This window comes from Microvirga roseola (assembly GCF_020866965.1).
Taxonomy (GTDB): Bacteria; Pseudomonadota; Alphaproteobacteria; order Rhizobiales; family Beijerinckiaceae; genus Microvirga; species Microvirga roseola.
Window position 1 is genome coordinate 1 of sequence record NZ_JAJATX010000001.1, and the last position, 55,072, is coordinate 55,072.

General features: G+C 66.0%; 56 protein-coding genes and 4 pseudogenes (1 of these 60 cut by a window edge). 26 read left to right on the forward strand and 34 right to left on the reverse strand.

From position 1 onward, the window contains the following. Positions 1–280 precede the first annotated feature (280 nt). The 3 genes from LG661_RS00005 to LG661_RS00015 all read left to right on the forward strand — a co-directional run bounded on the left by LG661_RS00005 (position 281) and on the right by LG661_RS00015 (position 4,995). Positions 281–2,134, forward strand: a complete 1,854-nt coding sequence (locus tag LG661_RS00005; protein WP_230529804.1) for an ABC transporter ATP-binding protein — start codon at positions 281–283, stop codon at positions 2,132–2,134. 90 nt (positions 2,135–2,224) lie between these two features. After that, entirely contained in the window at positions 2,225–3,661 is a 1,437-nt protein-coding gene (locus LG661_RS00010) for a M20 family metallopeptidase (protein WP_230529805.1), read from the forward strand. Positions 3,662–4,056: 395 nt separating this feature from the next. Continuing rightward, positions 4,057–4,995 carry a ring-cleaving dioxygenase gene (locus LG661_RS00015; protein WP_230529806.1) on the forward strand — a complete coding sequence of 313 codons (939 nt, stop codon included), beginning with the start codon at positions 4,057–4,059 and terminating at the stop codon, positions 4,993–4,995. Here LG661_RS00015 and LG661_RS00020 read toward each other — a convergent pair whose 3' ends face one another. Both LG661_RS00020 and LG661_RS00025 read right to left on the reverse strand, forming a co-directional pair. After that, positions 4,996–5,895 (reverse strand): Gfo/Idh/MocA family protein, encoded by a 900-nt coding sequence (locus LG661_RS00020; RefSeq protein WP_230529807.1) that lies wholly within the window; start codon positions 5,893–5,895, stop codon positions 4,996–4,998. A 105-nt stretch (positions 5,896–6,000) separates the two neighbouring features. Continuing rightward, entirely contained in the window at positions 6,001–6,822 is an 822-nt protein-coding gene (locus tag LG661_RS00025; RefSeq protein ID WP_230529808.1) for a MipA/OmpV family protein, read from the reverse strand. Positions 6,823–7,019: 197 nt separating this feature from the next. Between LG661_RS00025 and LG661_RS00030 the strand changes: the two are divergent. From LG661_RS00030 to LG661_RS00040, 3 genes and pseudogenes are all read left to right on the forward strand, one after another. After that, positions 7,020–7,322: pseudogene (locus LG661_RS00030) on the forward strand (universal stress protein); the annotation flags it as partial. Positions 7,323–7,563: 241 nt separating this feature from the next. Further along, a complete protein-coding gene (locus LG661_RS00035) occupies positions 7,564–7,887 on the forward strand; it encodes a universal stress protein (RefSeq protein ID WP_230529809.1) in 324 nt (107 codons plus the stop codon). A 181-nt stretch (positions 7,888–8,068) separates the two neighbouring features. Further along, positions 8,069–8,227: a hypothetical protein gene (locus LG661_RS00040; RefSeq protein ID WP_230529810.1), complete on the forward strand. Its 159-nt coding sequence runs from the start codon at positions 8,069–8,071 to the stop codon at positions 8,225–8,227. 227 nt (positions 8,228–8,454) lie between these two features. On the opposite strand, the gene LG661_RS00045 is transcribed toward LG661_RS00040, so the two are convergent. The 3 genes from LG661_RS00045 to LG661_RS00055 form a co-directional block, all read right to left on the reverse strand. Continuing rightward, on the reverse strand, positions 8,455–9,306 hold the full coding sequence (locus LG661_RS00045; RefSeq protein ID WP_230529811.1) for a universal stress protein: 852 nt from the start codon (positions 9,304–9,306) through the stop codon (positions 8,455–8,457). Between the two features lie 107 nt (positions 9,307–9,413). Further along, complete coding sequence (locus LG661_RS00050; protein ID WP_230529812.1) at positions 9,414–10,277, reverse strand: HAD family hydrolase; 864 nt, start codon at positions 10,275–10,277, stop codon at positions 9,414–9,416. Between the two features lie 68 nt (positions 10,278–10,345). Then, positions 10,346–10,930 carry an NAD(P)H-dependent oxidoreductase gene (locus LG661_RS00055; RefSeq protein ID WP_230529813.1) on the reverse strand — a complete coding sequence of 195 codons (585 nt, stop codon included), beginning with the start codon at positions 10,928–10,930 and terminating at the stop codon, positions 10,346–10,348. A 122-nt stretch (positions 10,931–11,052) separates the two neighbouring features. Here LG661_RS00055 and LG661_RS00060 point away from each other — a divergent pair, with 122 nt between their 5' ends. Further along, complete coding sequence (locus LG661_RS00060; protein ID WP_230529814.1) at positions 11,053–11,505, forward strand: host attachment family protein; 453 nt, start codon at positions 11,053–11,055, stop codon at positions 11,503–11,505. Here the strand turns inward: LG661_RS00060 and LG661_RS00065 are convergent. Then, positions 11,469–11,831 (reverse strand): hypothetical protein, encoded by a 363-nt coding sequence (locus LG661_RS00065; protein WP_230529815.1) that lies wholly within the window; start codon positions 11,829–11,831, stop codon positions 11,469–11,471. The genes LG661_RS00060 and LG661_RS00065 overlap by 37 nt on opposite strands. Positions 11,832–12,060: 229 nt before the next feature. Between LG661_RS00065 and LG661_RS00070 the strand changes: the two genes are divergently transcribed. Then, positions 12,061–12,264, forward strand: coding sequence for a hypothetical protein (locus LG661_RS00070; protein ID WP_230529816.1), 204 nt, complete (start codon positions 12,061–12,063; stop codon positions 12,262–12,264). A gap of 111 nt (positions 12,265–12,375) precedes the next feature. Here the strand turns inward: LG661_RS00070 and LG661_RS00075 are convergent, their stop codons facing one another. The 12 genes from LG661_RS00075 to LG661_RS00130 all read right to left on the reverse strand — a co-directional run bounded on the left by LG661_RS00075 (position 12,376) and on the right by LG661_RS00130 (position 24,590). Next, complete coding sequence (locus LG661_RS00075; RefSeq protein ID WP_230529817.1) at positions 12,376–13,227, reverse strand: sulfite exporter TauE/SafE family protein; 852 nt, start codon at positions 13,225–13,227, stop codon at positions 12,376–12,378. An 89-nt stretch (positions 13,228–13,316) separates the two neighbouring features. Beyond that, positions 13,317–14,039, reverse strand: coding sequence for a DUF1028 domain-containing protein (locus LG661_RS00080; RefSeq protein WP_230529818.1), 723 nt, complete (start codon positions 14,037–14,039; stop codon positions 13,317–13,319). 12 nt (positions 14,040–14,051) lie between these two features. Then, positions 14,052–15,842, reverse strand: coding sequence for a gamma-glutamyltransferase family protein (locus tag LG661_RS00085; protein ID WP_230529819.1), 1,791 nt, complete (start codon positions 15,840–15,842; stop codon positions 14,052–14,054). A gap of 25 nt (positions 15,843–15,867) precedes the next feature. After that, complete coding sequence (locus tag LG661_RS00090; protein ID WP_230529820.1) at positions 15,868–16,743, reverse strand: ABC transporter permease; 876 nt, start codon at positions 16,741–16,743, stop codon at positions 15,868–15,870. Further along, on the reverse strand, positions 16,740–17,687 hold the full coding sequence (locus LG661_RS00095; RefSeq protein WP_230530059.1) for an ABC transporter permease: 948 nt from the start codon (positions 17,685–17,687) through the stop codon (positions 16,740–16,742). Before LG661_RS00095 ends, LG661_RS00090 begins: the two co-directional genes overlap by 4 nt. Before the next feature lie 82 nt (positions 17,688–17,769). Then, positions 17,770–19,269, reverse strand: coding sequence for an ABC transporter substrate-binding protein (locus LG661_RS00100; RefSeq protein ID WP_230529821.1), 1,500 nt, complete (start codon positions 19,267–19,269; stop codon positions 17,770–17,772). Positions 19,270–19,297: 28 nt separating this feature from the next. Next, on the reverse strand, positions 19,298–20,401 hold the full coding sequence (locus LG661_RS00105) for an ABC transporter ATP-binding protein (protein WP_322098822.1): 1,104 nt from the start codon (positions 20,399–20,401) through the stop codon (positions 19,298–19,300). Then, complete coding sequence (locus LG661_RS00110; RefSeq protein ID WP_230530061.1) at positions 20,398–21,429, reverse strand: ABC transporter ATP-binding protein; 1,032 nt, start codon at positions 21,427–21,429, stop codon at positions 20,398–20,400. The genes LG661_RS00105 and LG661_RS00110 overlap by 4 nt, the downstream gene beginning before the upstream one ends. 19 nt (positions 21,430–21,448) lie before the next feature. Further along, positions 21,449–22,222, reverse strand: a complete 774-nt coding sequence (locus tag LG661_RS00115; protein ID WP_230529822.1) for a FadR/GntR family transcriptional regulator — start codon at positions 22,220–22,222, stop codon at positions 21,449–21,451. Between the two features lie 140 nt (positions 22,223–22,362). Next, positions 22,363–23,316, reverse strand: a complete 954-nt coding sequence (locus LG661_RS00120; RefSeq protein ID WP_230529823.1) for a Clp1/GlmU family protein — start codon at positions 23,314–23,316, stop codon at positions 22,363–22,365. After that, positions 23,255–23,953: an alpha/beta hydrolase gene (locus LG661_RS00125; RefSeq protein WP_230529824.1), complete on the reverse strand. Its 699-nt coding sequence runs from the start codon at positions 23,951–23,953 to the stop codon at positions 23,255–23,257. Before LG661_RS00125 ends, LG661_RS00120 begins: the two co-directional genes overlap by 62 nt. A gap of 61 nt (positions 23,954–24,014) precedes the next feature. Next, on the reverse strand, positions 24,015–24,590 hold the full coding sequence (locus LG661_RS00130; protein WP_230529825.1) for a BON domain-containing protein: 576 nt from the start codon (positions 24,588–24,590) through the stop codon (positions 24,015–24,017). Positions 24,591–24,672: 82 nt separating this feature from the next. Between LG661_RS00130 and LG661_RS00135 the strand changes: the two genes are divergently transcribed. The 4 genes and pseudogenes from LG661_RS00135 (at position 24,673) to LG661_RS00150 (ending at position 27,311) form a co-directional block, all read left to right on the forward strand. After that, positions 24,673–24,939 (forward strand): HNH endonuclease, encoded by a 267-nt coding sequence (locus LG661_RS00135; protein ID WP_230529826.1) that lies wholly within the window; start codon positions 24,673–24,675, stop codon positions 24,937–24,939. 81 nt (positions 24,940–25,020) lie between these two features. Beyond that, on the forward strand, positions 25,021–25,200 hold the full coding sequence (locus LG661_RS00140; protein WP_230529827.1) for a hypothetical protein: 180 nt from the start codon (positions 25,021–25,023) through the stop codon (positions 25,198–25,200). A 247-nt stretch (positions 25,201–25,447) separates the two neighbouring features. Further along, a pseudogene (locus LG661_RS00145) lies at positions 25,448–25,972 on the forward strand (PAS domain-containing protein). Further along, positions 25,947–27,311 carry a methyl-accepting chemotaxis protein gene (locus tag LG661_RS00150; protein WP_230529828.1) on the forward strand — a complete coding sequence of 455 codons (1,365 nt, stop codon included), beginning with the start codon at positions 25,947–25,949 and terminating at the stop codon, positions 27,309–27,311. Before LG661_RS00145 ends, LG661_RS00150 begins: the two are co-directional and overlap by 26 nt. A gap of 73 nt (positions 27,312–27,384) precedes the next feature. Here LG661_RS00150 and gyrB read toward each other — a convergent pair whose 3' ends face one another. The 11 genes from gyrB to mutM all read right to left on the reverse strand — a co-directional run bounded on the left by gyrB (position 27,385) and on the right by mutM (position 40,250). Beyond that, entirely contained in the window at positions 27,385–29,811 is a 2,427-nt protein-coding gene (gene gyrB / locus LG661_RS00155; protein WP_230529829.1) for a DNA topoisomerase (ATP-hydrolyzing) subunit B, read from the reverse strand. A gap of 202 nt (positions 29,812–30,013) precedes the next feature. After that, on the reverse strand, positions 30,014–30,628 hold the full coding sequence (locus LG661_RS00160; RefSeq protein WP_230529830.1) for a LysE family translocator: 615 nt from the start codon (positions 30,626–30,628) through the stop codon (positions 30,014–30,016). Positions 30,629–30,631: 3 nt separating this feature from the next. Further along, a complete protein-coding gene (locus tag LG661_RS00165; protein WP_230529831.1) occupies positions 30,632–31,417 on the reverse strand; it encodes a CPBP family glutamic-type intramembrane protease in 786 nt (261 codons plus the stop codon). Continuing rightward, positions 31,414–32,568: a DNA replication/repair protein RecF gene (gene recF, locus LG661_RS00170; protein WP_230529832.1), complete on the reverse strand. Its 1,155-nt coding sequence runs from the start codon at positions 32,566–32,568 to the stop codon at positions 31,414–31,416. Before recF ends, LG661_RS00165 begins: the two co-directional genes overlap by 4 nt. 194 nt (positions 32,569–32,762) lie before the next feature. Continuing rightward, positions 32,763–33,881 carry a DNA polymerase III subunit beta gene (gene dnaN / locus LG661_RS00175; RefSeq protein ID WP_230529833.1) on the reverse strand — a complete coding sequence of 373 codons (1,119 nt, stop codon included), beginning with the start codon at positions 33,879–33,881 and terminating at the stop codon, positions 32,763–32,765. A 153-nt stretch (positions 33,882–34,034) separates the two neighbouring features. Next, entirely contained in the window at positions 34,035–35,486 is a 1,452-nt protein-coding gene (gene dnaA, locus LG661_RS00180; protein WP_230530062.1) for a chromosomal replication initiator protein DnaA, read from the reverse strand. An 829-nt stretch (positions 35,487–36,315) separates the two neighbouring features. After that, the gene (gene rpsT / locus LG661_RS00185) at positions 36,316–36,582 is read right to left on the reverse strand and encodes a 30S ribosomal protein S20 (protein WP_230529834.1); all 267 of its coding nucleotides are present in this window, start codon (positions 36,580–36,582) and stop codon (positions 36,316–36,318) included. 171 nt (positions 36,583–36,753) lie between these two features. Next, on the reverse strand, positions 36,754–37,536 hold the full coding sequence (locus LG661_RS00190; protein WP_230530063.1) for a TSUP family transporter: 783 nt from the start codon (positions 37,534–37,536) through the stop codon (positions 36,754–36,756). A gap of 23 nt (positions 37,537–37,559) precedes the next feature. Beyond that, complete coding sequence (locus LG661_RS00195; protein WP_230529835.1) at positions 37,560–38,333, reverse strand: enoyl-CoA hydratase; 774 nt, start codon at positions 38,331–38,333, stop codon at positions 37,560–37,562. Between the two features lie 84 nt (positions 38,334–38,417). After that, positions 38,418–39,218 (reverse strand): DUF2189 domain-containing protein, encoded by an 801-nt coding sequence (locus tag LG661_RS00200; protein ID WP_230529836.1) that lies wholly within the window; start codon positions 39,216–39,218, stop codon positions 38,418–38,420. 138 nt (positions 39,219–39,356) lie between these two features. Next, on the reverse strand, positions 39,357–40,250 hold the full coding sequence (gene mutM, locus LG661_RS00205; RefSeq protein WP_230529837.1) for a bifunctional DNA-formamidopyrimidine glycosylase/DNA-(apurinic or apyrimidinic site) lyase: 894 nt from the start codon (positions 40,248–40,250) through the stop codon (positions 39,357–39,359). A 94-nt stretch (positions 40,251–40,344) separates the two neighbouring features. Here mutM and ubiE point away from each other — a divergent pair, with 94 nt between their 5' ends. The 10 genes from ubiE (at position 40,345) to LG661_RS00255 (ending at position 47,279) form a co-directional block, all read left to right on the forward strand. Further along, positions 40,345–41,094: a bifunctional demethylmenaquinone methyltransferase/2-methoxy-6-polyprenyl-1,4-benzoquinol methylase UbiE gene (ubiE, locus tag LG661_RS00210; protein ID WP_230529838.1), complete on the forward strand. Its 750-nt coding sequence runs from the start codon at positions 40,345–40,347 to the stop codon at positions 41,092–41,094. 1 nt (position 41,095) lies between these two features. Further along, entirely contained in the window at positions 41,096–42,667 is a 1,572-nt protein-coding gene (ubiB, locus tag LG661_RS00215) for a 2-polyprenylphenol 6-hydroxylase (RefSeq protein WP_230529839.1), read from the forward strand. 1 nt (position 42,668) lies between these two features. Continuing rightward, positions 42,669–43,877, forward strand: a complete 1,209-nt coding sequence (gene coaBC, locus LG661_RS00220) for a bifunctional phosphopantothenoylcysteine decarboxylase/phosphopantothenate--cysteine ligase CoaBC (RefSeq protein ID WP_230529840.1) — start codon at positions 42,669–42,671, stop codon at positions 43,875–43,877. Then, positions 43,874–44,329 (forward strand): dUTP diphosphatase, encoded by a 456-nt coding sequence (dut, locus tag LG661_RS00225; RefSeq protein ID WP_230529841.1) that lies wholly within the window; start codon positions 43,874–43,876, stop codon positions 44,327–44,329. The genes coaBC and dut overlap by 4 nt, the downstream gene beginning before the upstream one ends. 10 nt (positions 44,330–44,339) lie before the next feature. After that, the gene (locus LG661_RS00230) at positions 44,340–44,789 is read left to right on the forward strand and encodes an RrF2 family transcriptional regulator (protein ID WP_230529842.1); all 450 of its coding nucleotides are present in this window, start codon (positions 44,340–44,342) and stop codon (positions 44,787–44,789) included. A 73-nt stretch (positions 44,790–44,862) separates the two neighbouring features. Further along, positions 44,863–45,843 carry a cysteine synthase A gene (cysK, locus tag LG661_RS00235; protein ID WP_230529843.1) on the forward strand — a complete coding sequence of 327 codons (981 nt, stop codon included), beginning with the start codon at positions 44,863–44,865 and terminating at the stop codon, positions 45,841–45,843. A 259-nt stretch (positions 45,844–46,102) separates the two neighbouring features. Further along, positions 46,103–46,486, forward strand: a complete 384-nt coding sequence (locus tag LG661_RS00240) for a hypothetical protein (RefSeq protein WP_230529844.1) — start codon at positions 46,103–46,105, stop codon at positions 46,484–46,486. An 18-nt stretch (positions 46,487–46,504) separates the two neighbouring features. Next, complete coding sequence (locus LG661_RS00245; protein ID WP_230529845.1) at positions 46,505–46,759, forward strand: hypothetical protein; 255 nt, start codon at positions 46,505–46,507, stop codon at positions 46,757–46,759. Between the two features lie 20 nt (positions 46,760–46,779). Further along, positions 46,780–47,097 (forward strand): hypothetical protein, encoded by a 318-nt coding sequence (locus LG661_RS00250; RefSeq protein ID WP_230529846.1) that lies wholly within the window; start codon positions 46,780–46,782, stop codon positions 47,095–47,097. A 17-nt stretch (positions 47,098–47,114) separates the two neighbouring features. Then, positions 47,115–47,279 carry a hypothetical protein gene (locus LG661_RS00255; protein WP_230529847.1) on the forward strand — a complete coding sequence of 55 codons (165 nt, stop codon included), beginning with the start codon at positions 47,115–47,117 and terminating at the stop codon, positions 47,277–47,279. A 90-nt stretch (positions 47,280–47,369) separates the two neighbouring features. Here LG661_RS00255 and typA read toward each other — a convergent pair whose 3' ends face one another. Beyond that, complete coding sequence (gene typA / locus LG661_RS00260) at positions 47,370–49,199, reverse strand: translational GTPase TypA (RefSeq protein ID WP_230529848.1); 1,830 nt, start codon at positions 49,197–49,199, stop codon at positions 47,370–47,372. A gap of 238 nt (positions 49,200–49,437) precedes the next feature. On the opposite strand from typA, the pseudogene LG661_RS25310 reads away from it, so the two are divergent. Together LG661_RS25310 and LG661_RS25655 are read left to right on the forward strand one after the other, a co-directional pair. Next, positions 49,438–49,629, forward strand: a pseudogene (locus LG661_RS25310) (DUF4424 family protein); the annotation flags it as partial. A gap of 13 nt (positions 49,630–49,642) precedes the next feature. After that, positions 49,643–50,407 (forward strand): DUF4424 family protein, encoded by a 765-nt coding sequence (locus tag LG661_RS25655; RefSeq protein WP_268995419.1) that lies wholly within the window; start codon positions 49,643–49,645, stop codon positions 50,405–50,407. Here LG661_RS25655 and LG661_RS00270 read toward each other — a convergent pair. The 3 genes and pseudogenes from LG661_RS00270 to LG661_RS00280 form a co-directional block, all read right to left on the reverse strand. Next, on the reverse strand, positions 50,398–51,507 hold the full coding sequence (locus LG661_RS00270; RefSeq protein WP_230529850.1) for a site-2 protease family protein: 1,110 nt from the start codon (positions 51,505–51,507) through the stop codon (positions 50,398–50,400). The two genes, LG661_RS25655 and LG661_RS00270, sit on opposite strands and share 10 nt — an antisense overlap. A 215-nt stretch (positions 51,508–51,722) precedes the next feature. After that, positions 51,723–52,525 (reverse strand): annotated as a pseudogene (locus LG661_RS00275) (SDR family oxidoreductase). Beyond that, positions 52,525–52,851, reverse strand: a complete 327-nt coding sequence (locus LG661_RS00280; RefSeq protein ID WP_230529851.1) for a nuclear transport factor 2 family protein — start codon at positions 52,849–52,851, stop codon at positions 52,525–52,527. The pseudogene LG661_RS00275 and the gene LG661_RS00280 overlap by 1 nt, the downstream one beginning before the upstream one ends. A gap of 137 nt (positions 52,852–52,988) precedes the next feature. Between LG661_RS00280 and LG661_RS00285 the strand changes: the two genes are divergently transcribed. Further along, positions 52,989–53,348 (forward strand): winged helix-turn-helix transcriptional regulator, encoded by a 360-nt coding sequence (locus LG661_RS00285; RefSeq protein ID WP_230530064.1) that lies wholly within the window; start codon positions 52,989–52,991, stop codon positions 53,346–53,348. Positions 53,349–53,555: 207 nt separating this feature from the next. Here LG661_RS00285 and LG661_RS00290 read toward each other — a convergent pair whose 3' ends face one another. Further along, a complete protein-coding gene (locus LG661_RS00290; protein ID WP_230529852.1) occupies positions 53,556–54,788 on the reverse strand; it encodes an argininosuccinate synthase in 1,233 nt (410 codons plus the stop codon). 139 nt (positions 54,789–54,927) lie between these two features. On the opposite strand from LG661_RS00290, the gene LG661_RS00295 reads away from it, so the two are divergent. Beyond that, positions 54,928–55,072, forward strand: partial view of a 2-hydroxychromene-2-carboxylate isomerase gene (locus tag LG661_RS00295; RefSeq protein WP_230529853.1) — the beginning only. 458 nt of this gene lie beyond the right edge of the window; 145 of the gene's 603 nt are visible here — the first part of the coding sequence; the start codon lies at positions 54,928–54,930; its stop codon lies beyond the right edge, outside the window.

The window sequence follows — 55,072 nt, forward strand, 5'->3', positions numbered from 1 at the left end:
TCAAAACACCAAGAGCCCTCTTGCCACGCAGGCGCCGTCCACACACGGCCTTACACGGAAGACGACTCTGTCTTGCTGAAGTCCTTTGCCCCGGATCAGGGCCAGCTCGTTTGGAGGGGCACATAGCAAACGAGTTCTTTTAGACTCTTTTCTCCCCCAGAAGCCGTTTGCGAATTCCCAAAAGCACCCAGCCCCCACTTTCGCCACCAGACAACCAAAGATTGCTGCATCATGCGTCCGCTGCCCGCTGTGATTCGGGTCCTACGCTGACGAGACGCCGATGTTCCGCTACTTCGAGACCCGGATCGACTTCATGAAGCGCCCGCCGGAGGAGTCTCCGCCGGATACGCTCTGGGGCTTCTACTGGCACTTCATCAGGCAGGCGAAGGGCCTGTTCTTCGCGCTCTTCGCCATCGGCTTCGTCCTGGCGGTGGTCGAGGCGCTGGTGCCCTATCTCATCGGGCAACTGGTCAACGCCCTGTCGCAGACCTCGCCCGAGGGGGTGCTGCGCGAGGCCGGGCCGCTGCTGCTGCTCATGGCGGGCATGATCCTGATCGTGCGGCCCGTCGGCACCCTGCTGTTTCGCCTCCTGGTCAACCACTCGCTGGCGGTCTCCTTCACCAACATGGTCCACTGGCAGAACTACTGGCACGCGGTGCGCCAGCCCTTAAACTTCTTCCAGGAGGATTTCGCGGGGCGGATCGCCAACCGGGTGCTGCAGACCGGGCGGCCCCTGCGCGAGACGATTCTCTCCGTCGCCCGCGCGGTCTGGCAGATCCTGATCTTCGGCGCGGCCTCCATCGGGCTTCTCGCCACGCAGGACATCCGGCTCGCCATGCCCATGGCCGGATGGTTCGTGCTCTACGCCGCGCTCCTCGTTTATTTCCTGCCGCGCATCCAAGTCCGCTCGCGGGAATCGAGCGAGGCGCGCTCCGCCGTGACGGGGAAGGTGGTGGACAGCTTCACCAACATGATGACCGTCAAGCTCTTCGGGCGCAGGCGGGACGAGGATGCCTATATCAGCGAGGGCTATCGCCGGGTGAACGACGTTTTTCTGCGCCAGCAGCGCATGAACACGATGTACGTGGCGGGGCTGGTCTTTCTCAACGCGGTCTTCCTGGTCGCGACCGGCGCGGTCGCCGTGTGGCTGTTCAGCCTGAACCGCCTGGATGCGGGCATGATGACCACGGCGCTGCTTCTATCGACGCAGATCGTCTCCATGTCCGGCTGGGTCGGCTTCGAGATCATGAGCATCTTCGAGAATGTCGGCACCGTGCAGGAAGGCATGAAGACCATCGCGCGCCCGCTCACCATGCAGGACAAGCCGCATGCACGGCCCCTCGCGGTCACGCGCGGCGAGGTCCGCTTCGAGAATGTCAGCTTCTCCTACGGCGACGGCGAGAGGGTCATCGAGCGCATGAACCTCACCATCCGTCCGGGCGAAAAGATCGGGCTCGTCGGCCGCTCGGGCGTCGGCAAGACGACCCTCGTCAACCTGCTCCTGCGCTTCTTCGAGCCGCAGGAAGGCCGCATCCTCATTGACGGGCAGGACGTCGCCGATGTGCTGGAGGAAAGCCTGCGGTCACAGATTTCGGTGGTGGCGCAGGACACCTCGCTGCTTCACCGCTCCATCGCGGAAAACATCCTTTACGGCCGCCCCGATGCCGGGGAGGAGGCCATGCGCGAGGCCGCGCGCCAAGCCCATGCGGCGGAGTTCATCGAGCGCCTCGCCGACAGCAAGGGACGGCGGGCCTACGAGGCGCATGTGGGCGAGCGGGGAGTGAAGCTCTCGGACGGACAGCGTCAGCGCATCGCCATCGCCCGCGTGATCCTCAAGGACGCCCCTATCCTGGTGCTGGACGAGGCGACCTCGGCGCTCGATTCCGAGGTCGAGGCGGCCATCCAGGAATCCCTTGCCACCCTCATGCAGGGCAAGACGGTGATCGCCATCGCCCACCGCCTCTCGACGCTCCAGCTCATGGACCGCCTGATCGTCATGGACGAGGGCCGCCTCGTGGAGGAGGGGGCGCACGAGGAGCTTCTGGACAGGGGCGGGATCTATGCTGGCCTCTGGGCGCGCCAGTCCGGCGGGTTTCTCGCTCCGCGCAAGGGCGCGCGGGATGCGGTGGCCTGACACTCGCGCAGGCGGCGCGCCTCCCTTCCGTATCCGCCCGATGGCGGATAGGGTGCCTCCCATTCCAACAACCCTGAGATTGCCTGCCCCATGCACAACGATCCCCTGAGCCTCGACGCCATTGCCAAGCACGTGGATGCGAAGGCGGCCGATTACTGCGGCTTGAGCGACCGCATCTGGGCTGCGCCGGAGCTTGCCTTCGAGGAGCACCGCGCCGTGGCCGAGCAGGTGGCCATGCTGGAGCGCGAGGGCTTTCGCATCGCGAAGAATGTGGGCGGCATGGCCACCGCCTTCGTCGCGGAATGGGGCTCGGGCGGTCCCGTCGTCGGGATTCTCGGTGAGTTCGACGCGCTGCCGGATCTGGCGCAGGAATCGGGGGTGACGGCGCACAAGCCCACGCAGGCCGGCACGCCGGGCCATGGCTGCGGGCACAATCTTCTGGGAGCAGGCTCGGCGCTCGCTGCCGTGGCGCTCAAGGATGCGCTGGAGGCGGAGGGCATTGCAGGCACGGTGCGCTATTACGGCTGTCCGGCGGAGGAGAGCGGCTCCGGAAAGACCTTCATGGCGCGGGCGGGCCTGTTCGACGATCTCGACGCCGCCTTCTGCTGGCATCCGCACGTGATCAACGAGGTCTCGACCACCTCGTCGCTCGCCTGCATCCAGGCCTATTTCCGCTTCCGCGGCCGCGCGGCGCATGCCGCCGCTTCGCCGGAGCTTGGGCGCTCCGCGCTCGACGCGGTGGAGCTGATGAATGTGGGCGTGAACTACATGCGCGAGCACATGCCCTCGGACGCGCGCGTGCACTATGCCGTCACCAACACGGGCGGCGATGCGCCCAACGTCGTGCAGGCCTATGCGGAATCGCTCTATCTCGTGCGTTCGCCCTTCCTGCCCGATGCGGAGCGCCTCTTCGAGCGCGTGAAGAAGATCGCGGAAGGCGCAGCGCTGATGACGGAGACATCCGTGTCGGTGCAGATCACGGACGCGACCTCCAACGTCGTTCCCAACAAGGCGCTGCAGGAGGCCATGTACGAGAACATGAAGCGCCTCGGCCCGCCCGCCTACGACGAGCAGGACTACGCCTTCGCAAAGGATCTCCAGCAGGCCGCGATCACGGAGGAGGACATCCTAGCGAGCGTGAAGCCCTACGACATCTCGCTCAGGTCCAAGGTGCTGCACGACGGCGTGCTTTCCATGCCGACCCGCGAAGAGGTGATGATGGGTACCACGGATGTCGGCGACGTGAGCTGGATCGTGCCGACCGTCCAGTGCCATACGGCGTGCTTTGCGGTGGGAACGCCCTTCCACACCTGGCAGCTCGTCACGCAGGGCAACCTGCCCGCGGCGCATAAGGGCATGGTGCTCGCGGCCAAGGCCATGGCCGCCACAGCCGCCGACTGCCTGCGCAACCCGGACCTCATCGCCCGCGCGAAGGCGGAGCTGAAGGAGCGCACCGGCGGCCGCGCCTATCGCTGCCCGATCCCCGACGACGTGACCCCCGACGACCTGCGCGCCAAGGCGGCGTGAGGACTTTCCCCTCACCCTTGCGGGGAGGGGCCAGGGATGGGGGTGGTCCGACTGGGTGAGCGTCCGTTCAAGCGCAGCGCTGAACACCTCTCCTTGTGGGAGAGGTCGGACCGTCAGGTCCGGGTGAGGGGTTACTGACCTCTCCGGATCGACCTGTAACGCCTCACCCTCGCTGCGCTCGACCTCTCCCTCAGGGAGAGGTGGGGCTGTAGCGGCGTCGCGTTTCCATCGTGAGGCGCAGAGACTGACTTTCTGAGTAACATCTCTCAATCCTGCCCGCAGAAGAAGGGTGAATGCGTCATCTTGCATCCAGGCAAGCTCAGCTTGGCGCTCCCTCGGGTCGCGCTTGCAGGCCTGCAACTCTATCTTGATGGCAGCACCAGGGAGAAAGCCCCATGAAGCTGACCGGAATCCATCACCTCACCGCCATCACCGCGGACGCCGCCGGCAACCACGCCTTCTACACGCAGGCGCTGGGCCTCAGGCTCGTCAAGAAGACGGTCAACCAGGACGATGTGAGCGCCTATCACCTGTTCTATGCCGACGGCCTCGCCTCGCCCGGAACGGACATCACCTTCTTCGACTGGCCGGTGGGACGCGAGCGGCGCGGCGCCCACAGCATCTCGCGCACGGGGCTTCGTGTGAACGGCGAACGCTCCCTGCAATGGTGGAAGGAGCGCTTTGCTTCCCTCAACATCCGGCACGAGGCCGTCGTCGAGCGCGACGGGCGGCTCACCCTCGACTTCGAGGATTTCGAGGGCCAGCGCCTGAGCCTCGTGGACGATGGCGGGCAGGGCGAGGCGCACCCCTGGGAGCGCAGCCCCGTCCCGGCCGAGCACCAGATCCGGGGCCTCGGGCCCATCACCATGAGCGTGCCGCGGCTCGACCGCACCGCCCGCGTCCTGACCGAGGCGATGGACATGCGTGCGGAGCGGGAATACCGCGTCGGCGACGCCACGGTCCACGTCTTCGCCATGGGCGAGGGCGGAGCGGCGGCGGAGCTGCATGTGGCCGTGGAGCCCCATCTGCCGATGGCGAAGCCGGGTGCTGGCGGCGTGCACCATGTCGCCTTCCGCACGCCCGATGAAAAGACGTACCAGGAATGCTGGGAGCGCCTGCAGAACCTGCGCGCGCCCTCCAGCGGCCCGGTGGATCGCTACTATTTCAAGAGCCTCTATTTCCGCGAGCCGAACGGAATCCTGTTCGAGATCGCCACCGACGGGCCGGGCTTCGATGCGGACGAACCCATGGATAGGCTCGGCAAGCGCCTCGCGCTCCCGCCTTTCCTGGAGCCGCGCCGGGCCGAGATCGAGGCGGGCCTGAAGCCCCTGTAATCAGGGCTTCAGGATCCCTTCGATAACATCGACGACCCGGGCCGCCTCCTCGAACGTGGCGAGGCGGCTCGGCTGGCCGGATAGAAGCCTTGCGAGTTCCGTCACCTGGTTCGAATCCGCCCGGGCCGGCGCGATGTCGCCGCTCTCGTGAGTCAGGCGGTACCACTCGGTCATCACGGCCGAGCTCTTCGACCCCTTCACCTCGAAACGGTCGAACTCCTCCGCCTCGCCCTCCACCGCCGCATCGATAGTGAAGGTGCAGCCGGGAAATTGCAGCCGCGCGCGCATACTCGTCTCGCTCCCCGTCGCGCCGCGCTCGATGGAGCGTTCGGCAAGCGTCGCCTCTCCGAACAGGCGGTGGGCCAGGAAGACGAAGTGGGAGACGACCTCCCGGGTGAAGCCGCCCTGTTCCGGGCCGGCGAGCCACGTCACGGCCCCGTGCTGCCAGCCCCGCGGCCATGTCCTGAAGCGAAGTGTCAGATGAGCCGAAAGCTCCTGTCCGAGAACACCCTCCTCGACGAGCTCCTGCATCCGCAAAGCAGCGGGCGCGGTGGCGAAGGGAAAGTTCACGGCGGACGGAACGCCCGCCTGCCTGACCGCATCGAGGCATCCTCGCGCCGATGCGGGCGAGGCGGCGAGGGGCTTCTCGCAGAACACAGTCTTGCCCGCACCCGCCACGGCCCGCACGATCTCCTCATGCGAGGCAGGCGGCGTCGCGATGTAGACGCAGTCGATGGCGGGATCGGCGATGAGATCCTGCACGCTCCTTGCGCGAGGAATGTCGATTGCCGCCGGCGCGGGATCGTAGCCGGCGATGATCGAGAAATCCGGATTGGCCTTGATGCTGTCGATCAGGCGACGCCCCATGGTGCCGAGCCCGATGATACCGATTCCGTACATGTCGCATTTACCTCGACGCGATTGACGTCATCCCTATAGGGCCTCGCACGGTGGGATGCGAGACGGCCGATCGCGCTATGATGCGTCGGGGAACGGTCGCCTGTTCTAACGGCCGACGCCGAAGGAGTAGGAGACGCTCAAGCCCAAGCCGACCTGATTTTCCGAACCGAAGCGCTCGACGATCGGGCTGTCGGCGGCATCCCCCACGAGGCGCTCGTAGGTGACATAGGCCGTCGTCGACCATTGCTCGGACCAGTCGTAGCTGGCGGCGGCCGTCGCGCCGACGGACGTGATGCCGCCGGACGGTTTGTAGGCGGCGACCTGGCCGTTCAGCGCGGCCTCCAGCGGAGTCACGCCGAAATAGGTGCGGGTGAAGGTATCGTCGCCCAGCGAAAGACGCGGACCGGCGGAGAGAGTGACGGCGCCGAAGCGCTGCACGACGTCGAGGCCGAGATCGGCGACGAAGCCCTCATGCCCGTTGAAGCCGCGCCGGATCTCGGCGCGGGCGCGCAGGAACTCCACGGGCCAGTATTCCAGGAAGAGGCCGGGCTCCACGGCCCAGTCGATCTTCTTGAGGCCGAAAAGCTCCCTGTTGTCTTCCAGGTAGCGTCCGCCCTGGAAGCGGCCGACCACGCCGACCCGGACGGCGGAATCCTCGAGGAACGAGAAGCTCAGGCCGTCATCCGGAGCGCTGAAGCGCTCCGGGGTGCCGGCGCGGCGGAAGCTCAGGGACGGATAGCCGAAGAAGCTGAGATCGTCCGAACCCGGATAGGATGGGCCAACCTTGAGGTTGCCTTTGACAGTCACGATCCAGCCCGAGGGGAGGACGGCAGGCGTGGCGAAAACCGGGTCCGCCGCCCGTGCCGGAAGCAGGGCCGATCCGGCCATGAGCAAGGTGGCGAGGGCGAGGGATCGGGATGCGCGCATGATTCTCAACATCGGTTCGAGCAATACTGCCGTGGTGGCCTCAAACGGGGGCGAGGTCAAGCCACAGACGCGGGCTCCCCGCGAATATGGTTCCCCGAATATCCATCGAGTCAACGGCTTTGATCATGGTCAAATCAATGCCCGATGCTTGTCCTATAGTGCCGGCCTCCTGATCGTTCTCGGAGATTCAGAAGGCCATGTTGAAAAGCATCCTTGTCGCTCTCGACGGCTCCGCCTCGAGCCTGCGGGCCGGGCGGATCGCTCTTGCCATCGCCCATCGCCACAAGGCTCATGTGAAGGGGCTCGGAATCGTCAATTCTGCCTGGATCCAGCGCCCCGAACCGGTTCCCATCGGTGGAACGGCCTTCAAGCGGGCTCTCGACCTGCGCGCCATGCAGGATGCGGCGGAGCGGGTCGAGGCGGTGCTGCAGACCTTTCGCGGGGAGGCGGGGCCGGCGAATGCCGTCTCGCTGGATACCGAGTCGGTGGACGGCAATCCCCTGGACGTGATCGAACTGCAGACCATCGCCCACGATCTCGTGGTGATCGGACGCAACAGCCTCTTCGAGGTGGACGAGGAGACCTACGAGGTGCCTCACTGCGTGGACCGCATCATCCGGGGCGAGCCGCGCCCCGTCCTGCTGGTCCCGCCCAATGCCAACGGGAGCGGCGACAGCGACCTGACAGGGCCTGATGCTCGTGGCCTTCGACGGAAGCCCCGCCGCCTCCCGCGCCCTGCACATGTTCGCGCTCCTGGGGATCGCCCGGGATCAGGCGGTCCATGTCCTGAGCGTCGATATCAGGTCGGAGAAGGACGCCGTCGACAAGGCCGTCCGCGCCAGCGCGCTGCTCGAGCGGCACGGCTATGCGAGCGTTCATCCCATCGGTCTCGGGAACCGCGATGCGGGCGGACCGAGCGAGGCGATCCTCGGAACCGCCAAGGCCCTGCAGGCCTGCATGATCGTCATGGGAGCCTACGGGCACAGCGGCATCCGCGAGATCTTCGGCTCCTGCACGCGGCAGGTCCTCAGCAACTCCACCAAGATGCTCTTCCTGCATCACTAGGACGAGGAGCAAGTCATAGCGAAGCGACGGACTGGCGTGATGGCCATTGTAACCGGAGGATCCCAGTCCGCCTCAAAACATCCTTCGGTTCCTGACATCGATCAAAGCCGTGCGAAGCACCCGGCAGCACGGTGATACGCACAAAGCTCCTGAGGCGGAGCCAAGAGAGAGGAGGATTGTGATGGCGACATTGAAGGCGAACAATTCCAACAGGAAACTTCCCGACGCTTCGGATGCGATGGCATCCTACATCGCGCTTTGGAGATCCTCGGCGGTCGATCTGCCCCTGGCGCTGATGAGCGAGTCGCTGCGCTTCATGGGCCACCGGCTCCAGGCCTAGGCGGACCACATCGCGTCGCTCACCCGCTGCAGGACCTTGGCAGAGGCCATGGAAGCCCAGACCACGTTCACGCGGAATGCGGTTTCGGAATATGCGGCGGAAGCCAACACGATCATGCACGAGGCTCGCTCGGCGGTCGAGGTTCCGTGCGCCGTGGCCTGACGGAGCCTTGCGCGCTCGTGACGAGGGCCCGAGGCGCGAGCCCCGGGCCTTTTCCGTGCGGGTCTTCAGTGAGCGATGAGGACCGGGGATTCGGAGACGGTGAGCATGCTGCGCGTAGCGCCGCCGATCATCCACTCCCGTGCGCGGGAGTGACCGTAGCCGCCCATCACGATCAGGTCGGCCGACAAGCGGCGGGCCTGATCGAGGATCACTTCGTGCGTCTCGTGGTTCTGGCTCTCGACGAGATTGACCTCGACGGAGGTGCCGAGGCGCGTGAGGTGCTTTGCGACATCCGCCGCGGGCTCGCTCCCGACGCCGTCGCGCTTCCTCGGCTCGGGATCGATCGCCAGGACGACTGTGCGCGTGGCCTTGGCGATGAGAGGAGAAGCCTCGGCCACGGCGCGGGCCGCCTCCCGCGTGTCTCGCCAGCAGACGAGAACCCGCCGCAGTGAACCCGGAGGACGATGTCCGGGCGGCACGACGAGGATTCCGCGCCCGCTCTCGAAGAGAACAGCCTCGAACAGGCTGCTCCAGTCCATTGCGCCGTTCCCATCATAGGGACGGCTGGCGACGAAGAGATCGGCCCAGCGGGCCTCGGACGCCGCGCGCCGGGGCAGTTGGCCGAACAGGGCGTCCACGCGCCGGATCTCGTTCGGAACGCCGAGACGGCTGCAGCGCTCGGCGAGCTTCCGCTGGATGCGCCCTCCGGTCTGGCGCGCCTCCTCTTCCAGCGAGACCAGAGCCTCGGCTGCGGCCGCACCCGAATCCATGGGAGCGATCATGGGCATGTCAGGCAAGGGATTCGTCAGAAGACCGGTCACATGGGCCTGCGAGATGGCTGCCACGGCTTCCGCATATCGCAGGCGCTCCTCGTCCTGCGCGCTTCCGTCCAGGTGAACGAGGACATCCTTGATCATTGCAGTTCTCCGGTCGTGAATACCTATCCGACGGGAAACAGCTACGCCGATTTGGCTCCGTCCGAATTGACGCGAATCAAGAATTTTGTCCGTCCGGCCGAAGCCGGCTATTCCTTTGCACCGAGCCGTCGCAAGGCGACCTTCCGGGCGACGCTTTCCACCGCCAGAACGAGCGACTGCATCAGTTCGGAGCCCTCGCCGTAATCCGTAGGGGCAAGGTTCTGCACGCGTCTGTCCGGGTCCATCCGCTCCATGCCCCGCCAGCCGTCGGCCTGGTCGCCCTTGTAGATGCCGATGGCGATGCCGCCGCGGTCGTTGAGAAGGCGGAAGACGGCCATGTCGCTGCTGCCGTCGCCGACATAGATGAACTGATCGAGTGGCACGTGCCAGTCCTCCGCGGCCACGTCCTGATAGACATGTGCCGGGGCATTCGGGCCCGTCGGGTCGAGCCCCTTGCAGAGCGCCAGGAGGTAGCGGACCTTCTCGGGATGGGTGAGGACGAGCCTGGGAAAATCCAGTTCGCCGGTTCTCTCGTCGAAGTGGAGCTTCGTCCCCCACAGCGAATCGACATGGGATGCAACGGCTGTCGCCGCCATGACTTCGAAGAGACCCGAACTGATCACGTGAAACTCGACCTGCAGGTCCTGCGCGATGTGCTGGGCCACCTGGCGCAACCTGTCGAACATCGCCGGTACGCCCTGGTACGGCTCGAGGTCACGGCCCGTTTCCTCCACCATGTCCCTTGTGATCGTGACAGGTCCGGCGCTGGACATCCGGATGAGACCGTAGATCTTCGCGAGGATCTCCTCGAACCCTTGGTCGAGAAGCGGCCTGATGGTCTCTCTCTTCCAGGCGTCAGGATCCGCCCCGCAGCGCTGCAAAAGAGCATCGAGAGTGCTGGGAGCCAGCGTCAGGTCGAAGTCGAACACGATCGCGGTGCGGTCGTGAAAGCTCTGCGTTGCGCTTGTCATCCCTGTCCCGCCGCGTTCGAGAGGCCTTTGAAGGGGTTAGAGTGCGGCGGGAGAGATTCAAGGGCGGATCACTGGCCCTTGCGGCCGTAGGCGCGCATGGCGTCGAGCCATTTGCGGTGCTTGGCCTCGTCCGGCGAGGCGACGCTGCCGATCAGGCTCGTCCTGACCGGTCCGATGCCGACGAAGCTGAGAATGCTGCGCTTGAGGCTCTTGAGGCTGTGGGCGCGGAAATACAGGCGATAGATGAAGGCCGGCATCCCCATGGTCACGACGATTCGGGCGGACTTTCCCTTCAGATGCTTGATCGGCATGCCGTTGGGCTTATAGCGGAAGGCGAAGCCGGGCCGGAAGACCTGCTCGAGGAACGCCTTCAGGACCGCCGGCATCGTGCCGAGCCAGAGCGGATAGATGATGACGAGATGATCGGCCCAGCCGATGGCGTCCTGGGATTCCCGAAGGCTCTCGGGCAGGTCGCCCTTCTCCCATTCCTGCTGGGAGCGGACGAAGGGCAGGTCCATGGAGCCCAGCGTGATCGTCCGGACCATGTGTCCGCTCTCTTCGGCACCCTCGCGATAGGCCTGGGCCAGGGCGTGGCAGAAATGATTGCGTTCGGAATCCGGGTGACCGTCGATGATAGCAATGCGGTGCGGCACGGGGCTGCTCCTTCGGCACGATCATTCCATGATGCGCCCGGCGCGTGCGTTCCGATATGATCTGCGTCAAGGCGGCCCGGGACAGCCTGGCCGAAGATGATCCGGTATGAAGGAGCATCTTCGTGAGAAAAGAACTCAAGCTTCCCCATGACGGCCTGGTCCTCGTCAGCGACGGCCGGAAGGCCCTGTTCCTGAAGAACCAGGGCGACGACCTCTATCCCAACCTCCAGGTGGAGCGCGTGCTACAGGCGCCCGACAACCCGCAGACGCGTCAGCACGGAACGGATAAGCCGGGTCAGTCGGCGATGATGGGCCAGCGCAGCGCTGTCGAGCAGACCGACTGGCACGATCTGGCGGAGCGGAAATTTGCGGGCGAGGTGGCCGAGGCGCTCAACGCAACCTGCTTCAACGCGGGCGTGAAGGCCATCATCGTTGCGGCGCCGCCGCGCACCCTGGCCGAACTCCGCCAGCGCTTCTCGGAGGCGGTGAAGCAGCGGATCGTTGCGGAGGTCAACAAGGATCTGACGAAGCACCCCGTCTACGAGATCGAGCAGCACCTGATGGCGGATGCCTGATTCGGATCGGCGGCCGGGGGTGTCTGGTTCCCGGCTGCCGCTCGCCGCTCGGGAATGGAGGCGACGGCAGCCCTGCCGCCGCTCCGCATGCGCATGAAGAGATAGAAGCCGTTCAGTCGCGTGCCGCGGTCCGCCTCTTCATCGAACAGGCCCCACAGGCGCGTTTCCCGCGGGGTCAGCGTCAGGCAGTACTGCCATTCCGAACCCTGGATGAGTCCCGGCACGGCGCGATCCTCCGGGACGGCGCAGTAGATGTCGGGTTCGAGAGTGCGGCGAAAGAGGTTGTAGGTCGGCCGGCCGGCGGCTTCGTCCGAGGTCCTGTCCATTGATTGCCCCTGGTGCGGTTTTCGTCATGCCTTTCCAGGAAAGAAAAGCTGAAACCGCTCAGCCCGATGCACATCAAAGGAAGGCCGCTTTCGGACTGTCTCTTCCGGATGATCTCTTTTGGAGCGGCGCAGTGCAGGAGGGGGTAGAAAACCGGAGCCGTTTTCGTGCTCCCGGAGAACTTTCGGGCCATGGGGCGGTTGTCCGGGGACGAAGGAGAAAGCCCCCGCGATGCCGTTCGCCAGCAGCCGGCCCCAGCCGGACGAGTTCTACCCGAAGCCGCCGCCGACGGAACCGACGCCGGCCGTGCCGGTCCCGTCCGAGGCTCCTCCGACGCCGACGGAGCCGCCGGTCATTCCCTCACCCATGCCCGAGCAGCCCTCGGAGCCGCGCCAGCCGGTGATCCATCCGACGCCGCCGCCGGAAATTCCCTAGAGCATCGTGCGGAAAAGTGATCCGGTTTTCCGCACTCAACGATACTCTCATCATAAGAGAAAGCATCGGATGGGATCCCAAAAGTGCAAGTTCACTTTTGGATCCGATGCTTTAGTCGAGCAGGCTGATCGCGAAGCGGCCGCAGACCACGAGCAGGAAGATGCCGAAGGCGACCTCGAGGCGGCGCTTCGAGAGCCTGTGTGCGAGGCGCGCTCCGACGGGCGCCATCCAGGTGCTGGTGGGGATGAAGAGCAGGAGGCCGATGAGCGAGATGTAGCCCAGGGCCAGCGGCGGCTGGAAGGCGATCACGTACGGGTAATCCGCCATGTGCGGCCAGCCCGCATAGATGTAGCCGACGGCGCCGGGGATCGAGATCAGGATGCCGAGACCCGAGGAGGTTGCGACCGCCTGGTGGATCGGGCGGTTGTAGAAGGTCATGAACAGGTTCGAGAGCTGGCCGCCGCCGATGCCCATGAGGGCCGAGAGCACGCCGATGAGCCAGCCATAGGCGATCATGATGGGCTTGGCCGGCATGTCGAGACCGAAGCGCCAGGTATCCTTGCCGAAGAGCAGGCGGACGGCCGAGACGCCGGCCACGATCACGAAGACCGACTTGAACAGGTCCGCTGGCGCATAGCGGGCGATCACGCTTCCCATGACGACGCCCACGATGACCGGGGCGGCCCAGATCTTCAGGATTGACATGTCGACCGCGCCCTTGGCCCTGTGCGCGTTGAAGGAGCGGATCGAGGTCGGAATGATGATGGCGAGCGAGGTGCCCACGGAGAGCGGCATCCGCACTCCGTCCGGCACCTCCAGGATGCGGAAGAGCTCGTAAAGGATCGGCACCGCCACTGCGCCGCCGCCGACGCCGAAGACGCCTGCGAGAATGCCGGTGAGCGCGCCCGCCGCGAGCAGGGCGACCACGAGCCAGGCCAGATCGAAGAGAGGAATGCCGAACATGAGGGAAACCGTCGTTGGGCCGGCGCGGATGCCAGCCGGAGGCTCATGCGCCCTTTCGGACGCGATGACAAGCGAAGCCGAGCACAGCCCTAGGCGGAGGGCAGTCGCGCGCGTTCCTGGATCTCCTGCGCCCGCCGGTCGATCCAGGCCCGGTCCGTGATGCCGCCTGGATCGGAGCGGGTCGCCATGGCGTCCATGAAGGCGAGAAAGCGCTCATGGGCGACGCCGTAGAGACGGCGAAGCTCCTGCAGGGGCTCTGCGTGATCGTCGACGCGCAGGTCGAGCATGGGATAGGGCTCGTCGCGCCAGATCTTGATGGCGGCGGATTGCTTGCCGCGCTTGTCGCCGCCCTGCGCCTGCCCCGCATCGAGCGCCGTCATCAGGCGGTCGGCGAATGGCAGGTTGCTCCGGCGCGTGAAGGTCTCCAGCGTCGCCTCGATCACGGCGGAACCCGCCAGCATGTTGCCGGCAACCGACACGCCTGCATCCGTGAGGTGCCCGCACCACTCCACGCATTCGGCGCCCGTATGGGCCGCCGTCCGGCCCTCCCGGTCGATGACATGGAGCTGGCGGACCTCGCGCCCGGGATCGCCTGCGGTCAGAATCGCCACGATCTCCTCGGCGCTGCGCCCCTCCGCCAGTAGCCTGACGCCGTCCGTTCCGTAGAGCGGATTGACGAGGGCCTGGGTTGCAAGCGCCCCGACCCGCGCCGCGCCGTAGGGGCAGAGCGCCCCGACGGCGAAGAACTTCGTCGTGACGGCGACGCCGAAGGCGCCGGTCTCAGGATCCTTGGCGACGATCGACCAGGTCATGGCGCGAGATCCTTACCGTCCGACCGCATAGGCCTGCATCAGGCGCGGCGTGGCGGCGCCGTGCAGGAGCCCGTCCTTGTCGCGGCTCGCCGCGACAAGGCGGCCCACCGTCCAGGCGGGTGCGACCTCCACGTCGTGGCCGCGCGCGCGCAGGGCGTCGAGCGTTGCCTCTCCGAAGCTCTCCTCGGCCATGAGGTGGCCGGGCTTCTGTTCGCGCGGATAGAAGGACGAGGGGAAATGCGCCGTGTGCGACATGGGCTGGTCGATCGCTTCCTGCAGGTTGAGACCGTGATGGGCATGGCGCAGGAAGAGGAGGAGCTGCCATTGCTCCTGCTGGTCGCCGCCGGGTGAGCCGAAGACCATGTAGGGCTCGCCGTCCTTTTCCGCGAGCGTCGGGGTGAGCGTCGTGCGCGGGCGCTTGCCGGGGGCAAGGCTCGCGGGCAGGCCCTCCTCCAGCCAGAACATCTGGGCGCGTGAGTTGAGCATGAAGCCGAGTTCGGGAATGACCGGCGAGGATTGCAGCCAGCCGCCGGAGGGCATGGCCGCGATCATGTTGCCGAAGCGGTCGACCACGTCGATATGCACCGTGTCGCCGCGGCGCGCCGAGCGCATGGAGGCCAGGGTCGGTTCGCCGCCGGATACCTTACGGTCCGTGGTGGAGAGTTCGCGCAGGGCCTTCATCGTGCGCTCGACCTGGGCCTCGTAGCCCTCCACGCGGCCGGGGCGGAGCTCCAGCGAGGCCTTGCCGCCGATGAGCTTGCGGCGCTCGTCGTTGTAGGCGTCCGAGAGCAGGGCCTGGATCGGAACATCCACGAAGTCGGGGTCGCCGTAATAGGCCTCGCGGTCGGCAAACGCCAGCTTCATGGCCTCCGTGACGGTGTGGATGAATTCGGGGCTCGTGGTGCCCATGGACGAGAGGTCGAAACTCTTCAGAAGCGCCAGCGTCTGCAGGAAGACCGGTCCCTGGCCCCAGGGCCTGATCTTGTTCACCCGGAAGTTATGGTAATCGTAGGTCTGCGGAACGTCGTAGCTCGCCTGCCACTTCGCCATGTCGTCGGCGGTGAGCACGCCGCGGTGGCGCGAGCCGCTTTGGTCCATGACCTCCGTCTTGCGCACGAAGGCGTCGATGGCCTCCGCCACGAAGCCCTTGTAGAAGGCGCTGCGCGCCGCCTCGATCTGCGCCTCGCGGCCGCTCTTTCCCTCCGCCTCGCGGATGATGCGCTTCCAGGTCTCGGCGAGCTGCGGATTGCGGAAGAGCTGGTGCGGCTTCGGAGCCTCCCCGCCGGGAAGATACACGGCGGCGGAGGTCGGCCACTCGGTCTCGAAGAAGCTCTTCAGGTCCTTAATGGTGTTGGCGACGCGCGGCAGCAGCGGATGGCCCTGCTCGGCGTAGTAGATGGCGGGCTCTAGCACCTCGCGGAGCGAGAGCATGCCGTGGTCCCGCAGGAGCAGCATCCAGGCGTCGAACGCGCCGGGGATGACGGTGGCGAGGAGCCCGTTGCCGGGGATGAGCTTCAGGCCCTCGCGCTTGTAGTGCTCGATGGTCGCGCCCTTCGGCGCAGTGCCCTGGCCGCAGAGTACCTCGATCTTCTTCGTCTTCGCCGAGTAGAACACGGCCGGGACCTCGCCCGAGGGACCGACGAGGTGCGGCTCGACCACCTGGAGCACGAAGGCCGAGGCGACGCAGGCGTCGAAGGCGTTGCCGCCCTTCTCCAGCATCGACATGCCGGCGGCCGAGGCCAGCCAATGGGTCGAGGTGACGATCCCGAAGGTTCCGAGGATCTCAGGCCGTGTCGTAAACATCTGTTCTATCCGAGGTTGGCGTTATTTACTGTTCGCGGGGATCGAGCGCGTCGCGCAGGCCGTCGCCGAGAAGGTTGAAGCCGAGCACGATCAGGAAGATGGCCGTGCCCGGGAAAATCGACATCCAGGGCGCCTGCTCCATGAAGTTCTTGGCGGTGTTGAGCATGGAGCCCCAGGAAGGGTTCGGCGGCTGCTGGCCCAATCCCAGGAAGGACAGGCTCGCCTCCGCGATGATGGCGGTGGCAACCGTGAGCGTGCCCTGGACCAGGATCGGCGGCAGCACGTTCGGCAGGATGTAGCGCACCAGGATCCAGAAATCCGGCAGGCCGATGGCCCGCGCGCCCTCCACGTAATCCTCCGCCTTCACGGTGAGCACCTGCCCGCGCGTGAGGCGCACGAAGATCGGCATGGCGGAGAGACCGATGGCGATCATCGCATTGGAAAGGCTGGGGCCGAGGAAGGCGGCCAATGCGATGGCGAAGATGAGGAAGGGGATCGCCAGCATGGCGTCGGTGGCGCGGGAGATCGTGGCGTCGACCCAGCCGCCGAAATAACCGGCGATCAGACCGAAGGGGACTCCCAGCACGATGGCGATCACCACCGAGATCACGCCTGCCATGATGGAGGCGCGCGCTCCCCAGAGCATCCGCGAGAAGAGATCGCGGCCGAGTTCGTCCGTGCCGAACCAGAACAGTTCGGAGGGAGGCTTGCGAATGCTCGTGAAGCTCGGCTTGATCGGGTCGTAAGACGCAAGGTAGGGCCCGATGACGGCGGCCAGAACGAAGAACAGCACGATGGCGCCGCCGATCACGGCGCTCCGGTTGTTCAGGAACTTCGTGAGCGCGCGGCTGCGCTTCTTCGGCAGGGCGGCTTCATCGGCGACGACGGCTGTGGCGGTCATGCGGCGTGCCTCAGGCGGGGATTGACGAGGACGTAGAGAATGTCGGCAAGGAGGTTCATGAGAATGAAGCCCACAGCCGTGCACAGGACGACGCCCTGCACCACCGCGTAGTCGCGGTTGAACACCGCGTCGACCACCAGCTTGCCGAAGCCCGGAATGGTGAAGATCTGCTCGGTGAGCACCGCGCCCGCGAGCAACTCGCCGAAGAGCAGGGTCGAGAGGGTCACGATGGGCACCAGCGCATTGCGGAGAGCGTGCTTCAGGATCACCGTGCGGGAGAGAAGCCCCTTGGCGCGGGCGGTGCGGATGTAATCGGAGCGCATGACGCCGAGCATGGCGCTGCGCGTGTGGCGCATGAGGCTCGCGGCGAGCGCCGTGCCCAGCACGAAGGCCGGCATGATCATGGTCTTGATGTTGAGCCACAGATCCTCTGTCGGCGGGACATAGCCGGAGGCCGGGAGGAGCTGCCAGCGCACCGAGACAAGCATGATGAGCAGGATGCCGAGCCAGAAGTTGGGAATGGAGAGCCCGGACAGCGCGACCACGTTGGCGGTGTAGTCGACGGCCGTGCCCTTCTTGACCGCCGAGATGATGCCGGCCGGAATGCCGATGGCGAGAGCCACGATCATCGCCATGATGGCGAGTTCGAGCGTCACGGGCAGCTTGCTGAGGATGAGCTCCATCACCGGGATGTCCGTGCGCAGGGAAATCCCGAGATTGCCGGTGAGCGCGGAGCCGATCCAGGCGAAGTACTGCACGGGGATCGGATCGTCGAGGCGGTACTTCTCGCGCAGATAGGCGAGCACCTGAGGATCGCGCTCCTCGCCCGCCATGGTGAGCACCGGATCGCCCGGCAGGAGCTTCTGCAGCGCGAAGACCAGGAGCGACACGATGATCAGCGTCGGGATAGCAACCAGAATACGTCGTGCGATGTAGCGCAGCATCGGCGTCAAGGATCCCGCATCAGGAAGATGGGAGGGCGCGCCCGGCTCGAGGCCGGGCACGCGGGTTCTTGGGAGAAGTCCGTCAGGAGGCGAACTTCACGCCCTTCAGGCGGATCATGCCGTCCGGATAGGGCTTGAAGCCTTGCACCTTCTTCGAGTGAACGAAGGGCCAGGGCTGGTAGTAGGTGTAGATGATCGGCAGATCCTGCTGCAGGATTTCCTGCGCCTGATCGTAGAGCTGCTTGCGCTTGGCCTCGTCGCTGGTGACGCGAGCCTCGTTCAGGAGCTTGTCCACCTCGGCGTTGCAGTAGCGGCCGTCGTTGAGCGCGCCCTTGCAGGTCACGAAGGGGTGGATGTTCCCGTCGGGATCGACGCGGCCGGACCAGCCGATCACGTTGACGTCGAAGTTGCCGGCCTGGGCCTCCTTCTGCATGGCCGCAAACTCGGTCGGACGCAGGGAAATCTCGAACCCGGCCTCCGCTCCCATGGCCTGGATGATCTCGGCGATCTGCTGGGCCGTGGTGCTGGTGCCGAAGGTCAGCTCGAACTTCACCTTGTCGACGCCTGCCTCCTTCAGGAGCTGCTTCGCCTTTTCCACGTCGCGCTTGTTGGCGGCGAACTTCGGATTGTTGTAGGGGCTGGCCTCCGGGAAGGGCTGGCCTGCCGGCGGATAGATGCCGTTGCCTACCACTTCGTTGATGACGTCGCGGTCGATGGCGTATTCCAGCGCCTGACGGACGCGCTTGTCCTGTCCGAGCGGCGACTTGGCCCGTTCGCCGTTCTGGGTGTTGATGGTCAGGCCCTGATAGCCGATGCCGGAGACCGGCGCGAAGACGAGGTTGGAATCGGCCTTTACCGCCGGAACGTCGCTCGGCGCCAGACGCTCGAGGAGGTCGAGATTGCCCGAGCGCAGATTGGCGAGGCGCACGGTCGTGTCCGGGATCGGCTGGAAGACCACGCGGTCGAAGTTGTAGTCCTTCGCGTTCCAGTAATCCGCGAACTTCTCCAGCACGATGCGGTCGTTCTGAACGCGCTCCACGAACTTGTAGGGGCCGGAGCAGACCGGGTTCTGGCTGAAGTCGCCAGCCGCCAGCGCCTTCGGCGACATGATCATGCCGGCGCGGTCGGAGAGCTGCGAGAGCAGGGTCGCGTCGGCGCGGGAGAGATTGATTTTCACCGTCATGTCGTCGACGACCTCAACGTCGGCGACGGAGGAGAGCTCGCTCTTGCGCAGGGAATCCGGCAGGGTGCGGGCGCGGTCGATATTGGCCTTCACCGCGGCGGCGTTCAGGGGCTCGCCGTCGTGGAACTTGACGCCCGGGCGCAGCTTGAAGGTGAGCGACTTGCCGTCGTCGCTCCATTGCCATTCGGTCGCCAGTTCCGGCGTGAACTTCAGCTCCGGCGTGATGTCGACGAGCTTGTTGCACAGGGACGAGAACACGATGCGTCCGACGAAGGTGCGGGCGCGGTGCGGATCGAGCACATCGGGGTCCTCGTTGAGGCCGATGCGCAGGGTCTGTGCCGAAACCGCGGTGCTCATCAGGAGCCCGGCGGCCACGGTCATGAGGGTAAGACGCTTCATTCTGGTAGTCCTCCACTTCCTCTCTGGATCAAGGGCTCGTCGCGACGGGCTTATCCTGCCGTTCACGCCAAGTTCGGTAGAGCGCCAGACGCTTGGCGAGCGCCGGGCTCGGGGGCGGGGCGCTGATGGAACCGGCGCCCGCTCCCTGGATTTCGCGCCAGAAGTGGCACGCGACCTGCCGCCCGTCCGGGGCCTGTTCGAGCGCGGGATGCTGCTCTTTGCAGACCGCACGGGCATGGGGGCAGCGGGTATGAAAGCGGCAGCCCGAGGGCGGAGCCGCGGGGCTCGGGACATCCCCCTGCAGAAGCGCCTTGGGCTGGCGGTTCGAGGGGCTCGGAACCGGAATCGCCGCAAGGAGCGCCTGCGTATAGGGGTGCAGCGGATCGTCGAAGAGCGCATCCGTCTCCGACAGCTCCACGATCTCGCCGAGATACATCACGGCGACGCGGTCGCTCATATGGCGGATCACGGCGAGGTCATGCGCCACGATGACGAGGGTGAGACCGAAGCGGTCCTTGAGGTCCTCGAGCAGATTGATGATCTGCGCCTGGATCGACACGTCGAGCGCCGAGACCGGCTCGTCGCCGATGATGAGCTTCGGGTCGCCTGCGAGCGCCCTGGCGATGCCGATGCGCTGGCGTTGCCCGCCGGAGAACTCATGCGGATAGCGATCCGCATGGTTCGGAAGCAGGCCCACAATCCGCATGAGATCCGCGACGCGCTCGCGCTTTCCCTCGCCGCTGGCAAGCCCGTGCAGCCAGATCGGCTCCGCGATGATGTCGCCCACGTTCATGCGGGGATTGAGGGAGGCGAAGGGGTCCTGGAAGATGATCTGCAATTCCCGCCGCAGGCGGCGCAGCTCGCTCTTGCTGAGCTTCAGGATCGACTGCCCCTCATAGCGCACATCGCCGCCGGTCGGCTCAATGAGCCGCAGCAGCAGGCGGCCGAGAGTGGACTTGCCGCAGCCGGACTCGCCCACGATGGCGAAGGTCTCGCCGCGCCGGACGCCGAGCGAGACGCCGTCGACGGCGCGCACGACGGTGGGAGACGAGAAGATGCCTCCGCCGCCGAAATGCTTCTTCAGATCGACGCCTTCGAGAATGATGTCGTTGTTGGAAGGCATCACGCTCATGCGACGGCTCCGCGGTACTTTTCGAGGGGCGCATACCAGCAGCGCGCCCGGTGGCCGGGCACGATCTCGCCGAGGGGAGGCGGCTCGTTCACGCAGCGGGAATCCGCGAAGGGACAGCGCGGCGTGAAGCGGCAGCCACGGGGCATCAGTTCCGGCGGCGGAACCGTGCCGCGGATCGTGGCGAGCCGGCCCTGGCGGCGGCCGAGCGACGGGACGGAACCCATGAGGCCGATGGTGTAGGGATGCTGCGGATCCTCGAAGATCGCCTCCACCGGCCCGGACTCGACCACGCGGCCCGCATACATCACGGCCACCTCGTCCGCGACCTCCGCCACCACGCCGAGATCGTGCGTGATGAGGATCATGGCGGTCCCCGTTTCCTCCTGCAGGCGGCGGATCAGGGTAAGGATCTGCGCCTGGATCGTCACGTCGAGGGCAGTGGTCGGCTCGTCGGCGATGAGAAGCTGCGGATCGTTGGCCAGGGCCATGGCGATCATCACGCGCTGGCGCATGCCGCCGGACATCTCGTGCGGATAGGCGCGCAGGCGCTTCTCCGGCGCGGGGATGCGCACCTTCCTGAGCATGTCGAGCGCCCGCTCCATGGCCTCCGCCTTGGAGACCTTGCGGTGACGGACGATGCCTTCCGCGATCTGGTCGCCGATGGTGAAGGCCGGGTTGAGCGAGGTCATCGGCTCCTGGAAGATCATCGCCATCCGGTCGCCGCGCAGGTCCGCCCGCTCGTTCTCCGGCATCGCCAGCAGGTCGCGCCCGTCGAACAGGGCGGAGCCGGCGACGATCCGCGCAGGCGGCGTGGGCAGAAGGCCCATGAGAGCCAGCGACGTCACGCTCTTGCCGCAGCCGGATTCGCCTACGATGCAGAGGGTCTTGCCCTTGCTGACGGAGAAGGAGACGTCGTCGACCACGTTCACGCCCTTGGGCGCGCCGTCGAACCGGACCGACAACCCCCGGACGCTGAGCAGCGGCCGGTCCGCCGCAACGGCGGCCGTGCCGGGGCTTCCAGGCTCCATCCTCTGCTGCCGCACGGCTTCATGTCCCATGTCGAAGCTCTTTCTTGGTCTCTGCAGGCGCCGTCCGTTCCGCAAGTTGCCCGCCGCCGTCCGGGGCCGGGCGCGTCATGACCGTGAGCAATCCGTCGCGCACCAGTTCCAGGTGCTCGCGCATGGCCTGTTCGGCGGCATGCGCCTCCCGCTGGGCGATGGCGGCGATCACGCGGCGGTGCTGGTCCACGTAGATCTGCTGCCGGTCCCGGGAGCGCGCCCGCTCGCGCAGGACCCGCCAGGTCGAGTCCTGGCGGATGCGGTCCACCATGTCGAAAATCGCGAGGAGGAGAGTGTTGCCGGCGGCCTCGGCAATCGCCCGGTGCAGGGCGCTGTCCCACAATTCGCGGCCATCGGCGTCGGAGGTCGACGCAGTCTTGTCGGCGAGCCGCAGCAGGCGCTCGATATCGCCGTTCGAGGCGCGAAGCGCCGCAAGCCGGGCCAGGGCCGGCTCGATCTCCAGGCGCACGTCCATCACCTCGAGGGGATGGGTGCGCTTCGAGAGTTCCTCCAGATTCGTCGGGGCCTCGACCGGACGAGGGCCCAGAAAGGTGCCCTTGCCCTGGTGCCGCCAGATGCGCCCTTCCGCCTCCAGCACCTCGAGCGCCCGGCGCAAGCCGCGCCGTCCGATGCCGAGATCGGCCGCCAGCACACGCTCCGGCGGGAGCCGCTGCTCCCCGTCGAAGGCGCCCTCTTCGAGAAGCGTCCGCAGACGCCCGAGGGCGAAGTTGGAGCTGTCCGACAAGGTTTCGGGTAAGGACATCCGCTCTCGACCTGGTGCGAACCAATCTTACTAATGGTGCCTGCCATGCGAACGAATGTTGCAGCGCAGCAGGCTTGGACGAAATCAAGCCTAGATCAGAGCCGAACCAATTTGCAAATGGTTTCGTGCTGGTTTGTTGGTCAGGGGTGCGGATTTGATAGGCAGGAAGGCTGGCGCGAAGGCAGGGAGAGGGCCTCGGCAGGGCTGCCGCTCGCCTCGGCACGGACATCGGAAAAGGTGTCGGTCAGGCGCAGGTCCCCCGGCGTGATCCGGGCGATGGCCTCTGCGGGGATAGGCGTCAGGACCGTGACGGGGCCATCGTCCGTGCAGGCGGCCAGCAAGCCGAGACCGAGATCGTTTCCCTGATCGTCGGACAATCCCAGAAGGAGGCCGGGCGGGCAGGGGGCATCCCGTTTCAGAATTGCCCGATGACGATCATCAAGGCTCACCACTGCAGCTCCCGCGAAGTAGTCCCGGAATGCGTTGCGGCGGGCCGCGCGACGCTCGCCCTTGGTCTTGCGCCTGGCCTCCGGGGAGGGTGGCACGCGCAGCGCAGCGGTCCCCGCATGCCGGCGCAGCACGGCTTCAGTTTCGTCTCCAAGGGCAACCAGCAGGTCCGGCTGGAGCGCAGCGATCTTGTCCGCCTTCAGCTTCAACCCAGGACCTGCCAGAAGCCCGCTCGTGTTGACGATGACGAGATCGGCCTGCGCATCCTGTACGAGACGCCTTGCGCCTTCGATCAGTCGCTCCTCGCCGGCAACGGGATCGGTCGTGCCGGCGAAGGCGAGCCTCATGCCCTGCGAGTCGACCAGCGTGACGCAGGCAGGGGGCCCGACGGTCTTCTGGCCGAGATCGGTATCCAGCAGGGCGGCGCTGCGGCCGGAACGGATCGCGGTGGTGAAGAGAAAGCGGCAGAGCGCGCTCTTTCCCACGTCCACCGCCCCGATCACCATGACCCGGCGAACGCCGCTCTGCACGATCCGGCCGGCCGCCTCGGCCCAATCGTCCGGCACATGCAGGGATGCGGACGGATCAGCCCAGGAACCGGGCCATGGCGCGCTCGACCATGGAGTCGGGGACGATGTGTCCGTCATCGAATTCCAGGTACTCCACATCGTAGCCGGCATGTTCAAGCGCAGGAGCAAGGCGGCGGCTGCAGGGATTGATCGGCAGCACCTCGTCCCTGATGCCGTGGGAGATGAAGATTCTTGGCGAATCCTCCTGCTCCGTGGGCGCCATGAAGCCCGGCGAGAAGGCGAGGATATCGCTGAACAGCGCACCGTTGACGATGCCGATGGAAAGCGCGTAGGACGCTCCATCGGAGAAGCCCGAGATCGCAATGCGCTTAGGGTCTATGAGAACGTTCTGGAAGACCTTGCCTAGGGCCCTGTCGATGAAATCCACATCCGGCCCGTAGCCGCCGCGGATGACATCCCAGGTCGAGGTGCGCGACTCCGGGGCGAGGATGACGACGCCGTGCCGCGCGGCCGTATCGGCAAGAAAGTCGATCATCTGCGAGGCGATGCCTCCAGCGCCGTGGAGGGCCAGGACCAGGGGCGTCGGCTTCGCGGCATCGAGCCCCTCCGGCACGAGGAAGGCCCCGTCGCGCCGGCCGTCGAGGTCAAGGACATGAAGGCCCGGCGTCGCGGCCGGATCCGGCACCGTCGTCTGGGCGCGCGCTCGAAGAATTCCCGCCGTAGCGGCGGTCGGTTCCGTATCGGTGCGAGGCATTGTTCTTCGTCCCTGTCGTTCTTCGCCCCTGTCTGACGTGTCGGGTGGAACAGGCGGCCGCTCAAGGGCCGGGAAGATTCTCGGGGCTGTCCTCGACGCGAATGTTGTTCTGGACGTGCGCGACGCCCGATACGGCCTCTGCGAGATCCTCGGCGCGAAAGCGCAGGCCGCGGCTGGCGACGGTGCCGGAGAGGGTGACCTCGCCGCCCTTCACGGCCACTTCGATATTGGAAGCGTCGATCATCGGATCGTGCGTGAGCCACTCGCACACATCCTCGTGGATGCGTTCGTCGGAACGCTTGTAACCCTTCGGGCCGCGGCCCCGGTGCGGCCCTGAGATCGGCCGCGGAATGCGCGTCTGCTCCGCCCCACGATCCCGGTCGCTGCGGTCCCGGTCGCCGAGGCCGCCATAACCGGAACGGTATTCGCTGTAACGCGGCGAAAAGCCGGCATCGTCGGGCGGACCGCCATGACCGTCATCGACGACGCCTCCGGTGAACTCGCCCGTATCGTCGCCGTAGCCGCCAGGATATTCCACGCCCCGGCCGCGGAAGCCGACCGCGCCGCCGCTGGGCACATCACCGTAGCCGTTGTCGTCGTTGTAAGGGTTTCTATTCCTTCGGCGGATGTCTACCATCGCTCTGCTCCTGTGATTGCAGGGGCAACAAACCCGTTTCCCTGTGGTTCCCACGGATCACCCGCAGCAGCACCCAGAGGCCATGAAGCCAGCGCAGCGACTGAAGCTTTTCGAGGATGTCTTCGCCCGCGACGGCGGGCGCTGCGTCTATTGCGGCGTCGCCACGCATCGCCTCGCGAAAGGCCAGAGCCGCTCGCCGACGCTTGCCACCCTCGACCATGTGGTGCCGCGCTCGCTCGGCGGGCCGCTCAGCCGGGAGAACCTCGTCCTGGCCTGCCAAGCCTGCAACAACGAGCGCGGCGTCATGGATGCGGACGCGTTCCGGGCCCTGAAGGCCGGCAGCCGTTGAGCTGCCGGACGCGGCCATGGAACAGGGCTCTCCACCGCGACGTTCGCCCACCAGCAAAACGCGTCAGTCGAGGAATAGCCGATGAATATCGAAGATCAGGTGCGCGAGGCGATTCTCGCCGAACTGCAGCGTCAGTCCGAGGTCGGAGAGCGGGGCCTGCGGGTCACGTCTGACGATCCGGCCATGATCACGGTCGAGGGTCGCGTGAACCTGGACGAGCTGACCATGGCGGTGGTGGGCTCGCTCGCCGGCGGTCCGTGATCCAGGTGATCGCGTCTGCAACGGTGCCGGTCCGCTTCAGGTGTTGAGGAAAGGCGCATCGTCGGCGTCTTCCGATCAGGGCAGGGAAAGCTCCTCTACGGCATGATTTCAGCATCGCCTGAACGACACCAAATCGTAACAGGGTTCGTATAAGTAATTATACGTAAATGCGGCTTCATTTACCCGCCCTTAAGCGGCCGCGAACTCTAAGGCGGCCCACATCCAAAAGCTGCATCGAAGAGTTGCAATGGCGATATCCATCCAGCCGACCAATCGAGAAGTCTTCTTCGACAGGGACAGCCTTATCGTGTCGAAGACGGACCTGAAGGGCCGTTTGACCTACGCGAACCGGATCTTCTGCGAGATTGCCGGATATGCCGAGAAGGAGGTCATCGGGCAGCCGCACAGCCTGATCCGCCACCCGGATATGCCGCGCGCGATCTTCAAGCTCCTGTAGGACACGATTCAGGACGGCCGCGAGATCTTCGCCTACGTCAAGAACATGACCAAGGCGGGCGATCACTACTGGGTCTTCGCCCATGTCACGCCCTCCTTCGACGCGAACCGGAAGGTCTGCGGGTTCCACTCGAATCGGCGTGTGCCCCGGCGCGACGCGCTGGAGAAGATCATCGTCCCTCTCTATGCGGATCTGGCTCGCATCGAAGCCGGACACCGCAACGGCAAGGAGGCTGTCAGCGCCTCCCTCGCCCACCTCATGAACACGGTCACCGCGAAGAAGCCGAGCTATGACGAATTTATCTTCTCTCTCTAAGGCAGGCCTGGGATTCCTCGTTGCCGGTGCCGCCCTCCTCTGGCAGGCGGGCGCCTGGCTGATCACCGGCACCGCGCCTCTGGCCGCGGTGCTCGTGGCCCTGGCCGGACTCGCCTTGAGCGGTGTCATGCTGATCCGGGCGAACCGCTCCATCGCCGTCGCGCAGGATGTGCTGGCGCGGATCGGCAAGGGCGATTTCGAGGCGCGGATCGTCGGCTCACGCGAGGGCGGCAATCTCGGCCGGCTTCACATGACGATCAACGACACCACGGATTGCGTCGACGCCTATATCCGTGAATCCTCGGCTTCTATGGAAGCGGTGCGCAACAACCGGTACTGCCGGCGCATCCTGCCAGAAGGCCTGCATGGCGCGCTGCTCAAAGGCGCAACGACGATCAACGAGGCGACCCAGGTCATCCAGCACCGGGTCGAGAGCTTCAATCAGTCCACGAGCGGCTTCGAGGCCGCGATCACGGCCATCGTCCAGGGCCTGTCGAAGGCCTCGCTCAGCATGGGCGAAATGGCCTCCGTGCTCGAAGGCGGCGCTTCCACCACGGAGGAGCGCACGAGCGCCGTGGCGAGAACCGCATCCGACATGGCCATCAACGTGCAGACCGTCGCGTCCGCGGTCACCGAACTCGTCGCCTCCGCCCAGGAAATCGGGGGCGAGGCGGACCGCTCCGCCGCAAAGGCGCGGGAGGCTGCCAGGGAAGCCCAGGCCACCGGGCAGATCGTCAATCGTCTCAACCATGCGGTGGAGCGGATCAGCAGCGTCGTGAGCTTGATCACCAGCATCGCCGAGCAGACGAATCTGCTGGCGCTCAACGCCACCATCGAGGCGGCGCGGGCAGGCGAGGCCGGCAAGGGATTCGCCGTCGTCGCGAGCGAAGTGAAGGAACTGGCGAGCCAGACCGCCAAGGCCACGGAAGAGATTGCACAGGAGATCGCGGACCTGCGCCATGCGTCCGATTCGGCCGTGACGGCGGTCGCAGGAATCTCGACCCTCGTCACCGAGATCGACACGGCGACCTCGCGGATCGCCCATGCGATCTCCGACCAGACCGCCGCCACCTCCGAGATCGCCCGCAATGTGGAGCAGACCTCCGCGGGAACCCAGGGCGTGACGGACAACATCCAGAACGTGAACGAGAACGCCGCCAAGACGAAGGTGCTGGCAGGATCGGTTTTCAGCGCTTCACGGGAACTCGCCCGCGAGGGGGATCATCTCGCCGAGGAGCTGCGCAGCTTCCTGCAGGCTCTGCGCCGCGGTCCGATGGAGAGCGAGGAGGCCGGTGGTGAGCCGCGGCGGCGCATCGCGTCGTCCCGGAAAGCCGCCTGAATCTGCGAGTCGCCCACAAAAAAGCGGAGCCGTGTCGAACGGCTCCGCCTTGGAACATCAGGTGTGATGAGACTTACACGTCCAGGTTCGCCACCGAGAGTGCATTCTCCTGGATGAACTCGCGGCGGGGCTCCACCACGTCGCCCATGAGCTTCACGAACAGGTCGTCGGCGTCGGTGGTGTCCTTCACCTTCACCTGCAGGAGCGAGCGCACGTCGCGGTCGAGCGTCGTCTCCCAGAGCTGCTGGGCGGTCATCTCGCCAAGGCCTTTGTAGCGCTGGAGCTGCAGCCCCTTGCGGCCGGTGGAAAGCACGGAGGTGAAGAGCGAGAGCGGACCGTCGATCTGCATCTCGTCGTTCTTGCGCACGAGCTTCGCCGGCTTCGCATAGACGTCCTGCAGGGACTTGGCGCGCTCGTCGAGCCTCTTGGCCTCCTGGCTGGCGATCAGCGCCTGGTCGAGGGTCACGACCTGCGTCACGCCGCGTACCGTGCGCGAGAAGGCATAGCCGCCTTCGCGGACTTCGCCGGTCCAGCCGCGCTCCAGCTCGTCGGAAATCGCATCGAGGCGCTGGGCGATGTAGGCCGCCGCCGCAGGGCCCTTCTGGTCGTCCTCCACCACGTCGGGACGCAATGCGCCGGCAATTGCCGCCTGCTCCACCACCTTGCGGTCGTAGCGGGTATGCAGGCTCGCCAGGATCTGCCGGACAAAGCGAGCCTCGTCGATGAGGCCCTTCAGCTGGTCGCCCTGGAACTCCACGCCCGTCTCCAGGCGAAGCGCCGCATTCTCGATGCCGGCGTCGATGAGGAAGTCTTCCAGCGCGCGCTCGTCCTTCAGATAGATCGAGGACTTGCCGCGGGTCGCCTTGTAGAGCGGCGGCTGCGCAATGTAGAGGTGCCCGCGCTCGATCAGCTCCGGCATCTGCCGGAAGAAGAAGGTGAGCAGGAGCGTACGGATGTGCGAGCCGTCCACGTCCGCATCGGTCATGATGATGATGCGGTGATAGCGCAGCTTGTCGAGGTTGAACTCCTCGCGGCCGATGCCGGTGCCGAGCGCAGTGATCAGCGTGCCGATCTCCTGGCTCGACAGCATCTTGTCGAAGCGCGCGCGCTCCACGTTGAGGATCTTGCCGCGCAAGGGGAGCACGGCCTGGAAGGCGCGGTCGCGGCCCTGCTTGGCGGAGCCGCCGGCCGAGTCGCCCTCGACCAGCAGGATCTCGCATTTCGACGGATCGCGCTCCTGGCAGTCGGCGAGCTTGCCGGGCAGCGAGGCGATGTCGAGCGCACCCTTGCGCCGGGTCAGCTCGCGCGCCTTGCGCGCAGCCTCGCGGGCGGCGGCGGCTTCCACCACCTTGCCGACGAGGGTGCGGGCTTCCTGCGGATGCTCCTCAAGCCAGTTGTTGAGGGCTTCGTTGAGCACGTTCTCGACAGCCGGACGCACTTCGGACGAGACGAGCTTGTCCTTGGTCTGCGACGAGAATTTCGGGTCCGGCACCTTCACGGACACGACGGCGGTCAGGCCCTCGCGGCAATCGTCGCCGGTGAGCGAGACCTTTTCCTTTTTCGTCATGCCGGAGGACTCGGCATAGCCGTTGACCTGGCGGGTCAGGGCCGCGCGGAAACCCGCCAAGTGCGTGCCGCCATCCCGCTGCGGGATGTTGTTGGTGAAGCAGAGCACGTTCTCGTGGTACGAGTCGTTCCACCAGAGCGCCACTTCAACGCCGATGCCGTCCTTCTCGGAGCGGATGACGATGGGCTGCTGGATCAGCGCGTTCTTGGTGCGGTCGAGATAGCGCACGAAGGCTTCGACGCCGCCCTCGTACATCAGCTCCTCGCGCTTATGCTCCGCATGGCGCTTGTCGGTGAGGACGATGCGCACGCCCGAGTTCAGGAAGGCGAGTTCGCGCAGGCGGTGCTCGAGAGTGGCGTAGTCGAACTCCACCATGGTGAAGGTCTGGGGCGAGGGCAGGAAGGTCACTTCCGTGCCGCGCTTGCCCTGCGCATCGCCCACGACGGCGAGCGGGGCCACCGCATCGCCGTGGTGGAACTCCATGAAATGTTCCTTGCCGTTGCGGAAGATGCGCAGCTTCAGCCAGGTGGAGAGCGCGTTCACCACGGAGACGCCCACGCCGTGTAGGCCGCCCGAGACCTTGTAGGAGTTCTGGTCGAACTTACCGCCCGCGTGCAGCTGGGTCATGATGACCTCGGCCGCCGAGACGCCCTCGCCCTGGTGGATATCGGTTGGGATGCCGCGGCCGTTATCGGTGACCGTCACCGAGCCATCGGCATTCAGCGTGACGGTGACTTCCGTTGCGTGACCGGCCAGCGCCTCGTCGATGGCGTTGTCGACCACCTCGTAGACCATGTGGTGGAGGCCCGAGCCGTCATCGGTATCGCCGATATACATGCCCGGCCGCTTGCGCACCGCATCGAGGCCCTTGAGGACCTTGATCGATTCCGCGCCGTAGGCGTCGGCATTCACGTTGATAGCAGGTTCGGCCATTGGGGATCCTTCAAGGCGCGGCGGAAAAGGGACAGGTGCGCACCAGGGTTTTGATTCGTCAGATCAGTTATTTAGTGACGAACGGTTGAAATTTCACCCCCGCGCGTATACGCGCGCGAGGAAAAGCGCGGAAAATCCACGAAAAAGTGCCGATTCAGCGGCTTCTGGGAGCGGTTCTTTGCCTCAGCCCCGGAATGGGCGCTCAACGCGCCGCCACGGCAGCCGCAGCGCCGGCCAGCATGGCCCCCGTCGTGCGGTTGAGAATGCGGATGGCTCTCGGGGTCGTGAAGAGCTGCCGCGCCCGGGCGGCGAGCACGATATAACCGCCGAAGACCACGCCCAGGACGCCCAGCGTCGCCGCCACGAGTTCCGCATAGCCCAGCGCCGTGATGCGGGTGAGGTCGAGAATCGTGGGCAGGAGGGCGAGGTAGAACACGATGGTCTTCGGATTGCCCAGGGTGAGGGCAAGTCCGCCGAGCAGAAGCTTGGCAGGATGCTCCGCGGCGGAATTGGCCTTCACGTCCTTGGCGAGCGCCGGGGCGGTCCAGATCTTGTAGGCGATGTAGAGCAGGTACATCGCGCCGGCATATTTGATGACCAGGAAGACCCCGTGGAAGGTCTGCGCCAGAGCCGCGAGTCCCAGGATGGCGCAGGTCAGCCAGACCACGTCGCCCAGAGCGACCCCAATGCTGAACGCCACCGCGCCCTTGGGACCACGCCCCAGCACCCGCGCCACGATGGCGGCGATCCCCGGCCCCGGCGAGGCCGCGGCAATGAAGAGGGCGGAGGCGAAGAGCAGAAGGCCTGCGAGATCCATGGTTCAAAGTCCCAGGGCGGCGAGAAGCGGCGTTGCGATCCAGAATACAACGTGAGAGGCCCCGTGGGCCAGCATGGCGTGCTCCAGGCTGCGCGAGGCGTAAAGCCAGCCGAAGAGAAGCCCCAGAACGCCGTTCAGCGCAAGCGTCCTGACGAGAAGGACATGGTTGCCTTCCTGCATCATGGGGGCGGCCGCCCCGAGATGGCCCGCCGCAAAGGCGAAGGCGGCCAGCGCGATGGCGATCCAGGTGAGGACCGGGCGTCCGCGCCTGCCGGTCAGGCAAAGGCCCAGCCAGAGCAGGAGGGTCATGAGCCCGAACCGCATCATCAGCTCCTCCGTGATGCCGCCATAGAGAAGGCCGGGCAGGCGGCCGGAGAGCGTGACGTCGTCCAGGCGGGGCACCGGTGCGAAAGCCCCCGGAAAGGCTTGGCGCAGCATCAGATCGGCGAGAGCGACGACGGAGGCAAAGACAATCGCCAGCGCCAGGGCCGCTCCCCAGCCGGCGGCTGCCGACTCTATCGCCTCGCCGCGCAGGCGGCGCAGGATCAGGGAGGTAAGGCCCGCCTTCTCGGCCAGGGCGACGCCAACAGCGACCGCGCCCAGCATCAGGAGGGTCGGCTGGACGAGCAGGAGGAGGGCAAGAGCCGCTACCGGGAGTTCCGGCGCACCGGGCAACAGGCGGACCTGCTCGGCGGCGGCGCCCGTCAGCGGCACGAGCGAGAGAATGCCCAGGAACCCCAAGCCGCTCAAAGCGAGGAAGGGTTTCAGGAAGCGTGCGGCAAAGGTCATGTCTGGCCCAGAGGCGCGATTCGTCCGGGCTGGACCATGAGCAGGTCGGCCCGTCCTTCGAGCTCCGCAAACAGGCTCGGATCGGCTCCCGTCATCCAGACCTGTCCCCCCAGGGATTCGAGCGCCGCATAGAGGCCCGCCCGGCGGCGGGGGTCGAGATGGGCGGCGACCTCGTCGAGCAGCACGAAAGGGGCGATGCCGCTCATGCTGGCCACCAGCCGCGCATGGGCCAGCACAAGGCCGATGAGCAGGGCCTTCTGCTCGCCGGTGGAGGCGGTGCCGGCCGGGATGTCCTTGGGACCGTGGCGCACGAGAAGATCGGAGGCCTGGGGGCCAACGAGGGTGCGTCCGGCCGCTCGGTCGCGGGCGCGGGAATCGCGCAGAATCGCCCGGTAGCGGTCCTCGGCGTCGACCGCGGGGAGAGTGGCCACCAGGGCGTCGATTTCGCCCTCCAGGCCCATCGTGGCGAAGGGAAAGGGCGAATCCTCCTTGCGGGTCTCCAGGATCAGGGCGGCCAAGCGCTCCACGGTCTCGCGCCGCGCGGCGACGACCGCGATGGCGAGTTCGGCCACCTCGCGCTCCAGCGCATCGAGCCAGAGGCGGTCGTCGGGATTGTCCTCCAGCACCCGGTTGCGCGAGCGCAGGGCCCGCTCGAGCGCATTCACCCGTGCGCCATGCTCCGCATCCACCGCCAGCACCAGCCGGTCGAGAAATCGGCGGCGGTCGCCTGCGGGACCGCGGAAGAGCGCGTCGAGATCGGGTGTGAGCCAGACGACCCGCAGGTGCTCGGCAAAGGCCGTCGGGGAGGAGGCGGGCATGCCGTCGATGCGGCAGATGCGGGAAGCGCGCTCGCCGTTCTGCTCGAGTCCCGTACCGAGCCGGTGCTCGCCATAGGGTGTGTCGAGGGTGGCGGAAACGGCGAAGGCGCCGGCGCCGCTCTGCCGGGCCATCTCGGCGAGCTCGGCGCGCCTCAGGCCCCGTCCCGGCATGAAGAGGGAGATCGCCTCCAGCACGTTCGTCTTGCCCGCCCCGTTCTCGCCCACCAGCGCCACGAGCTGGCGCGACACGGAAAGATCCAGGCTCGCATAAGTGCGGAAATCCTGGAGGATCAGGCGCGTGATTCGGGAGGCGGAGAGGGGGGCGGAGGACATGCGCCCCTTCTTTCAGAAGCGGACGTGAAAGATCAAGCGTCGGCAGGGCCGAGCCGTTGTTTCGGAGGGCTGTGCCGCAGCGACCCCTCAAACGAGATCACCGGCGCAAGGCCGGTGATGCTGTTGAACCAGTTTTTGAGAAGCGATCCCGGAATCTGCGCTGCGCTTAGTCCGGGACGACGACCTTCAGGTGCCTACACCCGCATCGGCATCAGGACGTAGAGCGCGGCTGCGCCCTCGCGGTCCTGGACGACGGTGGGGGAGCCGGGGTCGGCGAGCTTGAACAGGGCGGTGTCGCCGTCGAGCTGGGCCGTGATGTCGAGGAGGTAGCGAGCGTTGAAGCCGATATCGAGCGGGGCCGCATCGAAATCGACCTCGATCTCCTCCGTCGCACTGCCCGAATCCGGGTTGTTCACGGTGAGTGTCAGGCGCCCGTCGGCGAGCGAGAGCTTCACCGCGCGGCCGCGCTCCGAGGAGATGGTGGAGACTCGGTCCACGGCCTTGGCGAAATCGGCGCGCTCGACCACGAGCATCTTGTCGTTCCCGGCCGGGATGACCCGCTGGTAGTCGGGGAAGGTGCCGTCGATGAGCTTCGAGGTGAGCACGACGCCGTCGAAGGTCAGGCGCACTTTGGCGGACGAGAGCTCAATGGCCACGTTCTCCGAGCCGTCCTCCACGAGCTTGACGATCTCGGCCACCGCCTTACGCGGAATGATGACGCCGGGCATGCCCTCGGAGCCCGTGGGCGCCGGGATCTCCACGCGGGCGAGGCGGTGCCCGTCGGTGGCGACCGCGCGCATCACGACCGATCCGCCCGCATCGAGCGTGTGGAGATAGATGCCGTTGAGATAGTAGCGCGTCTCCTCGGTCGAGATCGCGAACTGCGTCTTCTCGATGAGGCGCTTGAGGTCGCTTGCCGGAAGCGTGAAGCGGTGCGGCAGGTCGCCTGCGGCGAGATCCGGAAAGTCGCTCTCGGGCAGCGCCTGGAGCATGAAGCGCGAGCGGCCGGAGCGGATCTGCATCTGTCCCGCATCCGCCGTTATTTCGAGGGAGACCTGCGCCCCGTCCGGCAGTTTGCGGACGATGTCATAGATCATGTAGGCGGGCACCGTGGTGGAGCCGGCCTCCGTGATGTCTGCGGGAATCGTTTCCGTCACCTCGATGTCGAGGTCGGTCGCCTTCAGGCGCAGGGTGCCCTCTTCCGCACGCAGCAGAACGTTGGACAGGATCGGGATGGTATTGCGGCGCTCGACGACGCGGTGCACATGCCCGAGCGCCTTCAGAAGAGCGGCGCGCTCAACAGTAACTCTCATAGTCCAACACCTATGTCGTTGGAATTCTTGGCTTCGCCCTCGGCCAGCGGGCCGGGGAAGCAGGGCAGCAAGATTGGCGGGTGTTGCGGCAGAAAGCAAGGCCGCGGCCTTGCTTCCTAACAGCCTGCCAATTTCTCAGGCGGGAGGGGTATCCTACTCCTGCAGCATCCGCTTCAGGAGCTCGACCTCGTCGGACAGGGCGTTGTCCTCGCCCAGGGCCTTCTCGATCTTGCGCACCGCATGGAGCACGGTGGTGTGATCGCGCCCGCCGAAGCGCCGGCCGATTTCGGGCAGGGAACGCAGCGTCAGCACCTTGGACAGGTACATGGCGATCTGGCGCGGGCGCACCACGGCGGCGGTGCGGCGCTCGGAGAGGATGTCCGAGCGGGAGACGTTGTAGCGCGAGGCCACCAGCTTCTGGATGTCCTCGATCTTGACGCGCTTGGGCTCGCGGTTGCGCACGAGGTCGCGGATCGCGGTCTCGGCGGTCTCGAGAGTAATGGGGGAGCCGGTGAGGGTCGCATGCGCCAGAAGCCGGTTCACCGCACCTTCGAGGTCGCGCCCGTTGGCCGTGATCGCACGAGCCACATAGGCGATCACGTTCGGTCCCACCTCGAAGGTCGGGTGAATGCTCTTCAGGGCCTCGACCCGGGTAGTGAGGATGGAGGCGCGCAGGGCCTCGTCGAGAGCCCCGACCTCGACCACGAGGCCGCCGGCGAGGCGCGAGCGCACGCGCTCGTCGAGGCTCTCCAGATCCGCCGGCGGACGGTCCGCGGCGATCACGATCTGGCGGCCCGCATCGATGAGGGCGTTCAGAGTATGGCCGAATTCCTGCTGGATCTGCTTGCCCTGGATGAACTGCACGTCGTCGATGATGAGCAGGTCGATGCCGCGCAGGCGCTCCTTGAAGGCGAGCGAGGTCTGGGCCTTCAGCGAAGCCACGAAGCCGTACATGAAACGGTCGGCGGTGAGATAGATGACCCGGCGTCCCTGGGCGCGCACCGCATGGCCGATGGCGTGAAGGAGATGGGTCTTGCCGAGGCCCACCCCCGCATGGAGGTAGAGCGGGTTGTAGATGGCCTGGCCGTTCTGGGCATGGGCGACCCGGTCCGCCGCCGCATGGGCCAGCGCATTGGATCGGCCGATGATGAAGCTGTCGAAGGTCAGACGCGAATCGAGCGGCGCGCCGCCGAGATCAGCGCTGTCGCCGCGCTCCTCCTGCGGGGCAGCGGGCGAGAATTTCACCTCACCCGGAATGGCCGGCCCGGCGGGGGCTGCGGCGATGCTGGGGCGGGGCGCTTCTGCGGCGCGGCGCGGCGCGGCGGCGGCATCGCGGCCGAGGGTGTTGCGCACGCCGATCACGACGCGCTCCACGTCGTTGGTCTCGGAGCGGTAGACTGTCAGAACCCGGTCGGCATAGTGGGACTCGATCCAGCTCTTCAGGAAGCGGGTCGGCACCGTCAGATAGGCGCAGCCGTCGACGACCGAATCCAGTTCCAGGCGTCCGAACCAGCTGGCGAAGATATCCTCACCCAGCTCGGCCCGGAGACGACGCTTCACCCGCGTCCAGATTTCCGATGCCGTTTGATCGCCCGGAATCTCCATGCCGCCCTCGCTGGACGCGGCATAGGTCCGATTGTCCTCGCTGCGATACATCAATGTCCCTCCAAGAGATCCCGCCTCAACAGGGCGGAACCCCCACGCCATGCGCTGTTCTGAACACCGAAACACATCTGTTTCACAGCTTGTTCAGAACGACACGCCCCCAATTGTACTGAAGTTTTACTTATTACGAAGAAGTCGAGATGACGGAGAACCGTCGCCCCACATGCGGTCCATCAAGTTCTATGAAGACTACTCCTTGAGGGGGGAAGAGGTGGCACTTGCTTCGAAAGAGAATGAAACAACGATCTGCCCCCGTAACCGAGTTTTATACCTTGAGACTTTGATGGATGACTTCGCGGCGGACCGTCGAAGTGAATTGACCTTACACAGGCTGGATGGGGGGGTGCAACACGGTCGAGTCGGCGGCAGCCGCCCTGTGGTCAATGGATCGGGTCCACAGCCCCGTCCACAGGTTTTCAGGCTGGGCTATAAAGTCCTGACTCTTCAACCGATTCACTGTTCCATCACAGCCTGTGCGCAACGCGAGAAAAGATTTTTCCCGCAACCTTGATTCAGGATCGATTCGGGTCGAGTCGCGGTGTGATTCCGATGCTTCGCGAAGCTTTGCCTGCTAAGACATTGTTATAATTGCACATTTTGTGCGCGCTTTGAATCACGAAGCTGGCTCTTTTCACCCCTGCAAACGGGGCTCGAGTCAAGCTGTCGTGTGGATAAGAAATCGGGGAAATCTTGAGCCGGAAAAACAAAAAACCCGGCCTTGCGGCCGGGCTTGGGTTCAGTCGGAAAGGCAGCTGCGAGGAGCTGTCTTTTAGGCGCTCAGCGTCTTGATGCGGCTCGCCAGGCGCGAGACCTTCCGCGAGGCGGTGTTCTTGTGAACGATGCCCTTCTGGGCAGCGCGCATCATCTCCGGCTCCGCGGCGCGCAGGGCGGCAGCGGCCTCGGTCTGGTTGCCGGAGGCGATCGCCTCCTCGACCTTGCGGATGTAGGTCCGCATCCGGCTGCGGCGCGACTTGTTGATCGCGGTGCGCTTCGCGATCTTGCGGGTCATCTTCTTGGCGGACACGGTGTTGGCCATGGCCCATCCTCGTTGTTTAAAAATCCCGATGCCGAGCCCAGCTGAACGAGAGCTCAGGCAGCGACCGGTTGATTGCATGGAAACCGAAGAGCCCGCGGGACGCGCGGGCTCATGTGGGGCGGCTTATAGCCGTGAGATCCGTGAACGTCAATGTCCGCGCGCCTTTGCGCGTCAAAAAAGCGCCAGAAGGCCGCTCTGGAGCGCCTGACGCCAGGGATTGGCCGGGTCGAGGAGGAGCCGAAGCGCCATGAGGGTCGAGACCGCCACGAGGAGCGGCCGGATGAGGCGTGAGCCGAGCCGCATGGCCAGACGCGCCCCGACCTGGGCTCCGACAAAGGAGGCTGCGGCCATGACGAGCCCGAGGGGCCAGACCACGGCCCCGGTCGCCGAATAAAGGAGAAGGCTGCCGAAATTGCTCGCGAAATTGACGAGCTTGGTATGCGCGGTCGCCCGCACCACCCCGTAGCCGAGCAGCGTCACGAAGGCGAGCATATAGAAGGAGCCGGCTCCGGGCCCGAAGATGCCGTCGTAGAAGCCGATGGCCACCGGCGCGGTCAGGCCGAAGGTGAGAGCCGTCATCCGCGCCTGGGCGTCCTCGTCCTTCACCTTGCGCGAGAGGGCGAAATAGAGGGCGATGACGATGAGAAGCAGCGGGATCAGGCCCTCGAGCACGATGCGCGGCAGGAAGCTGACGCACAGCGCCCCCGCGGTGCTGCTGGCGAAGGCGACGAGGGCGAAGATCCAGGCCTTGCGCCATTCGATCAGGCCCTTCCGGCCGAAGGTATAGGTGGCGGAGGCCGCAGCCACCGAGCCCTGCACCTTGTTGGTGGCGATGGCCTGGGCCGGATCGAGCCCGGCAAGCAGGAGAGCCGGGACCGTGAGCAGCCCGCCGCCGCCTGCGATGGCATCCACGAAGCCCGCCAGGAAAGAGACCGCGGCCAAGGCCGCGATCATGTCGAGGCCGAGGGCGTCCACGGCTACCGGTTCTTGAACTCGGGCGCGCGCTTTTCCACGAAGGCGGCCATGCCCTCCTTCTGGTCGGCGGTGGCGAACATGGCGTGGAAGACGCGCCGCTCGAAGCGGATGCCCTCGGAGAGGGTCACCTCGTCGGCGCGGTTGATGGTCTCCTTCGTCATCATGACGGTGGGCAGCGACATGGAGGCGATGGTCTCGGCGGTCTTCATGGCCTCGTCGAGCAGGTTCGCGAGGGGCACGATCCGGGCGACGAGCCCGGAGCGCTCGGCCTCCTCCGCGCCCATCATGCGGCCGGTGAGGCACATCTCCATGGCCTTGGCCTTGCCGATCAGCCGGGTCAGGCGCTGGGTGCCGCCCATGCCGGGCATGACGCCGAGCTTGATCTCCGGCTGGCCGAACTTGGCGTTGTCGGCGGCGATGATGAAATCGCACATCATGGCGAACTCGCAGCCGCCGCCGAGCGCAAAGCCCGCCACCGCCGCGATCATGGGCTTGCGCCGTCCCGCCACCTTCTCCCAGCCGGAGAACTGGTTGTCGAGATAGATCTGCGGATAGGTCAGCGACGCCATCTCCTTGATGTCCGCGCCTGCCGCGAAGGCCTTGTCCGAGCCGGTGATGACAATGCAGCCGACAGCCTCGTCCGCCTCGAAGGCGTCGAGAGCCTGGTTCACCTCGTTGAGGAGTTGGGAGTTGAGGGCGTTCAGGGCCTGGGGCCGGTTGAGGGTGATGAGCCCCACCTTGCCGCGCGTTTCAACGAGAATGGTCTCATAAGCCATGATGCCGCCTCCGATGGTCCGGTATGGGTAGGGGAGGCGGCAGGTCTCGGCAAGACCAAATCCGTCCAGGTCTGGTAGGCCCGGTCAGGTCTCCACAACCCTCCGGTAGAGGTGCCAAGTGGCGTGGCCCAGGACCGGCAGCACGATGGCGAGCCCGATGAAGAGCGGGATGAACCCGACGATCAGGGCTGCGGCGACGATCAGGGCCCAGAGCAGCATCGTGCCCGGGTTGGCGGCCACTGCGCGGATCGAGGTGAGGATCGCCGGGATTGCCCCCACGTCCCGCTCGAGCAGCAGCGGGAAGGAGATCACGCTGATGCAGAACACCAGGGCGCTGAAGGCGAAGCCGATGGCGTTGCCGGCAACGATCAGCCACCAGCCGCGAGAGGTGTTGAAGACCTCGGCGAGGAATGCGCCGACCGATTCCGGCGCACGCCAGCCGAACAGGGATTGGTAGAGCGCCTGCGCCGTCATCAGCCAGGCGAGGAAGATCACCATCAGCAGGATGCCGAGCGCGACGATCGAGCCGATGGAGGGCGAGCGGAAGACCTCGGCCATGCCGCTCCATGACATCTCCATCCCCCGCTCCCGCCGGCGGCTGATCTCGTAGAGGCCGATGGCGGCGATCGGGCCGACGAGTGCGAAGCCCGACATGAGCGGGAAAAGCAGCGGCAGCATATTGTAGCCGAACATCACCCTGGCGAAAAAGATGCCGAGGAGCGGATAGAGGAGGCCCAGGAAGATCAGATGCGTCGGCGTGGCCCAGAAATCCGCGAAGCCCTCCCTCAAGGCGTCTTTAAGATCTGCCGGATCGATGCGGCGGATGGCGATGTGCTCCGGCGACGGTCGGGCATGCGCGTTGTGGGCAGTGTGGATTCTGGCCATGGCTGTCCCTCCTGAACCAAGCGTTCAAGCGGTCGCGTGACCCATCATGCAGCCGTTGCCGACAAGGGTCGCAACCTGCAGAGCGGGGGAGTGTAAGCCCTTCGGCCCGATCTGTCGCCCGGGACGGCGTTCACAAAATCAGGCACGAGGCCGCTTCTGGCAGTGCGGACAGTAGAAGGTGGAGCGTCCCGATTGCACGAGCCGCGCCACTGTGCCGGTGCAATCGGGCGTCACGCAGGGCTCGCCCTCCCGGTCATAGACGCGGAAGGAATGCTGGAAATAGCCGAGCGAGCCGTCCACCTGCGCATGGTCGCGCAGGGTCGAGCCCCCCGCCTCCACGGCTTCGGAGAGCACGTCGCGGATGATCTCGGCCAGGCGATGGGCCTTGTCGGTCGGCTGGCCTGCCTTCGTCGCAAGCGAGCCTGCCGGGGCCTCCGGGTGGAGACCTGTGCGGAACAGAGCCTCGCAGACATAGATGTTGCCGAGGCCGGCGATCAGGCGCTGGTCGAGGAGGGCGGCCTTGAGGGGCGTGCGTTTGCCCGCGAAGAGCCGCGCCACGGTCCCGCCGGAGAGTTCGTTGCCGAGGGGCTCGATCCCCATCCCGGCGAAATGCCTGCAGGTCTCGATCCCGGAGCGGGGCACCAGGTCCATGAAGCCGAAGCGGCGGACGTCATTATAAGTGATGCTCGCCCCGTTCGAGAGAGAAAAGACCACATGGTCGTGGGCGCCCAGGGATCCATGCTCGTGATGGAACTCGCCCGGCATGTGCGTGGCCCCGCTCTGGGTCACCAGGAAACGTCCTGACATCCCTAGATGCATGACGAGCACCTCGCTGGAGGAGAGATCGGCGAGCAGATACTTGGCCCGGCGGCTGAGGGCCCTAACCTCCTGCCCCTCCAGACGCTCGGCGAAGCGCTCAGGGAAGGGGAAGCGCAGATCGGGCCGGCGCTGCGTGACCCTGGTGAAGCGGGCGCCCACCATGGCCGGCTCCAGGCCGCGGCGCACGGTTTCGACTTCGGGCAGTTCGGGCATCAACCATCTCTTCGGTTCGGGGGCCTCCTTACATAGCCATCCGGCCCCGCTTCCGCTATGGATCGCGACAACAGGCAGCAAAGGTTCGAGGACCATGACCGACGAGAACACCCATTTCGGGTTCCAGTCCGTGCCCTTGGGCGAGAAGCAGGGCAAGGTCAACGAGGTCTTCCGCTCGGTGGCGAGCCGCTACGACCTCATGAACGACCTCATGTCGGCAGGCCTCCACCGCATCTGGAAGGACGCCCTCGTCAACGCCTTGCGCCCGCCGCGCAACCGGGCCTTCCGCGATCTCGACGTGGCCGGCGGCACCGGCGACATCGCCTTCCGCATCCTGGAGGCCGGCGGCCCGCAGACCCATGTGACCGTGCTCGACATCAATGGCGAGATGCTCAAGGTGGGCCAGGAGCGGGCGGGGCACCTCTATGAGGGCCGCATCGACTTCGTGGAGGCCAATGCGGAGGAACTGCCCTTCGAGTCCAAGACCTTCGACGCCTACACCATCGCCTTTGGCATCAGGAACGTGCCGCGCATCGACGTGGCGCTGCGCGAGGCCAATCGGGTCCTGAAGCCGGGCGGACGCTTTCTCTGCTTGGAATTCTCGAAGGTCGACGTCCCGGTGCTGGACAAGATCTACGACGCCTATTCCTTCAACGTGATCCCCCGTCTCGGGGGCATGGTGACGGGGGATGCGGAATCCTACCAGTATCTCGTTGAGTCGATCCGCCGCTTCCCGACGCCCACCGCCTTCGCGCGGATGATCGAGGAGGCGGGCTTCAGGCGCGTGACCCACCGCACCATGACCGCCGGCGTCATCGCCATCCATTCCGGCTGGAAGATCTGACGTGATCGGCGGCCTCGTCCATCTCGCCCGCAACCTGCATGCCGGTTTCGTCCTCGCCCGCGAGGGCGCGCTGGCGCTCGTGGATCCGAGCGCCCTGCCGCCTGCCGGGCGCCTGGGTCTGCGGCTCGCCCGCCTGATCGAGAAGCCGCAGGCGGGGGACGGCACGTCGCGGCTCTCGGCGGCGCTGACGCGGCTTGGCCCCTCTTACGTGAAGTTCGGTCAGTTCCTGGCGACCCGCCCCGACATCGTCGGTGTGGCCGCGGCGCGCGATTTGGAGCGCCTGCAGGACCGGATGCCGCCCTTCCCTCGGGACGAGGCGGTGCGCATGGTCGAGGTCGCCCTCGGCCGTCCCATCGACGCGCTCTTTCTGGAATTCAGCGAGCCGCTGGCCGCCGCCTCCATCGCCCAGGTCCACAAGGCCCGCATCCGAACGCCGGAGGGCGAGGAGATCGTGGCGGTGAAGGTGGTGCGGCCCGGCGTTCGCGAGGGCTTTGCCCGCGACCTCCAGGCCATGCGCGCCGCGGCCGGGCTCTTCGAGCGCGTGGTTCCGGAGGCGCGCCGCCTGAAGCCCCTGGAGATCGTCGAGGCGCTCGCCCGCTCGGTCGCAGTCGAGATGGATCTGCGCCTCGAGGCGGCGGCCGTCTCGGAACTCGCCGAGAACACCAAGAACGACCCCGATTTCCGCGTGCCGAAGCCGGAATGGGACCTGACCGCCCGGGACGTGCTCACCACCACCTGGATCGACGGCATCCGCCTCAACAGCGTGGAAGCGATCGAGGCGGCAGGCTTCGACCGGGTGGCGCTGGCGCGCACGGTCATTCAGTCCTTTCTGCGCCACGCCATCCGCGACGGCTACTTCCACGCGGACATGCATCCCGGCAATCTCTTCGTCGACCGCGAGGGTCGCCTCGTCGCGGTGGATTTCGGCATCATGGGCCGCCTTGGGATCAAGGAGCGCCGCTTCCTCGCCGAGATCCTGCTCGGCTTCATCCGCCGCGACTACCTGCGCGTGGCGCAGGTGCATTTCGAGGCAGGCTACGTGCCGCCGCATCATTCGGTGCACGATTTCGCCCAGGCCATCCGCGCCATCGGCGAGCCGATCCACGACCGCCGCGCCGACGAAATCTCCATGGCGAAGCTGCTCACGCTTCTCTTCGAGATCACCGCCCTCTTCGACATGGCGACGCGCATCGAACTCGTCATGCTCCAGAAGACCATGGTGGTGGTGGAGGGCGTCGCCCGCAATCTCGATCCCAAGCTCGACATGTGGACCACCTCCGAGCCCGTGGTGCGGGAATGGATCGAGCGCAATCTCGGTCCCCTCGGTCGCGTCGAGCAGGCGGGCAGGGGCCTGTGGACGCTGGCAGGCGTCGTCTCCGACCTGCCGGAGCTGGCGCTTCGCGCCGAGCGCGTCCTCAACCAGCTCGAGGACGTGACCGCCAAAGGCATCCCCGTCGACCGGAACAGCATCGCCGCCCTGGAGCGCGCGGAAAAGCGCGCGAGCCGCTGGGGCACCGTGGCCTTGTGGATCATCGCCGTGTCGATGATGATCCTCCTGTTCGGAGAATTCTGACATGGCGCTGCAAGGCAAACGCATCCTGCTCGTCATCAGCGGCGGGATCGCGGCCTACAAGTCGCTCGACCTCATCCGCCGCCTGCGCGAGCGCGGAGCAACCGTGCGCTGCATCCTCACCTCAGGGGCTCAGCAGTTCATCACGCCGCTTGCGGCGTCCGCGCTCACGGGCCAGCGCACGCATACCGATCTCTTCGACCGCGAGGACGAGGCCGATATCGGGCACATCAAGCTCGCGCGCGATGCGGATCTCGTCGTGGTCGCCCCCGCCACCGCCAATCTCATGGCGAAGATGGCAGGCGGCCAAGCGGACGATCTCGCCTCCACGGTGCTGCTCGCCACGACACTGCCGATCCTGATCGCGCCCGCCATGAACGTGCGCATGTGGCTGCACCCGGCCACGCAGCGCAACCTTGCTGTCCTGCAGGGCGACGGCGTCCATGTGGTCGGCCCGAACGAGGGCGCCATGGCGGAGGCCGAATTCGGTCCCGGCCGCATGTCGGAGCCGCTGGAGATCGTCGAGGCCGCCGGGCGGCTGCTCGCGCCTGCAGGTCCGCTTGCGGGCAAGCATGTGATCGTGACCTCGGGTCCGACCCACGAGCCCATCGACCCGGTGCGCTACATCGCCAACCGCTCGTCCGGCAAGCAGGGTCACGCCATCGCGAAGGCCGCCGCCAAAGCGGGAGCGCGCGTGACGCTGATTTCCGGGCCGGTCACTCTTCCCGATCCTGCGGGCGTGACGACCCTTCGCGTGGAAAGCGCCCGCGAGATGCTCGAAGCCGTCGAGAAGGCGCTTCCCGCCGATATCGGCATCTTCGCCGCCGCGGTCGCCGACTGGCGCGTGGCCAATACAGGGGGGCAGAAGATCAAGAAGAAGGACGGCGCGCTGCCGGAGCTGTCGCTGACCGAGAATCCCGACATCCTCGCCACGATTTCGCGCCGCACTGAGAACCGGCCGCCACTCATGGTGGGCTTCGCGGCCGAGACCGAGCATGTGATCGAGCACGCCAAGCAGAAGCTCGCGAAGAAAGGCTGCGATCTCATCGTCGCCAACGATGTCTCGGCGGAAATCGGCGTCATGGGCGGCGAAAGCAACACGGTGCATCTCGTGAGCGCTGCCGGCGTCGAGACCTGGCCGACCCTGTCCAAGACGGAGGTCGCAAGAAAGCTCGTCGAGCGCCTGGGCGCAATGACGGGAGGCGCATCATGAGCCGCGTGCTCCGGGTCCGGCGGCTGGGCCATGCGCAGGGATTGCCGCTACCCCGTTACGAGACTGCGGGCGCGGCGGGTTTCGACCTCGTCGCCGCCAATGCGTCCGATGCGCCGGTGGTCCTCAAGCCCCTGGAGCGCGCCCTCGTCCCGACCGGCCTCGTGATCGAGCTGGAGCAGGGCTACGAGGCGCAGGTGCGGCCGCGCTCGGGGCTTGCCTTCAAGCATGGCGTGACCGTCCTCAACGCGCCCGGCACCATCGATGCGGATTACCGCGGCGAGGTGCAGGTGCTGCTGATCAACCTGGGTCAGGAGGTCTTCTCCATCGCCCGCGGCATGCGGATCGCCCAGATGATCGTCGCCCCGGCGACCACAGTGGAGCTCGTCGAGGTCGACAGCGTGAGCGAGACGGCGCGCGCGGCCGGTGGTTTCGGATCGACCGGAATGGGGTAAGAGGGTCCGCATGAACTTTCTCTCGCGCCGTTCGCTTCTCGCCATTGCCGCCGTGACCGACATCGCGCTCCACGCGCGGCCCATGCCGGTTTCCGCCAAGGCCCTCGCGGCCCGGCACAACCTGCCGCCGCGCTATCTCGAGCCGGTGCTGCAGGCCCTCGTGCGGCAGGGGGTCCTGAAAGGGGTGCGCGGCCCCCGCGGCGGCTATGAACTCGCCCGCGAAAGGCGGCGGATCACGGCTGGCGACATCGTGCGCATCGCCATGGCCGCCCAGGATGAGGACGGCGCGACGCCTCTGCCGGAATCGCGCCTTGCGGAGGTCGTCGTCGCTCCCCTCGTCAAGCGCGGCACGGAGGCCTTCCTCGCCGAACTCGACCAGGTGACGGTCGACGACCTGTGCCAGAAGGCACAGGCGGAAGGGGCCGCGGAAACCGCGACCAATCTCGATTTCACGATATGAAACGTGAAAAAATCTAATTATCGACAGCTGGTGCAAATAGGTTTAGGATCCTCCGAATTCCAAGGAGGATTCCATGGCTGACACTCTCAACGCCTCCGGCGCAGGCACCAAGCCCGGCCGCGGCCGCATCTACGGCTCCATCACCGAGACTATCGGCAACACTCCCCTCGTGCGCCTCAACCGGCTGCCCAAGGAGCATGGTGTCGACGCCGAGATCCTCGTGAAACTTGAGTTCTTCAACCCGATTTCAAGCGTGAAGGACCGCATCGGCGTCAGCATGATCGAGTCGATGGAGGCCGATGGGCGTCTCAAGCCTGGCGCCACCCTCATCGAGCCGACCTCCGGCAATACCGGCATTGCGCTTGCCTTCGTGGCCGCGGCGCGCGGCTACCGGCTGATCCTCGTGATGCCCGAGACCATGTCCATCGAGCGCCGCAAGATGCTGGCCTATCTCGGGGCCGAGCTTGAGCTCACCCCCGGCCCGCAGGGCATGAAGGGTGCGATCACCCGCGCGGAGGAACTGCTCCGAGACATTCCCGGCTCGGTCATGCCGCAGCAGTTCAAGAACCCGGCCAACCCGGACATCCACCGCCGCACGACCGCCGAGGAAATCTGGAACGACACCAACGGCCAGCTCGACGCCTTCGTGGCGGGCGTGGGCACCGGCGGCACGATCACCGGCGTCTCGCAGGTCATCAAGCCGCGCCTGCCCGACATGAAGGTCTTCGCCGTCGAGCCGGAGGATTCCCCCGTTCTCTCCGGCGGCCAGCCCGGCCCGCACAAGATCCAGGGCATCGGCGCGGGCTTCGTGCCGGATGTGCTCGAACGCTCCCTCATCGACGGCGTGGTGACGGTCGGCAATCAGACTGCCTTCGATACGGCCCGCCGCCTCTCGCGGCTCGAGGGCATTCCCGGGGGCATCTCCACCGGCGCCAATGTGGCGGCCGCGCTCGAAATCGCCTCGCGGCCCGAGTTCAAGGGCAAGCGCATCGTCACCGTCGCGCCGTCCTTCGCGGAGCGCTACATCTCGAGCGCCCTCTTCGAAGGGCTCTGAATCTTTCTCTGAGAAATCAAAAGAAAGGGCAGCCTCCAGAGCATCGTGCGGAAAAGTGGATCCGGTTTTCCGCGTGAACGATGCTCTCATCCCAAGAGAAAGCATCGGACTGGATCCCTAAAGTGCAAATCCACTTTTGGGTCCGATGCTTAGGTTGCCCTTTCTTTTGCTACAAGCGCAAGCGTGGCCAGAACTTCCCCATGCTCGCCGGGTTCTCCTCGAAGCGGACGTTAGCGAACGACGGTTCAAGGAGTTCATCATGGCCGAGAGGAAGGCCCCCCATTCACTGCAGGAGCAGACGGCGGACCAGATCCGCAACGAGCAGCGCGGCGGAAACGTCAGCCCCATCGACCCCAACCGGGATCAGAGTCCCGAGGGCAATCCGGGCGGCATCTCGGCGGGCGCCAATGCCACCATGCGCCGCGCCTGGAGCGAACCAGGCGGCGAGGCGCATAACTATCGCCATTCGACGGTCGGAGCGGGGGGCAAGGTGGACAACCAGAGCGACCTCACCGCTGCGGAAACGCCGGAAGCAACGAAGCACCTGAGCGACGCCAGCCTGTCGCCCAAGGACAAGGACGCGACCTCAGAAGCCATCGAGCGCGCGACCGCCGTCAACGGCAAGCAGGACAAGTCTGAATAGGTTTTTGAGGAGTGCGCGATGGGCAATGCAGGCTACGGCAACCACACCGAAAACACGAAGGACTATGTCGATCCCGAGCGGCCCGATCCGGAAGCAGGCCGCAAACCCTCGCCGGAGAAGCGTCCCGGAACGGAGCAGGGGAATTCCGGCAAGGCCCCTCCGGCGGCCGGCCCTCACGACAAGCCGTCGCTGACCAATCCGAACGCGACGCCGGGCACCGGCGTTCTGCCGGAGCCGGGCGACCGCGAGGGGACCGATTCCACAAGTTCGTGACACCATTCAAGGAGACGACCATGGCCCAGAACCAATCCTCGGGACCGCGCGTTCCGACTGAGCGCCCGGATCCGAAGGAAGCGGACCGCAATCCCGGTTTCGATGCCAAGGACCGTCCCGGTTTCGATCTCGGCGGCGCATCCGAGGAGAACGCCACCGGCGTCGGCTCCAACACCGTTCCCGGCGGCCCCAGAGACAGCGCCGCCAGCGGCGACGATGCCGGCGGGCGCGCCACCGGCGCGACGGATCCGAGCGGCTCGCGCTCCCTGGGCAACCGGGGGGATGCAGGCTCCGAATCCGGCTCGGGCCCGACGGACGGCTCCGGCGGTCCCTCTTGATGGAAGCGAGGAACGATATGGCTCAATCCGACAAGAATGCGAACAAGGCGACCGAAAAGGACATCAGCGCCCCGCGCTTGACGCCCCAGGGACGCGACGATCCGAGCGCCAAGGGCGAGGACTCGACCAAGCCGATGGGCGCGGGCGCCAAGAAGGGGCAACCCGACAAGGCCGAGGGCTAGCACAGCGCACTCCATGACCGGTTCGCGCCATGAAAAAGGCCGCCCGAAGGGGCGGCCTTTCTGGTTCTTCGCGAGGACGATGCTCTGGCTTTAGGCGCTCAGCGCTTCCTTCTGCTTCTCGGCGCGCTTGCGGTCGTTCGGGTCGAGGATCGCCTTGCGGATGCGGATCGACTTCGGCGTCACCTCGACGAGCTCGTCGTCCTGGATCCAGGCCAGCGAGCGCTCGAGCGTCATGCGGATCGGCGGCGTCAGGCGCACCGCCTCGTCCTTGGAGGTCGTGCGGATGTTGGTGAGCTTCTTGCCCTTCAGCACGTTCACCTCGAGATCGTTCTCGCGGTTGTGCTCGCCCACGATCATGCCCTGATAGACCTTCCAGCCGGGCTCGATCATCATCGGGCCGCGGTCTTCCAGGTTCCACAGCGCATAGGCCACGGCCTCGCCCGAGTCGTTCGAGATCAGCACGCCGTTGCGGCGGCCGGCGATCTCGCCCTTGTAGGGCTCATAGGCGTGGAACAGGCGGTTCATGATGGCCGTGCCGCGGGTGTCGGTCAGCAGCTCGCTCTGGTAGCCGATGAGGCCGCGGGTCGGAGCATAGAACACCAGACGCTGGCGGTTGCCGCCGGACGGACGCATCTCTACCATCTCGGCGCGGCGCTCGGACATCTTCTGCACGACGACGCCGGAGAACTCCTCGTCCACGTCGATCACCACTTCCTCGATGGGCTCGAGGAGCTGGCCGGTGGCCTCGTCCTTCTCGAAGACCACGCGGGGACGCGACACGGCGAGCTCGAAGCCCTCGCGGCGCATGGTCTCGATCAGGATCGCGAGCTGCAATTCGCCGCGGCCCGAGACGTAGAACGAGTCCTTGTCGGCGGCTTCCTCGATCTTGAGCGTCACATTGCCTTCCGCTTCCTTGAACAGGCGGTCGCGGATCATGCGGCTCGTCACCTTGTCGCCCTCGGTGCCGGCGAGCGGGCTGTCGTTGACGATGAACGACATGGTCACGGTCGGCGGGTCGATGGGCTGAGCCTGGATCGGAATGTCGTTCTCAGGCGCGCAGAAGGTATCGGCCACCGAGCCCTTCACGAGGCCTGCGATGGAAACGATGTCGCCCGCCTCGCCTACGTCGATGGGCTGGCGCTCCAGGCCGCGGAAGGCCAGGATCTTGGAGACGCGGCCGGTTTCCACCACGTTGCCCTGGCGGTCGAGGACCTTGATCGACTGATTCGGCTTCACCGAGCCGGAGCTGATGCGGCCCGTGACGATGCGGCCCAGGAAAGGGTTGGCTTCCAGCAGCGTTCCGAGCATGCGGAACGGGCCTTCCTCGGTCTTGGCCGGGGGCACGTGTTCGAGCACGAGGTCGAACAGGGGAGCCAGCCCCTCGTCGCTCGGGCCTTCGGGAGACTTGGCCATCCAGCCGTTGCGGCCCGAACCGTAGAGGATCGGGAAGTCGAGCTGCTCGTCGGTGGCGTCGAGCGCCGCGAACAGGTCGAACACCTCATTGATGACCTCCTGGTGGCGGGCATCGGGGCGGTCGATCTTGTTGATGGCGACGATGGGCCTGAGGCCGATCTTGAGGGCCTTGGACACCACGAACTTCGTCTGCGGCATCGGGCCTTCGGCCGCATCCACGAGCACGATGGCGCCGTCCACCATGCTCAGGATGCGCTCCACCTCGCCGCCGAAATCGGCGTGGCCGGGGGTGTCGACGATGTTGATGCGGGTGTCCTTCCAGACGACCGAGGTCGCCTTGGCAAGAATCGTGATGCCGCGCTCCTTCTCGAGGTCGTTGGAATCCATCGCGCGCTCTTCCACGCGCTGGTTCTCGCGGAAGGCGCCGGATTGCTGGAGCAGCTTGTCGACGAGGGTGGTCTTGCCATGGTCGACGTGGGCGATAATGGCGATGTTGCGCAGCTTCATAAGGGGTCTTTCAAAACAAAACGGCCCGGCACGCGGCAAGCGCTGCCGCGCCCCTGGCTCGAACCGGGCTTAAATCTCGTGTGTTGCAATATAATGATGGTTGAGCGGCTGCAATAGGGCACGTGTGATATAAAATCCTGCCAAGCTTCCTGAAAATGGCCGCGGCAGCCTCGTCCGTATCCTTCAGCGCCCTGGGATGAACATGCTCTCTCGAACGATCCTCTGCCTGATGCTCCTCATGGCCCTGAGCCCTGCCGCCGCCCAGGACGGCCTGGAGCCGCTGGCCTCCGGCGGGCTGGTCTTCTCCCCCATGCGTCATGTTTCGCTCCTGCGCGAGGATGTGGCGATCTCCCCTTCGCGCATCACGGTCCGTTACGTGCTCCGCAATGAGGGGCCGGAGCCCGAGCAGCTGCGCATGACCTTTCCGCTGCCCGCGCTCGATCCTGTCGAGATCTTCGAGGCCGGCCCGCAAGCTTCCCGCCGCCGGGCCGAACTTCATGAAGGCGGCCGTCAGGATCGACGGGGCTCCCGTGGAGCCCGGTCTCGACGAGCAGGCCCTCCTGGACGGGCGGGACATCGGGGCCATGCTCCGGCGCCACGGCCTGCCCCTGGATCCCAACAGGCCGAGCCGGGACGATCCCTCGCTGCCCGAGGCGGCAAGCCGCGCCGCCGCGCTGCCGGATGCGGACCGCGAGGTCCTGAGCCGGGCAGGGCTGGTCGACAGGCAGGCGGGCCACTGGCCGCTCTGGACCTATCGGGCCGAGCTGCGCTGGTCCCGGGAGCTGCCCCCCGGGCAGGAGACCGTGATCGACCTCGCCTACGAGCCCGTGCCAGGCCTGGTCCGCCAGGAGAAGGCGAGCTACTTCAGGCCCGGCGGCTTCCAGGACCGCTTTCCAGGACCGCTACTGCATCGACCGACCCGTCGCGCGGGGCATCGAGAGGCTGCATCCGGGCTCGCCGAAGCAGAGGCTGGAGGCGAGGACGCTCTCCTACAGCCTGAAGGCGGATCGACGCCCGGTGGGGGAGTTCAACCTGACCATCGACAAGGGCAGCGCCGACACGATCCTCAGCCTGTGCCGCGAGGGGCTGCCCAAGACCGGGCCGACAATCTTCCAGTGGTCGGCCACGAACCATGTTCCAACGCAGGATCTCAAGCTTCTCTTCGTACCCAAGAGCGCCCGCCGCTGACCGACTCTCCTCAGGCGTAGGACCGCTTCCGGCCGAAGCGCCAGTCGGGCTGTGCCGAGCGCACCATCATCATCTCGCCGATATTCTCCGAGGTGAGGATCCCGACGAGCTGCTGCGCCTCGTTGAGGACGAGGAGCGCCGGGGCCTTGGCCCTGTTGAGGACGTGAAGGGCGGACTCGAGGGACTGCCCGTCGCGGACCGTGGGCAGGTCCTGCTTCATGACCTCCAGTACGGATGTCGAGGGCCCGCCCTGGCGCAGGGCCACGATCAGGCCGTCCCGGGTCAGGAGCCCGCGCGGGTGGCCTGCGCCGTCCACTACGGGAAACTCCTTCTGGGACGCGCGCAGCATCAGGTCCACCGCCTCGTCGAGGGTGGCGGAGGTGGTCAGCGCCTCGATGGAGTTCATCATCGCGGCCCGCACGGGAAGCCCCCGCGTGACATCCTTGAAGGCCACCTGCTGGGATTCTGCCGATGCGGCGAGATAGACGAAAAGACCGATCACGATCAGCATCGGGTTGATGAAGAGGCCTGCGAGCGCGAACAGGAAGGCCGCCCCCTGGCCGATCCTCGCGGCGATGTGGGTCGCCGCCACATGGTTCATGCGCATGGCGAGCACCGCCCTCAAGACCCGCCCGCCATCCATGGGAAAGGCGGGGATCAGGTTGAAGAGGACGAGAAAGATGTTGGCGGCGGCCAGCCGCGCCATCATCCCGGCCCGCGGGTTCTCCAGCTCGGTCATGGCGGCCGTGTCGAGGTCCATGCCCAGCACCAGGACGAGCAGCGCCGCGATCACCACGTTCACGGCCGGCCCCGCGACCGCGACGATCAGCTCCTCGCGTGGCTTTTCGGGAATGCGCTCCAGGTTCGCCACGCCGCCGATGGGCCAGAGCGTCACGTCCGGGGTTTTGATGCCGTAGCGCCGGGCCGCGAAGATGTGGCCGAATTCATGCGCCACCACGCAGGCGAAGAGAAGCACGATGAACACCACGCCCTCGATGGCCGCATCCTGCCCCCCGATCCGCCAGTAGGCTCCGGCGATCCAGACGAGGAAGAGCAGAAAGGTCACATGGACCCGCACCACCGTGCCGGCGATGCGGGCAATGGGAATCGACCAGACCATGGGTATCTCCAAGCGGGGCCCTTCTAGGCTCAACGTAGGAGAGGGAGTGGGGGTTCGGAAGTCAGGGGAAATACGGGTTGGATAGTGGAAGAGAAATGTTTCTCGTCTTCTTGTGAACCCAAACGTTCGAGTGGGTCGGCGACGCCCCGTGGCAGGCACCGCCACTTGCTAGCGCTCGACTCCTGGCCATCCTCAACTTGTTTGGAATGCCGGGATCAGACGACGGGTACTGTCCCGCCATCGATCGTGTACTCGGCGCCATGGATCGATGCCGCCCGATCCGAGAGAAGAAAAGCTGCAAGTTCTGCCACCTCTTCCGGGTGGCCGGGTCTGCCAATGGGAATGCCTCCGAGGGATTGCATCAGCCCTTCGCGGGCAGCGTTCTCGTCTGTGCCCTGCTGCTCGGCCAATCGCCGGATCAGCGCTGTCGCGGCTCTCGTCTCGATGAAGCCAGGGGAGATCGTATTCACGCGTACGCCTTTCGGGCCAACCTCTTTCGACAAGCCCTTGCTGTAGGTCGTCAGTGCGGCTTTCGCGGCAGCATAGGCCAGTGTCGCCTCATACAAGGGCAGGCGCCGCTGGATCGACGAGACGTGAATGACGACGCCATATCCCTGCCTAATCATGCCAGGCAGCAGCGCACGGTCGAGCCGCACCGCAGGGTACAGGTTCCTGTCAAGCTCCGCCTGCCATTCATGATCGGTCAGCGCAGCAAAGCCACCGCCTGGCGCATTCGAGCCGCCGACGACATTCACGAGAAGATCGACGCCGCCCATCTGCTTGTCGACCTCAGCGACAACCGCATCGGCGCCGCTGGCGGTGGTAATGTCAGCCTGAACGAACAGGTGAGCGGGCTGTCCCTCCTGCAGGGGCGAGCGGGCTGTTGTAGCGACCGTCGCGCCACCCGCGACAAGCCGGCGGACGATGGCCTCGCCCATCCCTTTCGGCCCCCTGTCACCAAGGCACGCTTGCCGGCGAACTCCCGGGGATCAATGGCGAATGAAGTTGCTGCGACCATCACGCGATCTCCAGCCGCGCAATCTTTGATCCTGCGAGAGTGAAGGCATAGCGCAGCGTTGCAGGACTGCCGGGAAAGTCGCCAGAGACCAGACCTGAGACGATCAGATGATCGTCGACCGGTTCGGCCTGTTTGACGTCGACGGTGACGCGGTACTTGCGGGTCGTGTGCTCCATCCAGGAGCGGATAGCTGCCGTGCCATGATGCTCCTGGCCTTCGTCCTTGACGACGGCATCCTCGGCGAAGGACGCCAGCATGCCATCGATGTTGTGCCGGTTCTTAGCCTCGTAATAGGAGGCCAGCGGGGGAGGCAGTTGTCTGCTCATACCTGTTCTCCAAGAGGAGCCAAGCCGCCTGAAATTCGCTTGGCTCGGTAGCGGCGGAGAGAACTTGGAGGTATGCTGACGGAAAGACAAGAACGCACGAAAAAGTAAGGTACTCACCCATGAGTAAGGAAGAAGCACTGACTCCCGGCTCCGCCGCCGACCGGGTTGAACAGGCCCTCAAGTTCCTCGAAGGCCGTTGGAAACTGGTGATCCTGTTCCGGCTGTTCGGCGGCAAGGTGCTGCGCTTCTCCGAACTGGAGAAAGCCATTCCGGCCATCTCGCAGAAAATGCTGATCCAGCAACTCCGTCAGATGGAGACGGATGGCATTGTGCGCCGGATCGTTCACCATCAGGTCCCGCCGAAGGTGGAGTATTGCCTCACGGACTGGGGGCAGGCCTTATGCCCGGCGCTCGATGCATTGCTGCAATGGGCAGGCGCACGGGAGCTTCTCAGTGAAACGGATGCCAAAGCCCCGTCTGTGCAGGCGAAGTCCTGAAGATTACAGCTGAAGCGCGATCTTGCCCCAGTACGGCGCATCCTTTGGCTCGATTCCACCGGACGCGAAATGTCGCCTTCTGGGATGAAGCGGACGACCGCGGAACGTCCGGGCGAGGTCCTCTCGCCGGTCGGCAGGCGTGACAACAAAGCGCCACCGCACAACGAAAACGGCCGGGCTCGCACCCGGCCGTGATGCGATTTTCCCTTACAGTCCCAGCTTTTTCTTCCGCTGCGCCAGGGTGCGCAGCCGCAGCGCGTTGAGCTTGATGAAGCCCGCGGCGTCGCGGTGGTCGTAGGCGACTGCGCCTTCCTCGAAGGTCACGAGGTCCTGGTCATAGAGGGTGTAGGGGCTCTGGCGGCCGATGAGGTGGACGCCGCCCTTGTAGAGCTTGAGCGTCACTTCGCCGGTCACGAACTCCTGGCTCTTGTCGATCATCGCCTGGAGCATCTCGCGCTCCGGCGAGAACCAGAAGCCGTTATAGATGAGCTCGGCATATTTCGGCATCAGCTCGTCCTTCAGGTGAGCTGCGCCGCGGTCGAGGGTGATCGACTCGATACCGCGATGGGCGAGGTGAAGGATCGTGCCGCCGGGGGTTTCGTACATGCCGCGGCTCTTCATGCCGACGAAGCGGTTCTCCACGAGGTCGAGGCGGCCGATGCCGTTGAGGCGGCCGAGCTCGTTGAGCTTCGCCAGGAGATCCGCCGGGCCCATCTTCTTGCCGTCGATGGCGACCGGGTCGCCTTTCTGGAACTCGATGGTGATGACGGTCGGCTTGTCGGGAGCGGATTCGGGATCGTTCGTGCGGGAATAGACGTAGTCCGGCACTTCCATCGCGGGATCTTCCAGCACTTTCCCCTCGGAGGAAGCGTGCAGGAGGTTGGCGTCGACGGAGAAGGGGGCCTCGCCGCGCTTGTCCTTGGCGATCGGGATCTGGTGGGCCTCGGCGAAGACGATGAGCTGCTCGCGGGAGCGCAGGTCCCATTCGCGCCAAGGGGCGATCACAGTCACGTCCGGCTTCAGGGCGTAGTAGCCAAGCTCGAAGCGCACCTGGTCGTTGCCCTTGCCGGTCGCGCCGTGGGACACCGCGTCGGCCCCGACCTTTTCCGCGATCTCGATCTGCTTCTTGGCGATCAGCGGCCGGGCAATGGAGGTGCCGAGCAGGTAGAGGCCCTCGTACTGGGCGTTGGCCCTGAACATCGGAAACACGTAGTCGCGCACGAACTCGTCGCGCAGGTCCTCGATGAAGATGTTCTCCGGCTTGATGCCGAGAAGCTCGGCCTTCTTGCGGGCGGGCTCCAGCTCCTCGCCCTGACCGAGATCGGCGGTAAAGGTCACCACCTCGCAGCCATAGGTGGTCTGCAGCCACTTGAGGATGATGGAGGTGTCGAGGCCGCCCGAATAGGCGAGCACGACCTTGTTCACGCGCTTCTCAGCCATAGCGAAGGTTTCCGTTGATAAGGGTGCCAGCGACTTAAAACGGAAGCTTATGCCGCGCAATGGGGAAGGGCCGGCTCGGGGTGACAGGGCTGCGGATTTTGGGAAGAATGACCCTGGTCCCCGGCCGGAGATGAACAGAATGGCCCGTCCCGTCCTCGAGTTCTGGTACGAATTCGCCTCGACCTATTCCTATCTCTCCGCCATGCGGATCGAGCCCCTGGCCGAGGCGGCGGGCGTCGCTGTCCGCTGGCGGCCCTTTCTCCTAGGTCCGATCTTCGCGGCGC

Coding starts and splice junctions, on each gene's coding strand:
- LG661_RS00135 (WP_230529826.1), top strand. CDS start 24,673: ATGAAGCCAGCGCAGCGACTGAAGCTTTTCGAGGATGTCTTCGCCCGC.
- typA (WP_230529848.1), bottom strand. CDS start 49,199: ATGAAGCTGCGCAACATCGCCATTATCGCCCACGTCGACCATGGCAAG.
- ubiE (WP_230529838.1), top strand. CDS start 40,345: ATGACCGACGAGAACACCCATTTCGGGTTCCAGTCCGTGCCCTTGGGC.
- LG661_RS00140 (WP_230529827.1), top strand. CDS start 25,021: ATGAATATCGAAGATCAGGTGCGCGAGGCGATTCTCGCCGAACTGCAG.
- LG661_RS00040 (WP_230529810.1), top strand. CDS start 8,069: ATGGCGACATTGAAGGCGAACAATTCCAACAGGAAACTTCCCGACGCT.
- LG661_RS00160 (WP_230529830.1), bottom strand. CDS start 30,628: ATGGATCTCGCAGGCCTTCTGCTCTTCGCCTCCGCCCTCTTCATTGCC.
- LG661_RS00015 (WP_230529806.1), top strand. CDS start 4,057: ATGAAGCTGACCGGAATCCATCACCTCACCGCCATCACCGCGGACGCC.
- LG661_RS00245 (WP_230529845.1), top strand. CDS start 46,505: ATGGGCAATGCAGGCTACGGCAACCACACCGAAAACACGAAGGACTAT.
- LG661_RS00270 (WP_230529850.1), bottom strand. CDS start 51,507: ATGGTCTGGTCGATTCCCATTGCCCGCATCGCCGGCACGGTGGTGCGG.
- LG661_RS00095 (WP_230530059.1), bottom strand. CDS start 17,687: ATGCTGCGCTACATCGCACGACGTATTCTGGTTGCTATCCCGACGCTG.
- LG661_RS00075 (WP_230529817.1), bottom strand. CDS start 13,227: ATGTTCGGCATTCCTCTCTTCGATCTGGCCTGGCTCGTGGTCGCCCTG.
- LG661_RS00195 (WP_230529835.1), bottom strand. CDS start 38,333: ATGGCTTATGAGACCATTCTCGTTGAAACGCGCGGCAAGGTGGGGCTC.
- cysK (WP_230529843.1), top strand. CDS start 44,863: ATGGCTGACACTCTCAACGCCTCCGGCGCAGGCACCAAGCCCGGCCGC.
- mutM (WP_230529837.1), bottom strand. CDS start 40,250: ATGCCCGAACTGCCCGAAGTCGAAACCGTGCGCCGCGGCCTGGAGCCG.
- coaBC (WP_230529840.1), top strand. CDS start 42,669: ATGGCGCTGCAAGGCAAACGCATCCTGCTCGTCATCAGCGGCGGGATC.
- LG661_RS00110 (WP_230530061.1), bottom strand. CDS start 21,429: ATGGAGCCTGGAAGCCCCGGCACGGCCGCCGTTGCGGCGGACCGGCCG.
- dnaA (WP_230530062.1), bottom strand. CDS start 35,486: ATGGAGATTCCGGGCGATCAAACGGCATCGGAAATCTGGACGCGGGTG.
- LG661_RS00230 (WP_230529842.1), top strand. CDS start 44,340: ATGAACTTTCTCTCGCGCCGTTCGCTTCTCGCCATTGCCGCCGTGACC.
- LG661_RS00035 (WP_230529809.1), top strand. CDS start 7,564: ATGTTCGCGCTCCTGGGGATCGCCCGGGATCAGGCGGTCCATGTCCTG.
- LG661_RS00100 (WP_230529821.1), bottom strand. CDS start 19,269: ATGAAGCGTCTTACCCTCATGACCGTGGCCGCCGGGCTCCTGATGAGC.
- LG661_RS00025 (WP_230529808.1), bottom strand. CDS start 6,822: ATGCGCGCATCCCGATCCCTCGCCCTCGCCACCTTGCTCATGGCCGGA.
- LG661_RS00050 (WP_230529812.1), bottom strand. CDS start 10,277: ATGACAAGCGCAACGCAGAGCTTTCACGACCGCACCGCGATCGTGTTC.
- LG661_RS00280 (WP_230529851.1), bottom strand. CDS start 52,851: ATGAGCAGACAACTGCCTCCCCCGCTGGCCTCCTATTACGAGGCTAAG.
- LG661_RS00125 (WP_230529824.1), bottom strand. CDS start 23,953: ATGCCTCGCACCGATACGGAACCGACCGCCGCTACGGCGGGAATTCTT.
- LG661_RS00020 (WP_230529807.1), bottom strand. CDS start 5,895: ATGTACGGAATCGGTATCATCGGGCTCGGCACCATGGGGCGTCGCCTG.
- LG661_RS00115 (WP_230529822.1), bottom strand. CDS start 22,222: ATGTCCTTACCCGAAACCTTGTCGGACAGCTCCAACTTCGCCCTCGGG.
- LG661_RS00255 (WP_230529847.1), top strand. CDS start 47,115: ATGGCTCAATCCGACAAGAATGCGAACAAGGCGACCGAAAAGGACATC.
- LG661_RS00120 (WP_230529823.1), bottom strand. CDS start 23,316: ATGACGGACACATCGTCCCCGACTCCATGGTCGAGCGCGCCATGGCCC.
- LG661_RS00090 (WP_230529820.1), bottom strand. CDS start 16,743: ATGACCGCCACAGCCGTCGTCGCCGATGAAGCCGCCCTGCCGAAGAAG.
- LG661_RS00085 (WP_230529819.1), bottom strand. CDS start 15,842: ATGTTTACGACACGGCCTGAGATCCTCGGAACCTTCGGGATCGTCACC.
- dut (WP_230529841.1), top strand. CDS start 43,874: ATGAGCCGCGTGCTCCGGGTCCGGCGGCTGGGCCATGCGCAGGGATTG.
- LG661_RS00045 (WP_230529811.1), bottom strand. CDS start 9,306: ATGATCAAGGATGTCCTCGTTCACCTGGACGGAAGCGCGCAGGACGAG.
- dnaN (WP_230529833.1), bottom strand. CDS start 33,881: ATGAGAGTTACTGTTGAGCGCGCCGCTCTTCTGAAGGCGCTCGGGCAT.
- rpsT (WP_230529834.1), bottom strand. CDS start 36,582: ATGGCCAACACCGTGTCCGCCAAGAAGATGACCCGCAAGATCGCGAAG.
- recF (WP_230529832.1), bottom strand. CDS start 32,568: ATGTCCTCCGCCCCCCTCTCCGCCTCCCGAATCACGCGCCTGATCCTC.
- LG661_RS00290 (WP_230529852.1), bottom strand. CDS start 54,788: ATGGCTGAGAAGCGCGTGAACAAGGTCGTGCTCGCCTATTCGGGCGGC.
- gyrB (WP_230529829.1), bottom strand. CDS start 29,811: ATGGCCGAACCTGCTATCAACGTGAATGCCGACGCCTACGGCGCGGAA.
- LG661_RS00010 (WP_230529805.1), top strand. CDS start 2,225: ATGCACAACGATCCCCTGAGCCTCGACGCCATTGCCAAGCACGTGGAT.
- LG661_RS00190 (WP_230530063.1), bottom strand. CDS start 37,536: ATGATCGCGGCCTTGGCCGCGGTCTCTTTCCTGGCGGGCTTCGTGGAT.
- LG661_RS00080 (WP_230529818.1), bottom strand. CDS start 14,039: ATGACCTGGTCGATCGTCGCCAAGGATCCTGAGACCGGCGCCTTCGGC.
- LG661_RS00130 (WP_230529825.1), bottom strand. CDS start 24,590: ATGGTAGACATCCGCCGAAGGAATAGAAACCCTTACAACGACGACAAC.
- LG661_RS00065 (WP_230529815.1), bottom strand. CDS start 11,831: ATGGACAGGACCTCGGACGAAGCCGCCGGCCGGCCGACCTACAACCTC.
- LG661_RS00165 (WP_230529831.1), bottom strand. CDS start 31,417: ATGACCTTTGCCGCACGCTTCCTGAAACCCTTCCTCGCTTTGAGCGGC.
- LG661_RS00250 (WP_230529846.1), top strand. CDS start 46,780: ATGGCCCAGAACCAATCCTCGGGACCGCGCGTTCCGACTGAGCGCCCG.
- LG661_RS00200 (WP_230529836.1), bottom strand. CDS start 39,218: ATGGCCAGAATCCACACTGCCCACAACGCGCATGCCCGACCGTCGCCG.
- LG661_RS00150 (WP_230529828.1), top strand. CDS start 25,947: ATGACGAATTTATCTTCTCTCTCTAAGGCAGGCCTGGGATTCCTCGTT.
- LG661_RS00105 (WP_322098822.1), bottom strand. CDS start 20,401: ATGAGCGTGATGCCTTCCAACAACGACATCATTCTCGAAGGCGTCGAT.
- LG661_RS00240 (WP_230529844.1), top strand. CDS start 46,103: ATGGCCGAGAGGAAGGCCCCCCATTCACTGCAGGAGCAGACGGCGGAC.
- LG661_RS00070 (WP_230529816.1), top strand. CDS start 12,061: ATGCCGTTCGCCAGCAGCCGGCCCCAGCCGGACGAGTTCTACCCGAAG.
- LG661_RS00005 (WP_230529804.1), top strand. CDS start 281: ATGTTCCGCTACTTCGAGACCCGGATCGACTTCATGAAGCGCCCGCCG.